This window comes from Nocardioides sp. S-1144, assembly GCF_005954645.2.
Lineage (GTDB): Bacteria > Actinomycetota > Actinomycetes > Propionibacteriales > Nocardioidaceae > Nocardioides > Nocardioides dongxiaopingii.
Map to the genome: position 1 here is coordinate 3635178 of NZ_CP040695.2, position 55439 is coordinate 3690616.

Consider the following 55439-nt stretch of genomic DNA (forward strand, 5'->3'; position numbering starts at 1 on the left):
GGCGTCGGCGTCGTAGATCGAGACCGGGAAGACGATCCGGTCGACCTCGGCGGCCATCCGCGCGAGGTCGACCTCGATCACCTCGTCGTCGCCGTCGCCCTCGCCGGTGAGGTTGTCGCCGGTGTGGCGCACCGTGCCGTCGGGCGAGGCGAGGTTGTTGAAGAACACGAAGTGCTGGTCGGAGAGCACCCGGCCCGAGGAGCCGCACATGATCGCCGAGGCGTCGAGGTCGTAGCCCGGCCCGGAGCCGTCGGCGACGTCCCAGCCGAGGCCGACGCTGATCGTCGACAGCTCGGCGACCTCCTTGGTCAGCGACACGTTGCCGCCCTTGCGCAGGCTCACCACCCGCCCCGGCCCACCGGCGGGCGCCGGGGCGGATGAGCTGGCCGGCGGCGGGGCCGGCGGTGGGGGCGGGGCGAGGATCGGGACGACGTCGGCGTCCTCGACCACGCCGAGCACCGGCGAGCCCTCGAAGTCGGGGCGGACCGCTCCACCGACGAGCGGCGCCCAGCGCGCGTGGGCGGCGTTCGTGGCCTGCTCGCCGCGGTTGAAGGCCGCCATCATCGCGTGCGACTCCCGGTTCAGCGCTTCGGTGACCCGGGTGGCGCCGGCCGGTGCGTCGCTCCACACCGAGCAGGCGGCGCCGTGCGGGCCGGCGACGGCGGTCAGCCGCAGCGACCCGTCGGTCGTGGCGACGCCGCCGCCGTGGGGCGTCGGGCGCAGGTCGGTGCGTCGGAGGTCGAGCAGTCCGAGGACGTGGTCGACCAGGGCGTCGGGGGGCGCCTGCTGGGTGAACCAGGTGATGTTGTCGCTGGCCAGGTCGGCACGGTAGGCACCGCGGGGGTCGGTCACGCCGCTCATGCTCGGACCCTACCCAGGCCGATCACAGGTGACGCTCGAAGAACCGGTCGGTGCGCCGGATGGAGTCCTCCCAGCGGCTGTAGAACGTGTGGTCCTCCCCGTCGTACAGCTCGAGGGTGGCGTCGACGCCGGCGCGGGTCATCAGCCGCTGGGTGTCGCGGGCCCACCGCGGCGGGCAGGTCGCGTCGACCGCGCCGTGCAGCGACAGCACCGGCTCGGTGATCCGGTCGAAGTAGGTGCGCGGGGAGAGCCCGTCGTAGAACTCCGGCGCGCTGCGCGGTGTCCCGAACTGGTCGTGGTAGCCCTGCGCCGCCTCGGGCCGGTTGGGCTCGGTGAACTGGCGGACATTCTCGACGAAGTCCGAGCTCACCGACGCGTAGACCACCGCGGCGTCGACGAGGCCCGGGTAGGCGACGAGCACGTTCTGGGTGACCCCGCCGCCCATCGACCGGCCGAGCATGCCGACCCGCTCGCCGTCGACGTAGGGCTGCTGCCGCAGCGCCCGGACGGCGTTCGCGGCGTCGCGCGCGTAGCCGAGCCGGGACTCGAGGTCGACCTGGGGGACGTCGTCGGACGTCGCGTGGCCGCGGTAGTCGGTGTGCAGGACGACGTAGCCGGCCTGGACCAGCCACAGCTGCTCGCGGGCCAGGCCCTGGCCGGTCTCGTAGTAGGCGGGGTCGATGTAGCCGTGGTTGAGCACGATCGCCGGGAACGGGCCGCGCCCGGTCGGGCGGAAGAGCTCACCGGAGATCGTGAGGTCGTCGCTGCGGTAGGTGATCTCCTGCTGGGTGTAGCCCGGCTGCTCGGTGACCGTGCGGGTGACCCGCAGGCCGCGGCCGGTCAGCGGCTCGCGCATCAGCGCCGGCAGCGACAGCTCGTTCGTGACCGGTGGCAGCGGGTCCTCGGCGGGCTCGGCCGGCGCGGTCGGCGTGGTCGGCGTGGTCGGCGCCGACGGCTCGGCGGCCTCGGACGGCTCGGACGGGCCCGACTCGCTGGGCGACGGCGCCGCCGGCGAGGACGACGTCGGTCCGGCATCGGGCTCCTCGTCGCCCGCCGAGCAGCCGACGAGGGTCAGGGACGCGACGAGCAGCAACGAGAAGGTGCGGCGCATGCTGCGACGCTACGGGCACCATGGGAGGCGTGGACCGTACCGACCGTGCCCTCGAGGCCTCGATCCTCGCGCTGCTCGACGCCCGCGACCACGGCAGGACGATCTGCCCGTCGGAGGCGGCGCGGGCCGTGGCCGCCGACCTAGGCCGCGACGACTGGCGCGCCCTGATGGACGCCGCCCGCCGCGCCGCCGGCCGGCTGGTCACGGCCGGCCGGGTCGTCGTCACCCAGCGCGGCGAGCCCGTCGACCCGCTGACGGCGTCCGGGCCGATCCGGGTCGGCCACGCTCGCTGAGCACTCGTCAAGACCCGTCCGGGCCATGGCCACGGGACCGGCCGCGGGATCGAATGTCCGGGACCCGGACCATCCGCTCCCACCCCCAGGACACCCCATGCCCGTCACCGCCGGCCGCTACGCCGCTGTCACCTCGACCCTCGCTCTCGTCGTCGCCCTGGGCGGCACCGGTTACGCCGCCACCAAGATCGGGACGAAGGACATCAAGAACAACGCGGTGACGACCTCGAAGGTCAAGAACGACACGCTCACCGGCCAGGACGTCCGGGAGAGCGCACTCGGAACGGTCCCAGGTGCGGCGAGGGTGAACGGACAGAGCGTGACCAAGGTCCGCTACAAGGTGCCGCCGTCCACGCCCGCCCGGGTCATCTACAACCAGGGCGGGCTCTCGCTCACCGCGACCTGTTCCGCCGTCTACGACACCCGGCTGGTCGCCCGCACGACCCGCTCCGGCGGCTTCATCTCGACCTTCGTGTTCGGCGACTCCAGCCCACTCCCGGACGACCCGATCGAGGACGACATCGAGGACGCGGCCTTCGACCCGAGCGACACCTTCGACCTCATCCCCGCCGCGGCGAACGCCAACGTCAACCTGGTGCTGTTCGACTACGTCGGCGACGACGGCACCGTGGTGTCCGGCCGGCTCGTCGCCGACGAGACCAACAACTGTCAGCTCCACGGGCACGTCGTCGCCGGCTGACCGCTCCGGCCTCTCAGCGGCGCAGGACCCGCCACACCAGCAGCACCGCGACCAGCCCGGCGAGGCCCTGCTTCCAGTAGCTCCTCGCCAGCACCGGGAGCACCGCCGCCCCGAGGTTGAGCGCGTCGTCGTCCGGCGGCCGGTTCGGGACGGCGCGCGGCGGCGGTACCGCCCGCGGCGCGGGGGCCGGTGCCGCCGGTTGGGCCGCGGGCTGGGGAGCGGCCGCCGCGGCGTCCGCGATCGGGGTGGGCTCGAGGTCGGGCGCGAACGTCGTCGGCGTCGCCTCGAGCTCGGACGCCGGCTCGGACGCCGGCTCGGGCGCGGGCGGGTCCGGCTCCGGCTCGGGCGGCGCCGTGAGGCGCTGCTCGAGGCAGGCCACGAACTGGCCGAGCAGCTTGTCGGAGACGTCCTGCATGACGCCGCGCCCGAACTGGGCCGGCTTGCCGGTGATCGCGAGGTCGGTGACCACCTCGACGTCGGTGGCCGGCCCGCTCGCGCCGGCGTGCTCGACCATCGACAGCGCCACCTTCGCCCCGGCGGTGCCGTTGCCGCGCTTGTCCTTGCCCTTGGCGTCGACCAGGAACCGGTGCGCGGCGTCGTCCTTCTCGACGAAGGTGCCGGAGCCGTTGTAGACCAGCGCGATCGGGCCGAGCTTGACCTTGACCGAGCCGGCGAAGGTGGCGCCGTCGGCCGAGGTGACCTGGGCACCCGGGAAGCACTCGGCGAGCGCTGCGATGTCCTGGAAGGCCGCCCACGTCTCCTCGACGCCGATCGGGACGGTGAACCGGTGGGTGAGGTCCATCGGCGTCCCCTCAGCCCCCGGCCGCGGCGAGCACCGCGCGCCGGGTCAGCACCGTCGACAGGTGCCGCCGGTAGTCGGCGGCGCCGTTGAGGTCGGACGGCGGGTTGGCGCCGTCGGCCGCGTGCGCGGCGGCCGCGCGGACGGCGTCGTCGGTGACGGGCTGCCCCGCGAGCGCGTCCTCGACGGTGCGGGCCCGCAGCGGCGTGTTGCCCATGTTGGTGAGCCCGATCCGCGCCTCCGCGATGGTGGCGCCGTCGACCCGCACGGCCGCGGCCACCGCCACGATCGGCCACTGGTGCGCCACCCGCACGAACTTCTCGTAGTGCGCGCCCCACCCGGTGTGCTTGGGCACCCGGACCTCGGTGAGGATCTCGTCCTCGCCGATCGCGGTCTCGAAGAGGTCGACGAAGAACTCCTCGGCCGGGACCGTGCGGCTGCCGCCGGGTCCCGCGATCACGAACTCGGCGCCGAGGGCGAGCGTGGGAGCCCCCAGGTCCCCGGCCGGGTCGGCGTGGGCGAGGGCGCCGCCGAAGGTGCCGCGGTGCCGGATCTGGGCGTCGGCGAGGTGCTCGACCGCCTTGCTGATCAGCGCCGCGTGCTCGGCGACCAGCGGGTCGGACCCGACCACCGCGTGCGGCGTCATCGCCCCGATGACGATCGCGTCGCCGTCGTCGCGGACGCCGCGCAGCGAGGCGATCTTGCCGAGGTCGATGACGACCTCGGGGGCGTTGAGACGCATCCGCAGCACCGGCAGCAGGCTCTGCCCACCGGCGATGATCTTCGCGTCGTCGCCGTGCTCGGCGAGGGCCGCCAGCGCGTCCTCGACGGACGTCGGCGCCAGGTAGTCGAACTGCGCGGGGATCATGAGCCCGCTCCTTCCGTGCTGCTCGGGCCGGGTTCGGCGTCGGGGTCGAAGTGCGGCATCGCCGCCTCCTGCGTCGCGGGTCCGCCGTCGTGGCCGTGGCCGGGTGCGTTGATCGCCATCCAGACCCGCTCGGGCGTGCACGGCATCTGGACGTCGGTCACGCCGAGGTGCCGCACGGCGTCGACGACGGCGTTCACCACGGCCGGGGTCGAGGCGATCGTGCCGGCCTCGCCCACGCCCTTGGTGCCGAGCGAGTTGGTCGTCGCCGGCGTCGTGGTGTGGTCGATCTCGAAGCTGAGCGTGTCGGCCGCCGTCGGGAGCAGGTAGTCGACGAACGACCCGGACACCAGGGTGCCGGCGTCGTCGTGGACCGCCTCCTCCCACAGCGCCTGCGCGATGCCCTGCACCAGGCCGCCGTGCATCTGCCCGGCCACGATCAGCGGGTTGACGATGTTGCCGATGTCGTCGCAGCACACGTACTTGCGGATGTTGACCGCACCGGTCTCGGTGTCGACCTCCATCGCGCACAGGTGCGTGCCGTGGGGGTAGTTGAAGTTCACCGGGTCGAAGGTCGCCTCGGCGTCGATCGACGGCTCGGCCCCGTCGGGCAGGTTGTGCGCGGCGAAGGCCGCCGTGGCGATCTCCGTCAGGCCGATGCCCTGGTCGGTGCCGACGACCTGGAATCGCCCCTCGTGGAACTTCAGGTCGTCCTCGCTGGCCTCCAGGAGGTGGGCGGCGAACGGGAGCGCCTTCTCGATCACCTTGTCGGCCGCGCGGACCAGCGCCTCGCCGCCGACGACCAGCGACCGCGAGCCGTAGGTGTCGAGACCCTTGTGCGCGATCTGGGTGTCGCCGTGCAGCACCTCGACGTTCTCGAACGGGACGCCGAGCCGGTCGGCGACGATCTGGCTGAACGCCGTCTCGTGGCCCTGCCCGTGCGAGCTCGCGCCGGTGACGACCTCGACCGTGCCGGTGGCCAGCATCCGCACGCTCGCGTGCTCCCAGCCGCCGGCGCCGTAGTCGAGCGAGCCCAGCACCCGGCTCGGCGCGAGGCCGCACATCTCGGTGAACGTCGAGATGCCGAGACCGAGCTGGACGGTGTCGCCGGACTCCCGGCGCCGCTTCTGCTCGGCCCGCAGCTCGTCGTACCCGAACATCTCCATGGCCCGCGCGGTGGCGGCCTCGTAGTTGCCGGAGTCGTACTCGAGGCCGGCCACCGTGGTGAAGGGGAACTCCTCGTGGGTGATCCAGTTCTGCTGGCGGATCTGCATCGGGTCGACCCCGACCTCGGCGGCCAGCTCGTCCATCATCCGCTCGACGCCGAAGGTCGCCTCGGGCCGGCCGGCGCCGCGGTAGGCGTCGGTCCACGTGGTGTTGGTGAGCACCGTCTGGCAGTTGAACTGGTAGGCGGGGAACTTGTAGATCGCGTTGAACATGAACGCGCCGAGCACCGGGACGCCGCCGCCGACGATGGCGACGTAGGCGCCGAGGTCGGCGAGGAGCTCGACCTTGAAGCCGGTGACGGTGCCGTCCTTCTCGGCCGACATGGTCAGCTTCTGCCACTGGTCGCGACCGTGGTGGCCGCTGACGAGGCTCTCGCTGCGGGTCTCGGTGTACTTGACCGGCTTGCCGAGCCGCCGTCCGACGGCGAAGGCGATCATCTCCTCCGGCGTCTGCTGCAGCTTGCCGCCGAACCCGCCGCCGACGTCGGGCGCGATCACCCGGATCTTCGACTCGGGGACGCCGGTCGTCGCGGCCAGCGCGAAGCGCAGGATGTGCGGGATCTGGGTGGCCGACCAGATGGTGATCTGCTCGCCGGTGGGGTCCACGACCACCGAGCGCGGCTCCATGAACGCCGGGATGAGCCGCTGCTGGCGGTACTCGCGCTCGATGACGACGCCGTCGGTGCGCGCCTTGGCGATGGCCTCGTCGACGTTGCCGCCGGTGCCGGCCTCCTCGGAGTCGAAGCGCCAGAACGCCGACTTGTTGGTGCCGAGGTCGGGGTGGGCCAGCACCTCGTCCTTGATGGCGTTCTTGAGCCCCACGACGGCGGGCAGCTCCTCGTAGTCGACGTCGACCAGCTCGGCGGCGTCGCGCGCCTCGGCGGCGGTCCGCGCCACGACGACCGCGACGATCTCGCCGGCGAAGGCGACCCGGTCGCTGGGCATCGGCAGGTGCGTGGGCGTGACCTGCTCCGGCGTGATCGGCCAGGCGTTGATGCAGGCGCCCTGCGTCTCGCCGAGGTCGGCGCCGGTGAGCACGGCCACGACGTTGGTGGACGCCGTCGCCTCGGCGGTGTCGATGCCGTTGATCCGGGCGTGCGCGAAGGGGCTGCGGACCATCGCGAGGTGCAGCATCCCGGGGAGGGTGATGTTGTCGGTCCACCGGGTGCGACCGGTGATGAGGCGCTGGTCCTCCTTGCGCCGGCGGTCGCGGCCGATCTCCTTCTGCGCCTCGGGGGCGTCCTGGACGGCGGTCACGAGCTGACCCCCTCGGACCGGCCCTGCGCCGCCGCGTGCTGCACGGCCTTGACGATGTTGTGGTAGCCGGTGCAGCGGCACAGGTTGCCCTCGAGCCCGAGCCGGATCTCCTCCTCGGACGGGTCCGGGTTCTCGGCCAGCAGCGCCGTCGTCTGCATGATCATCCCCGGGGTGCAGAAGCCGCACTGCAGGCCGTGGCACTCGCGGAAGGCCTCCTGCACCGGGTGCAGCTCGCCGCCGTCGTGCGTGGCGGCGAGGCCCTCGATGGTGGTGACCTGGGCCCCGTCGGCCTGCACCGCGAGCACGTTGCACGACTTCACGCTGGTGCCGTCGAGGTGCACGGTGCACGCGCCGCAGTTGCTGGTGTCGCACCCGATGACGGTGCCGGTCTTGCCGAGCTTCTCCCGCAGGTACTGCACCAGCAGCATCCGCGGTTCGACGTCGTCGGCCACCTTGGCGCCGTCGACGGTGAGGTTGATCCGGGTCATGTCTCTCCCTTGGCACGAGGACGCTGCGCGCAGCTGCGCGTGACCCACGTCACGCTAGGCGGGGAGGGTTGGCCGGGGGTTGGCGAGCGCGTCGGGCCGGCGCCGGGGGCCCGGCCACGTTTGCGGGTCCGTGCGCCGGAGACAGTCGGCACATGACCTACCTCCTCGTCGCGTCGTGGACCCTGGTCGCGGTGCTGGCCGCGATCGCCCTCACCGGGTCGCGCCGCTGGCACCGCAACGTCACCGCCTGGACCCGCCCCGGGGCGGCGGAGCCGGCCCCGGAGGGCCACACCCTGCTCGACGTGCGCAACTGGGCCGCGCTGGTCGTCGTGGGCGGCTTCCTGCTGGTCGTCACCCTCGACCACGTGCGGTTGAGCGAGGAGGAGCTGGAGGAGGCGACCGACCTCGCCGTCGGCCTGGCCTCCGGCCCGGGGGTCACGGCGCAGCGGATCGCCGCCGAGGCCGCCGTCCTGCTCGACCGCGACCTGGAGGCCGTCGACGTGAGCGACGAGGTCGACCCGGAGGGCGAGGACTCGAACACCTGGTACGAGGTCCGCCCGGCGCGCGACTCCGACTCCGACGACCTCCTCGAGCCGGTCGTGTGCGTGCAGCTCTACTCCGACACGGCGAGCGCGAACGCCGGGCCGTGCCTCGACTGACCCGTCGTGGACCGGCCGGCGTCAGTGGGCGGCGGCCAGCCGCGCCTTGAGCAGCGGCTTGGCCCGGTGTGCGCTCTCGCCCAGGACGGCGAGGCAGTGCTCGACCACGGCGGTGTCGTAGGGCGAGCGCTCGGCGTAGGTGAGCACGGCGTCCGGGTCGGGCTCGGCCAGCAGCGCCTCGCGGACGGCGACGGCGACGTACTCCCCCAGCTCGGCCAGCGCGGGCGAGTTGGTGCCGGGCAGGAGGTCGCCGCCGTAGCACTCGACGGCCTCGGCGACCCGTCCGCGACGCAGCAGCCCGAGCACGTGGTCGACGTCGGTGTCGATCGGCATCAGCAGCTTGTAGGGGCGCGAGGAGAGCTGGCCGCCGAGGGCGGCGCGCAGGTGGGACACCTCGGCCTTGAGGGTCGAGAACGTGACCGCCTGGTCGCCGTACACCAGGGCGTGGAGCTGCTCGAGGCTGAGCCCGCCGGGGTGCAGCGCGAGCAGCGCGAGCACCTCGGTCTGCCGGCGGTTGAGCAGCAGCCGCTGGCCGTCGAGGCGCACCTCGGCGGTGCCGAGGAGGGTGAGCACGAGGCCCGGGTCGCCGGTGTCGTCGAGCGCGCGGGCCGAGGGGTGGTGGCTGGAGTGCGGCAGCGCGGTCTCGATCAGCCGGGCCATCACCCGTGCCGTCGCCAGGCCGATGGGGTGGGTGCGGTCCCAGGTCGTCGACAGGTCGAGGACGCCGAGCTGGCGGCCGCTGACGGGGTCGTGGACCGGCGCGGCCCAGCAGACCCAGTTGTGCACGATCGAGGCGTAGTGCTCGGCGCTGAAGACCATCGACGGCGCGTCGGTGCGGTTGGCCAGGTCGAGGGCGTTGGTGCCGATCGACTCGTCGTCCCAGCGCCCGCCGGGGACGAAGTTGACCGTCTCGGCCTTGCGGCGCATCACCCGGCCGCCGTAGGTCCACAGGATGCGGGTGTCGGCGTCGGTGACGGCGAGCACGAGGTCGCCGTCCTGGGCGGTGCGGCGCAGCTCCTCCTCGACCCGCTCGACCGCGACCTGCAGCGGCGAGTCGCGCCAGATCGCGGCGGTCTCGGACTCGTCGGCCAGCGGCGCCGCCGTCAGCTCGCTGTCGATCGCGGCGCCGGAGCGCGCCCAGCTGGTGAGGATCTCGGGCCGCACGAGGGGTGCCACCTGGTCGCCGTGCTCGACGAACGTCGTCCACGCGTGGTGGCACTCTCGCTTGCGGGCGTCCAGCTCCGACTGCATGTCGTGCACGGTACAACGCCGCGTGTGACCGGGGTCACCCCTCGACCCAGGCCGGCGGGCGGGTCAGCCGTGGATGCGACCCTCCCGCGTCGCCAGCGGCTGCCCGCTGCCACCCCAGCGGCCGGCGATGAACTCCGCGGCGATGCTGATCGCGGTCTCCTCGGGGGTCCGGGCGCCGAGGTCGAGGCCGATCGGGCTGGACAGTCCGGCCAGCTCGGCCTCGGTGAGCCCGGCCTCGCGCAGCCGGGCCATCCGGTCGTCGTGGGTGCGCCGGGAGCCCATCGCGCCGACGTAGGCCACCTCGGGCAGCCGCAGCGCCACCTCGAGCAGGGGGACGTCGAACTTCGGGTCGTGGGTCAGCACGGTCACCACCGTCCGGCCGTCGACGGCGCCGGCCTCCTGCTCGGCCGCGAGGTAGCGGTGCGGCCAGTCGACGACGACCCGGTCGGCGTCCGGGAAGCGGCTGGCGGTGGCGAAGACCGGACGCGCGTCGCAGACCGTCACGTCGTAGCCGAGGAAGGCCCCGACCCGGGCCACCGCGGCGGCGAAGTCGATCGCGCCGAACACGAGCAGGCGCGGCTTGGGCGCGAAGGCCCACACGAACACCCGCATCCCCTCGCCGCGGCGCTCGCCGTCGGGCCCGTAGGTGAGCGTCGCGTTCGCCCCCTGCGCCAGCAACCCCAGGGCGTCGTCGCCCACGGCGTCCGTGGCGCGGTCGGACCAGAGGGGCGAGGACGCCGGCGACTCCGTTCCCGGGCGGACGACGAGCCGGGTGCCGAGCCGGGCGGGGTCGGGGTGCTCGATGACGGTGGCGAGGGCGACCGGTCGGCCGGCCTCCACGTCGGCGGCGATCTCGGCGAGCTCGGGGAAGGTGTCGCGCGAGACCTCCTCGACCCAGACGTCGAGGATGCCGCCGCAGGTCAGCCCGACGGCGAAGGCGTCGTCGTCGGAGACGCCGTAGCGGTGCAGCACCGGCTCGCCGGAGGCCACCACCTCCTGGGCGAGGTCGTAGACGGCGCCCTCGACGCAGCCGCCGCTGACCGAGCCCACGGCGGTGTCGTCGGGACCGACCAGCATCGAGGCGCCGGGCGGCCGCGGGGCCGAGCGGAACGTCGCCACGACGGTGCCGACGCCGACGGTCTCGCCGGCCTCCCACCACCGCAGCAGCTCCGGGAGCACGTCACGCACGGGCCACCACCTCCACCAGCTCCTCGTAGGTCGCGAGCGTGTGCCCGGCGACCAGCGCGTCGACGTGCGGCAGCACCGCCAGGATGCCCTGCTGCACCGGCTCGTAGCCGGTCTTGCCGCGGTGCGGGTTGACCCACACGACGCGGTGCGCCACCGCGCGCAGCCGGCGCACCTGCTCGCCGAGGAGCACGGCGTCGCCGCGCTCCCAGCCGTCGCTGAACACCACGACGACCGCGCCGCGAGCCGTGCCCCGCCGGCCCCAGCGGTCGAGGAAGACCTTCAGCGTCTCGCCCAGGCGGGTGCCGCCGGACCAGTCGGGGACCGCCTCGCCGGCCGCGACCAGGGCGCGCTCGACGTCGTGGGTGCGCAGCGCGCGGGTGAGGTGGGTCAGCCGGGTGCCGACGGTGAACGTCTCGACCCGGCCCCCGCGGACCGCGAGGGCCCGGGTGAGCGTGTGGGCCAGGCGGAGCAGCGCGTCGGCGTAGCCGCTCATCGACCCGGAGACGTCGACGAGCAGCACCACGCGACGCGGGCGCAGCCGGCGGTGCCGCCACTGGATCGGCGCCGGCTCCCCGTGCAGGCGCAGGCTCGCCCGGATCGTGCGCGCGGCGTCGACCTGCCCGCGCCGCCACGGCTCCTGCCGCACGGTGCGGCGCATCGGCGGCCGGGGCCGCAGCGTCGAGAACAGCCCGGCAAGGCGGTGCTTCTCGGCGGCCGTCATCGCCGCGACGTCACGGTGCCGCAGGGTCTCCAGGTCGCTGGCCAGCGCCCGGACGACGTCCTCGCGCTCCTCACCGTCACCGTCGCCGTCCTGCTCGTCGAGGGCGAGGTCGGCGGGCACCGGCTGCTCGCGCGGCGCGGCCGGACGCTCCCGCGGGAGTCCGCTGCGGTGGTCGAAGAACGCCTCGAAGACCTGGTCGTGGCGCAACAGGTCGTCGGGCGAGGAGCAGAGCGTCGCGCGGCCCGCCACGTAGGTCGCCCGTCGGTCCGCGAGCCCCACGGTCGCGACGGCGGCGAGGAAGCCGGCGGCGCGGTCGTGGGTGACCGGGACGCCGGCGGCGCGCAGCGCGCGGGTGAAGGCGAGCAGGACCTCGTCGACCTCGTGGGTGGTTCCCGGCGCGGACGGGGTGCTCATGCCCGCAGCATCTGGTCGAGGGCCTGCTTCACCCGCTCGCCGTCCTCGCGGTACTTGACCAGCGCGCCGAGGGTGCGCGACGCGGTCTCGAGGTCGAGCTCGGTGGTGCCCAGCTGGTGCAGGGCGCGGGCCCAGTCGAGGGTCTCGGCGACGCCGGGCGGCTTCTCGAGGTCGCCGCGCTCGCGCAGCCCCTGGACGACGCCGACGACCTGCTCGGCGAGGGCCGCGGACACCTGGGGTGCCCGGGACCGCACGATCGCCACCTCACGGGCCAGCGCGGGGTGGTCGATCCAGTGGTAGAGGCAGCGCCGCTTGGTGGCGTCGTGCAGCTCGCGGGTCCGGTTGGAGGTGAGGACGACGACCGGGGGCGTCGCCGCGCGGATCGTCCCGAGCTCGGGGATGCTCACCTGGTAGGTCGAGAGCACCTCGAGCAGGAACGCCTCGAACTCGTCGTCGGCGCGGTCGACCTCGTCGACGAGCAGCACCGCCGGGCTCCGCAGCGCGGTCAGCACCGGCCGAGCGAGCAGGAACCGCTCGTCGTACAGCGACTTCTCGGCCTCGGCCAGGCCGCCGTCGGCGTCCGCGTCGCCGCGGCCGACCGCCTCCAGCGCGCGCAGGTGCAGGACCTGGCGCGGGAAGTCCCAGTCGTAGAGCGCCTGCGTCACGTCGATGCCCTCGTAGCACTGCAGCCGCACCAGCGGGACGTCGAGCGCCTCCGCCAGCGCCTCCGCCAGCGCGGTCTTGCCCGTGCCGGGCTCGCCCTCCAGCAGCAGCGGCCGCTGCATCGCGAGCGCGAGGTAGGCGACGGTGGCCAGGTCGTCGTCGCACAGGTAGCCGGTCGCCGCGAGTCGTTCGGCGGTCTCCGCAGTCGACGTCGGGGTCACCGTGCCAGGCTAGTCACCGCCCTGTTGGCGGGAGGTTGGGCGCGGTCAGCCGCCCGGGACGGCGGGCGGGGAGTCGACGTCGTGGCCGCGGGCCAGGTCGCCGCACTCCACCAGCGCCACGTCGTGGGCGGCGAGGTAGGGCTTGGCGCCGGCGTCGCCGACGGCGGCCGCGGCGACGCCGGCCCAGTGCTCGCGGCCGAGCACGACGGGGTGACCCGGCACGCCGTCGTACGACGCCCGCGCCAGGGTGGCCGGGCCGGCGCCGGCCGCGACGCGGCGGACCACGTCGGCGGTCACGTCGGGCAGGTCGACGAGGTGGACGACGACCGCGTCGCCGGCAGCCCCGTCGGCCGCCCCGTCGGCCGCCCCGTCGGCTGCCCCGTCGTCCGCCCCGTCGGCAGCCCTGTCGGCAGCCCTGTCGAGGGCGGCCAGTCCGGCGCGCAGCGACGCCGCCATGCCGGTCGCCCAGTCGCCCGCGACCACGACCGGCACGCCGGCGGGCACGAGGCGGGCGGCGTCGTCGGCGGCCGCGCCGAGCACCACCGTGACGCGCTCGCACCCGCCGTCGCGCAGCACGCCGAGCGACCGGACCAGCCACGACGTGCCGTCGGCGTCGTGCACCAGGGCCTTCGGCCGGCCCATCCGGGAGCCGGCCCCGGCGGCGAGCAGCAGTCCGGCAGTCACGACTCAGCCCGGGAAGGCCTCGGCGTACACCGCGGCCAGGCCCTCGCTGTAGGGCGCGGTGAAGCCGCACAGGGTGACCCGGTCGTCGGTCGCCGAGACCAGGTAGCGCCCACCCTCCTCGAACGTCACGCCGGCCAGCAGGGCCGCCATGTCGTCGCTGGGCGCGGTGACGGTAACCAGGTCGGTCTCCTCGCCGGTGTAGTACCGCGTCGGCTCGAGGGTCACCTTGTCGCCGCTGATCGCGGTGACGGTGCCCTCGAAGGCCAGCGACTGGGCGGCCACGACCTGCGGCGACTCCGCGGGCGGCAGGCAGCGCCCGCTCGCGCCGGCGGTGTCGACGCCGAGCCGGGTGACGCTCTGGGCGGCCTCCGACGTCGGCGGGCTCGCCGCGGGCTCACCGGCGACCGGGGGCGTCTCCTCGTCGTTGCCCACCGTCGCCCAGAGGATCCCGCCGCCGATGAGCACGAGGGCCGCGGCGGCGACCAGCCAGGTCAGGCGGCTGCGGTGGCGGGTGCCGTCGGTGCGCGACTCGTCGGTGTGCACGTCGGTCATGGTGTCCTCCAGGAGTCGGGCCACCCGGGACGGGTCGGCCGGTGGCAGGGAGGCGGCCGGGTCGTGCGCGGCGAGCAGGGCGCGCAGGTCGTCGTCGTGCTGGTCGTGCTGGTCGTCCTGCTGGTCGTGCTGGTCGTCCTGCTGGTGGTGCTCGTTCACGGCTTCCTCCCTTCCGTCGACCCCTCATGTCCGGCACCGACGCCGATCTTTCGCAGCTCCTCGCGCAGCCGGCCGCGGGCGCGGTGCAGCCGGATGCTCACGGCGTTCGGCGTCACGTCGAGGACCACCGCGATCTCCGAGGGCGTGAGCTGCTCCCACGCCCACAGCCGCAGCAGCTCGGCGTCGGACGCCGGGAGCGCGGCCAGGGCCTCGCCGACCGCGTCGTCGGCCGCGTCGCCGGCCGCGCCGGGCGGCGTGGTGGCGGCGGCCGGCGGGTCGACGACGGCGATCCGGCTGGCGACCCGGCGCTGGCGGCGGTCGCCCCGCTCGGCGTTGGCCAGGCAGTGGCGGGCGACGCCGTAGGCCCAGGGCAGGGCGTCGTCGGGCACCTCGTCGATCCGCCGCCAGCACACCAGCAGCGTGTCGGCGAGGACGTCGTCGGCGGTCGCGGCGTCGGTCCGGCGCGCGAGGTAGCGTCGCAGCGGCTCGACGATCTCGGCCGCGACGTCCTCGAGCCGGTCGCGGCGTCCCTCCGAAGTCACCCCACCACCGTGTCACACGCCCGGGTTTCGGCCCGCCCGCCACGGGATAGGTTCCGCACGTCCCTCAGGCCTTCAGTAGGAGTCATCGTGGCGCACTTCCCCTCGGTGGGCGAGGAGTTCGGCGGGTACCGGATCACCCGCCAGCTCGGCCGGGGTGGCATGGGCGTCGTGTTCGCCGCCGAGCAGCGCGGCCTGGGCCGCACGGTCGCCCTCAAGGTGCTCTCCCCCGAGTTCGCCGAGCAGCCCGACTACCGGGCCCGGTTCGCCCGCGAGGCCACCGTGCTGGCCCGCCTGGACTCCCCGCACGTCATCGCGATCTTCGACCACGGCGAGCAGGACGGCTGCCTCTACATCGCCACCCAGTACGTCGGCGGCGGCGACCTGAGCGACGCGATCCGCCGCCACGGACCGGTGCCCGCGGTCGAGGCCGCGACGATCGCCGAGCAGATGGCCTGGGCGCTGCGCGACTCGCACGCGGCCGGCGTCGTCCACCGCGACCTCAAGCCCAGCAACGTGCTGCTGCGCGGCGTCGGCTCGGAGACCTACGCCTACCTGTGCGACTTCGGCATCGCCCAGGACCGCACCCCCGGCAACACGGTCACCGGCGCGGTCGCCGGCACCTTCGCCTACCTGGCCCCGGAGCGGCTGCGCGGCGAGCCCGCCACCGCCGCCGCCGACATCTACGCCCTCGGCTGCGTGCTCTGGACGATGGTGGTCGGGTCCGCGCCGTACGCCGGCAGCGACGTCCAGATCGGCATGAGCCACCTCAACGCACCGGTCCCGCGGCTGGTCGACGACTCCCCCGTGGCCCGCGCCGTCAACGACGTCCTGCAGCGCGCGCTCGCCAAGGAGCCGGGCCGCCGCTACCCCGACGCCGGCGCGATGCGCGCCGACCTGCGCGAGCTCGCGCGGGTCGCCGGGGCGCCGCACCCGCCGCTGCGTCCGTTCCCGACCGCCGCCCCGTCCTGGCCGCCGGCGCCACCCTCGGCTCCGTCCTCGGCTCCGGCCGCGGCGGCGGCCGCGGCGGCGGCCGCGGCGGCGGCGAGGCCGAGCCACCCCGGTCCGCCGAGCCACCCCAGCCGGCCGAGCCAGCCGAGCCTGGCCAGCCAGTCGTCGGCGCCGGGTGCGCCGTGGCTGCCGCCGCCCCCGTCCTTCGCCGGCCCGCCGCCGCCCCGCAAGCGCCGCACCGGCCTCATCGTGGCCGGCGTGGTGGCCGCCGTCGTCACGGTGGTCGGCGGCGTCGCCGTGGCCGTGGTGGCCAACGGCGGTGGCGGCGACCCGGTGGCGGACCCGACCGGGTCGACCTCGACCAGCACGACCAGCTCGACCGCCCCGACGTCGCCCACGACCACCGCCCCCACCACGCCGGTCGCCCCGACCACGACGGAGACGGTCGACCCGCCGGAGCCGCCGCCGGAGCCGAGGAAGACCCCGACCCCGACCTACCCCGACGTGCCCGCCGCCTCCGGCGTGCAGATCGAGCTCGGGGCGGCGTCGCTGCGGGCGCCCTCGGGGTGGGGCACCATCGACCGGGGCATCGTGCAGGACGGCGTCGGCGCGCGCGACTACGGCGACACCGAGGGCTACTACTCCTCGGTCTTCATCCGGCGCAGCGAGCCCGTCATCCCCATCACCTCGCCCGAGCTGCTCGAGATCGCGGCCGAGGCAGCCGTCGAGAACCTCGACGAGGCCGACGACACCATCGAGCTCAAGTTCAGCGGTCTCATGCCGCGGGCCTGGCTCGACGGCGAGCGCGCGGTGCGCATCCGCGCGTCGTACTTCTCGACCAAGGACAACCTGTCGTTCACCGAGGAGACGTGGTTCGCCCAGCGCGGCACGTACCTCTACCGCGTGACCTTCCAGCACAGCCGGTCGGACTCGCAGGCCGCCCGCCGCGGCCAGATCGACCCGATGGTCGTCTCCTTCCGCTGGCGCTGACGCCCCCAGCCGACGGGGCGGCGTCCGGGCGGCGTCGTCCTCGACGTCTATCGCCCCACCCGTCACTCCGTCGCACGAAACTCACGCTCCTTGGCCGAAACTTCGTGCCAGGAAAGGGAGTTTCACCGCCTCAGCGGTGAAACTCCCGGCAGGTGCGGGCCGCGCGTCGATGAGGGCGCAAGCGCGCCGGAGCTCGACATCCGTCATCGCTCTGCACGACGTCACCAACCCCCTCAGCCCCACGGGGCACACCGGCGGACGGAACTCCCGCTCCTGGGCCGAAACTTCATGCAAGGAGCGGGAGATTCACCGCTTCAGCGGTGAAACTCCCGCCAGGTCCCGCGGCGGACGCGCGCAGGAACCGGACGAACGACACCGGCCCGCCCCCAGGAGGGGACGGGCCGGTGGTGGTGCGGGTCAGGCAGCGGCGGGACTCAGAAGTCCATGCCGCCCATGCCGCCGGACGGGTCGCCGCCCATGGGCGCCGCCTTCTCCGGCTTGTCGGCCACGACGGCCTCGGTGGTGAGGAACAGCGCCGCGATGGAGGCGGCGTTCTGCAGCGCGGAGCGCGTCACCTTGGCGGGGTCGATGATGCCCTCGGCGATCATGTCGACGTAGTCACCGGTCGCGGCGTTGAGGCCGTGACCCGCGGTGAGGTTGGCGACCTTCTCCGCCACGACGCCGCCCTCGAGGCCGGCGTTGATGGCGATCTGCTTGAGCGGGGCCGAGGTCGCGACGCGGACGATGTTCGCGCCGGTGGCCTCGTCGCCGACCAGGTCGAGCTTGTCGAACGCAGTGGCCGCGGCCTGGACGAGCGCCACGCCACCGCCGGCGACGATGCCCTCCTCGACGGCCGCCTTCGCGTTGCGAACGGCGTCCTCGATGCGGTGCTTGCGCTCCTTGAGCTCGACCTCGGTGGCCGCGCCGACCTTGATGACCGCAACGCCGCCGGCCAGCTTGGCCAGGCGCTCCTGCAGCTTCTCGCGGTCGTAGTCGGAGTCGGACTTCTCGATCTCGGCGCGGATCTGGTTGACCCGGCCCTCGATCTGGCCCTGGTCGCCGGCACCCTCGACGATGGTGGTCTCGTCCTTGGTGATGACGACCTTGCGGGCCTGGCCGAGCAGCTCGACGCCGGCGGTCTCGAGCTTGAGGCCGACCTCCTCGGAGATGACCTGGCCACCGGTGAGGATGGCGATGTCCTGCAGCATGGCCTTGCGGCGGTCACCGAAGCCGGGGGCCTTGACGGCGACCGACTTGAAGGTGCCACGGATCTTGTTCACGACCAGCGTGGACAGCGCCTCGCCGTCGACGTCCTCGGCGATGATCAGCAGCGGCTTGCCGGACTGCATGACCTTCTCGAGCAGCGGCAGCAGGTCCTTGACGTTGCTGACCTTGGAGTTGGCGATGAGGACGTAGGGGTCCTCCAGCACGGTCTCCATGCGCTCGGGGTCGGTGACGAAGTAGGCCGAGATGTAGCCCTTGTCGAAGCGCATGCCCTCGGTGAGCTCGAGGTCGATCCCGAAGGTGTTCGACTCCTCGACCGTGATCACGCCCTCCTTGCCGACCTTGTCCATCGCCTCGGCGATGGCGTCACCGACGGTGGTGTCGCCACCGGCGGAGATGGTGGCCGTGGCCGCGATCTGCTCGCGGGTCTCGACCTCCTTGGCCATGGCCTGCAGCTGCTCGGCGACCGCCACGACGGCGGCCTCGATGCCACGCTTGAGACCCATCGGGTTCGCGCCGGCGGCCACGTTGCGCAGGCCCTCGCGGACCATCGCCTGGGCCAGCACGGTGGCCGTCGTCGTGCCGTCGCCGGCGACGTCGTCGGTCTTCTTCGCGACCTCCTTGACCAGCTCGGCGCCGATCTTCTCGTAGGGGTCCTCGAGCTCGATCTCCTTGGCGATGCTCACACCGTCGTTGGTGATCGTGGGGGCACCCCACTTCTTCTCGAGCACGACGTTGCGGCCCTTGGGACCGAGAGTGACCTTGACGGCGTCGGCGAGCGTGTTCATGCCACGCTCGAGGCCGCGCCGGGCCTCCTCGTTGAAAGCAATCAGCTTGGGCATAACTCCTGGAGTTCCTTGCCTGTGGAGTTGGGGGTACGGAGTGGTGGGCTGCCCGCGACGGACGATCTCCGCACGACCCGGCGAACCCTGCTCGCCGGCGCTGAAGACCTCAGCTGACACCGCTCCGGTTGTCACTCTCATGGTAAGAGTGCCAGCCTCATGTTTAGCACTCGCCCCCCGAGAGTGACAACCCGGTCGTCGCCGGAGGAGGCCCGGGGCGCGGGTCGAGGGCGTGGGTCAGAGGCGCGTGGCGAGCGCCGCGGCGAGCGCGGTCGCGTTGACCGGGAGGATCGGGAGGTACAGGCCCGGCTCGGTGACCTCGACCTCGCTGACGACGAGGCGGCCGTCGAGGTGGAGCAGGTCGACCCGGGCGTAGACCAGGTCGGCGCCGGTGCGCGTGGACGCCGCCGCGACGGCGTCGACGGCGAGCCGGGCGGCAGCGTCGTCGAGCGGCACGGCGGTGGTGGTGCCTCCGTGCCGCTCGTGCACCCGGACGTCGTGACCACCGGTGCGCTTCACGGCCTGCGACACCGGCCGGCCGCCGAGGACGAAGACCGACTGCTCGCCCTCGGTGTGCACCGAGTCGACGAGCGGCTGGACCAGCCACGGGCCGGCGCTGCCGGACCCGCCGGGACGCCAGGCGGCGGCGTCCGCGACGACCTCGACACCGACCCCGGACGCCCCGACCCGGGGCTTGACCACGGCGGTGCCGAACCGCGCGACCGCGGTCCGGACGGCGTCCGCGTCGCCGGCGAGCACGCTCGGCACGACGGGCAGGTCGGTGTGCCCCGCGAGGTCGAGCAGGTAGCTCTTGTCGGTGTTCCACCGGAACGCCGCCGCCCCGTTGATGAGGGCCGGCCCGATCCGTTCGGCCCAGTCGAGGAACTCCCGGCGTCGGTCCTGGTAGTCCCAGGTGGAGCGCACCGCGACGAGGCGGGCGCCGGCCCAGTCGACGGACGGGTCGTCCCACACGGCCCAGCGGCTGCTCAGGCCGAGCCCGGCCAGGGCGGCGTCGAGGAGCTCGTGACCGGGCTCGCCGAACGGGCGGCCGGCCGAGGTCACCAGCAGGACGTCGAGCACCCGCCCAGCCTAGGCAGCCGGTCCGGCGACCGGCCGGCGCTCCGGGTCAGGGCGGCGTCGGCGCGTGGTGGCCGAACGGCACCCGGTCGTGCAGGCCGAGCGCGGTGAGCACCGAGGGCAGCAGCGCGGCCGCCGTGCGCCGGTAGCCGAGCGCGCTGGGGTGGAACCGGTCGAGGCTGAACATCTCGTCGGGGTTGGTGATGAAGAACGGCCCCACCACCCGCGCGAGCGACACCGCGTGCGCCCCCGTGCGGACGGCGGCGGCGGCCTGCGCCGTCGCGAGCTGGCGTGACGCGCGCGAGCCGAGCGCGCGCAGCGGCTGCGGCACCGGCCGCAGCGCGCCGAGGTCTGGGCAGGTGCCGACGACCACCTCGGCGCCGCGCTCGCGCAGCCGGCGGACGGCGTCCTCCAGGTGACGCACCGACACCGCGACCGGCACCCGGTGGGTGACGTCGTTGCCGCCGACCACGACGACGGCGACGTCGGGGCGGTAGCCGTCCGGGAGCGTGGCGAGCTGCGCGGCGAGCATCGAGCTCTCCGAGCCGACCACGGCCACCGTGCGCAGCCGCACCGCACGGTGGGTCCGCTTGGCCAGTCCCTTCGCGAGCCGGCCGCCCAGGGTGTCCTTGCGGCGCTCGGCCCCGAGCCCGGCCGCGATGGAGTCGCCGACGAGGAGCAGGTCGAGCGGGTCCCCGTACGACGAGCGCCAGATCCGGTCGGCGTCGGGCGGGCTCTCCCCCAGCGGCTTGCCGATCAGCCGGCGCGCGGTCGCGGCCTGCCGGGCGAGCAGCCCGCGGGCGCCGTACGCACCGCCGAGGACACCGGCGGCGCCCGTGGCGGCGAGGAGGGTCAGTGGTCGGGACGGCATGGCCCCATCTCACGCACGGGTCGTTGAACGGACGGTGTCGATCTCGGGGGTGCCCGCGCGTCATCTCGGTGACAGACTTCCCACGACCCAGAAAGAGGACGCCATGACGACGACCTACGCCATCCTGCTGCCCGGCGACGAGAACGCCTGGGAGGCCCTCTCCCCCGACGAGCAGGCCGCCGTGTTCGCCCGGCACGACGCCTTCTCGACCGCCCTCGAGGCCCGCGGCCACCGGATCACCGGAGGCGCCGAGCTCACCCACTCCCGCGAGACCCGGCAGGTGCGTCGCGTCGGCGGTGAGGTCGTCGTCACCGACGGGCCCTACGCCGAGACCGTCGAGCAGCTCTCGGGCTTCTACCTCGTCGAGTCCGACGACGTCGACGACCTGGTCGAGGTGGCCGCGATGCTGGCCGACGACGGCGACGGTGCCGTCGAGGTCCGCGCCTGCCAGCCCGGGCCCGACGCGGGCGCGGCGGACGCATGAGCCGCTTCCTGCTGCTGATGGCCGAGGCCGGGCACTTCGACGCGTGGGACGCCGCCGACGACGCGCTGCGCGACCGGGTCGTGGCCGACTTCCAGGCCTTCGACCGGGCCGTCCGCGAGCGGGGCGCGGTGGTCGGCGGCGAGGCGTTGAGCCGGCCGGAGACCGCTCGCACCGTCCGGCCGGCCGGGGCGGACGACGTCCGCCCGGTGACGGCCGGCCCGTTCGCCGAGACCGTCGAGCAGCTCGGCGGCTTCTACCTGGTCGACGTCCCCGACCTCGCCGCCGCGGTCGAGCTCGCGACGCTGCTGCCGCGCGAGTACGCCGTCGAGGTGCGCGAGTGCGTCGACGTCCCGGACTTCTGACCGGGCGCCCGCCCCGCGACCCGACGTGACCCTCGAGCGGCTGTTGCGCGAGGAGTGGGGCCGTCTCCTCGCCCTGCTCGTCGCGCAGTTCCGCCGCCTCGACCTGGCCGAGGACGCCCTCGGCGACGCCTTCGAGGCCGCGGCCCGGCGCTGGCCCGACGACGGCGAGCCGGCCAACCCCCCGGCGTGGCTGCTCGTCACCGCCCGACGGCGGGTCCTCGACCGGCTGCGGGCCGAGGCCGTCGCCCACCGGTCCCTGCCGCTGCTGGCCGTCGAGACCGACCTGGTCGAGGAGGCCGGGCGCGTGCTCGCCGACGGGTCGGCCCCCGGCGAGGCCGGGGCGGTCGACGAGCGGCTCCGCCTCGTGCTGCTCTGCGCCCACCCGACCCTCCCGGCCGAGCACGCCGCCGCGCTCACCCTGCGGCTGGTGCTCGGCGTCCCGACCGCCGACGTCGCCCGGCTGTTCCTCGTGCCGACCGCCACGATGGCCGCCCGGCTCACCCGGGCCCGCAAGCGGCTGGCGGGCGCGTCGTTCGCCGTGCCGACCGGCGCGGCGCTGCTGCACCGGGTCGCGGACGTCGCCGACATCGCCTACCTCGCCTTCACCGCCGGGTACGCGCCCGGGTCGGGCGCCGACGTCGTGCGGTCCGAGGAGGCCGGCGAGGCGCTCCGGCTGGTCCGCGTGCTGCGCGAGGTGGCCCCCGACGCGGCCCGGCCCGACCTCGACGCCCTCCTCGCGCTCATGCTGCTGCAGCACTCGCGGCGCGACGCGCGGGTGGCCGGCGGCGCGCTGGTGCTGCTGCCCGACCAGGACCGCAGCCGGTGGAAGGGGGCGGAGATCGCCGAGGCGCTCGACCTGCTGACCCCGCTGGCCGCGGGGACGACGTCGACGCCGTACCTGCTCCAGGCGCTGATCGCCGCCGAGCACGCGATCGCGCCCACCGCCGCCGCCACCGACTGGGCGCGCATCACCGGGTGGTACGCCGAGCTCGAGGACCTCACCGGCTCGCCGGTCGTGCGACTCAACCGGGCGGTCGCCGTCGCCGAGGCCGACGGGCCGGAGGCCGCGCTGGCCCTCCTCGCCGGGCTCGACCTCCCGGGCCACCGGCTGCCCGCGGTCCGGGCCGAGCTGCTGGCTCGGGCCGGACGGCGCGCCGAGGCGCGCACGGCCTACGACGCCGCCATCGGGGCGTGCGAGAACGCCGCCGAGCGCGAGCACCTCCTGGGCCGTCGCGACCGCCTCGACCACGACGCCCGGCCCCCCGGGGCCGCCGGCGCGTAACGCGCGGTCGCGGCCGTCGTTGTGACGTCGTGCACCCCGGAGACCGCGCGACCCGCCGCCCGCTCGCCCCTCACGGCGTCCTCGCCCGTCTCGGCATCCTCGGCGTCGCCGGCGGGCTGGTCCTGCTCACCGCGGCCCCCGGTACCGCCGCCGGCCCGGTCGCCCAGGCGACCGCGACGGCCCTGACCGTGAGCCTGGCCGGCACCCCGGCGGGGTCGGAGACCTACGCGGTCACCCACGACGGCACCCGCGAGTCCGCGACCGGCACCCGGACCCCGGTGGTCTCCCTGCTGGGCGGCCAGTCGTCGGCGTCCGGGAGCGTGCTGACCCAGGACGCGACCGCCGGCGTCGTCGACGGCGCCGGCCGGTCCGCCGCGTGCGCCGGACTCGCCGGCCGGGGCGCCGGCGTGGGCTCGGTCGGTGACGGCAGCTGCCTGACCCCCGGCGACGCGCTGAGGATCGACGCCGGCACCCTCGACCTCAGCGGCGTCACCCTCGTGCGCTCCGACCTGCTCCAGGGGCTCGACGCCGAGCTGCAGGACGCCCTGGCCCCGCTCCTGGACGCCGCCCTGCCGGCCGCCCAGGACGGACTCGCCACGGCGCTGACCTCGCTCGGCGACCTCGGCCTCACCCTCGACCTGGACGCCGTGCAGAGCTGGTGCAGCGCGACGACCACCTCGGCCGAGGGCGACTCCCGCCTGGCCGGCGCCGCACTCGCGGTCGAGGTCGCCGGCGAGCGCGTCGAGGTGCTGGCGCTGCCCGCCGACCCGGCCCCGAACACCCGGCTCGCGACCGGGCTCGACGAGGTCGTGGCCACCCTGACCGCCGCGCTCACCACCCAGCTGGAGACCGGCTTCGACGGCGTCCTCGCGCCGGCCGGCGTCCTGCTCGACGAGCTCGAGTCCGCGTTGCAGGAGAACGTGCTCTCCGTCGTCGCCGAGCAGCTCGCCCCGCTCGAGGAGAACCTGCTGGACGCCGTCCTGAACAAGCAGGTCCGGGCCGGCAGGGACAGCATCGAGGTGACCGCCCTCGACGTCGAGGTGCTGCCGGCCGCCCGCCAGTTCGGCTTCGAGCCCCTCGCCCTCGAGGTCGGTCGCTCCACGTGCGGTCCGGGCGGACGCGTCGTCGCCCCGCCGGTCGAGCAGACGCCGTCCGCGGAGCCGAGGCCCGAGCCGACCGTCCCGACGTCGGTCCCGGCGGGGCTGGACGGCGTCCCGGCCGCCGCGCCGGCCGACGGCGCCGCCGGTGGTCGCGGCACCGGGCCCGCCCTCCTGGCGCTCGGGGTGCTCGCGCTCGCCGCCGGCCTGGCGTCCTACCGCCGTGTCCTCCGCTAGCAGCAGCGGCCCGGGGCCGCGGCTGGACGGGATGCTCGCGGCGGCGACCACCACCCTGCTCGTGCTCTGCGTCGGCCTCGTGGCGTGGGGCGCGGTCGGCCCGGGCCCCGGCGCGGCGTCGGCGGACCGACCCGTCGTCCCCGCCGCCGCACCGGTGCGCCTGGTGGTGCCCTCACTCGGCATCGAGGCCTCCGTGGTCCCGGTCGGGCTGAGCGCGGACGCCGTCCTCGACCCGCCCGCGGACGCCACCACCGTCGGGTGGTGGGACGACAGCGCCCGCCCGGGCGCCGCCCGCGGCCAGGTCGTCATCACCGGCCACACCGTCCACACCGGCGGCGGTGCCCTCGACGCGGTGAGCACCACCCCGGGCCTGCGCGGCCGGCGCATCGACGTGCGGACCCGCGCCGGCGTCCAGCACTACCGGGTCGTGCGGCGCGAGGTGCTCAGCCGCGACGAGCTCGCCGCGGGCGCCCAGGGCCTCTTCGGTCAGGACCGTCGCGACGACGGCGGTGCCCGGTTGGTGCTGGTCACCTGCACCGACTGGAACGGCAGCTCCTACGACAGCAACGTCGTGGTCGTCGCCGAGCCGGTCTGAGCCCGTCGCTCAGGCCTGCCCGTCCCGCGCAGTTGCCGCGAATTGGCCAGCTCCCGGACCGGGAACCGAGCCGATCGCGGCAATTGCCCCGAATTGGCCAGCTCCCGGGCCGGGAACCGAGCCGATCGCGGCAATTGCGCGGATCTGGCAGGCGGACCGGACCGGCCCGCGTGGGTAAGGGGGCGTCAGCCGCCGGCGACGGCTGGGATGACCGAGACCTGGACGCCGTCGGGGGTGGCGGTGTCGAGGTTCTCGAGGAACCGGACGTCGTCGTTGCCGACGTAGACGTTGACGAAGCGGCGCAGCCGGCCGTCCTCGTCGAGGATCCGAGCCCGGATGCCGGGGTAGGAGGCGTCGAGGTCGCCGAGCACCTCGGCCAGGGTGGACCCGGTGGCGCTCACCTCGGACTCGCCGCCGGTGTAGGTGCGCAGGATGGTCGGGACGCGGACGGAGACGCTCACGCTGGTTCTTCCCTCTCGGTTCTCGGGGCTGGGGTCGGGCTCAGGCGCCGAGGCCGGTGGCCCGGAAGGCGTCGTACGACGGCTCGATGGTGGCGGCCGCGGAGACGATCCCGGAGACAGCGTCGAGGGTCTTCAGCCCGTGGCCGGTGTTGATGACGACGGTCTCGAGCGCCGGGTCGAGCTGGCCGGTCTCCACGAGCTTGCGGGTCACCGCGACGGTGGTGCCGCCGGCGGTCTCGGTGAAGATGCCCTCGGTGCGCGCGAGCAGCACGATGCCGGCGCGGACCTCGTCGTCGGAGACGTCCTCGACCGCCCCGCCGGACTCCCGGCAGATGTCGAGCACGTAGATGCCGTCGGCCGGGTTGCCGATCGCCAGGCTCTTGGCGATGGTGTCGGGCTTGACCGGGCGGATGGCGTCGGTCTCGGCCTTGTAGGCGATCGAGACCGGCGAGCAGCCGGTGGCCTGCGCGCCGAAGACGCGGTACGGCTTGTCCTCGACGAGGCCGAGGGCGATCAGCTCCTGGAAGGCCTTGTGCACCTTGGTCAGCTGCGAGCCGGAGGCGACCGGGATGACGATCTGGTCGGGCAGCCGCCAGCCGAGCTGCTCGGCGATCTCGTAGCCCAGGGTCTTGGAGCCCTCGGCGTAGAAGGGGCGCACGTTGACGTTGACGAACGCCCAGCCCTCCTCCTCGCCGGCGATCTCCGAGGCGAGCTTGTTGACGTCGTCGTAGTTGCCGTTCACCGCGACGAGCTGGTCGGTGAAGATGGCCGAGTTCACCTGCTTGGGCTGCTCCAGGTTGCTCGGGATGAACACCACCGTGCGGATGCCGGCCCGGGCGCCGGCCGCGGCGACGGCGTTCGCGAGGTTGCCGGTGCTGGGGCAGGCGAACGTCGTCGCGCCCAGCTCGCGGGCCGCGCTCAGCGCGCAGGCCACGACCCGGTCCTTGAAGGAGTTGGTGGGGTTGGTCGAGTCGTCCTTGACCCACAGGTTGTCGATGCCGAGCTCGGCGCCGAGGTTGGTGGCCTTGAGCAGCCGGGTGAAGCCGGGCTCGGTGTTCGGGCTCTGCTCGATGTCGGTCGGCACCGGCAGCAGCGCCTTGTAGCGCCAGATGTTGCGGGGGCCGGCCGCGATCTCCTCGCGGGTCACCACGGGGAAGTCGTAGGCGATCTCGAGGGGACCGAAGCACTCGGGGCACGCGTAGTGCGGGCCGAGGTCGACCTCGTGACGACACTCGCGGCACACCAGGCTGCGGGCGTTGCCGAAGGCACCCTCGCGGACGGGGCCGGGTCCCGTGGCCGTCGTGGTGGGCTGGTCGATCGTGGGAGCGCTCATGAAGGTCCTCCTTCTCATCTTCCCCGGGGCGGATCTCGCGTCCGGGCGGAATTGGCACCGTTTCCACGATCCGTTCCGGGTCTGTCCGGAGGCGGAGGTTCGTGGCGGTTGCCGGGACTTCGCTGGGCCGTTCCCTCAGTCCCTCGTGATGAGCTGTCTCCGACTCTACGACCACCCGTCTCACGATGCGTCACCGAGTCCCGGCATGTGGGATCTGGCGCGAACGGCCGGTGGCTTCGTCGGCGCTCGCTGGCGCTCGCTTGCTCAGCCTCCGGATGGGGCGGGTGGCTTCGTCGGCGCTCGCTGGCGCTCGCTTGCTCAGCCTCCGGATGGGGACCGGCGCTCGCTTGCCCAGCCTCCGGATGGGGCGGGTGGCTGCGCTCGCTCGCCCAGCCTCCGGAGGCGGTGGGTGGGTCAGGCGCGGAGGGAGGCGGCGTCCTCGGTGAGCTGGCGCAGCAGCGTGAGCACCCCGGCGGGGCCGGGGACAACGACGTCGGCGAGGCCGACCAGGGCGTTCTCCTCGTCGGAGGACGAGGCGACCAGCAGGGTCGGCATCCCGTCGTCGCCGAGCTGCCGCACGGCCTCGAAGGCCTCGAGGTCACCGAGGTCGTCGCCGGCGAAGAGGAAGCCGCCGGCGTCGAGCTCCTCGACGATGGTCCGGACGGCGGTGCCCTTGTGCGAGCCCGGCGAGCGGACCTCGATCACGCTGCGGCCGGGCTCGACGACCAGGTCGTGGCGGGCCGCGAGCGCCTCGAGCTCGGGCAGCAGCCGGGCGAAGGCCGCCTCGGCGTCGGGCAGCCGCCGGGTGTGGACGGCGACCGCCAGGCCCTTGTCCTCCACGTAGGCCTCCCCGGCGTCGACCCGCCGCAGCACGCGCGGCAGCTCGCCCTCGAAGCTGGCCAGGCCGTGCGGCGGTCGCGGGCCGATGACCCGCCGGTTCGTCGAGCTCCACCGCTCGTTGCCGTACTGGCCGAAGAGGTAGAGGTCCTTGCCGGCGTCGCCCATCGCGGTGCCGACCTCCTCGAGCCCGCCGAGGTCGAGGGCCTGGCGCGCCGGGCGCCCGGTGATGACGGCGACCGCGAGCACCTGCGCGCCGAGGCCGACCAGCACCTCGCCGGCGTCGGGGTGGATGTGGGCCGCGGACGGGTCGTCGACGATCGGCGCCAGGACGCCGTCGAAGTCGAGCCCGACGACGGTCTCCGCGGCGACGCGCACCAGGGCGGCGTACCGCTGCTCCCCCTGGCTCGAGGTGAACTCCACGCCCCTACCCCACCACATCGCGTCCGCGGGTGCGGGACTGGTCCGCGGCGGGCGCCCGCCTCAGAGCGGGCTGGTGAGGACGATCGTGAGCCGGTCGAGCCGCATCTGGCCCACGGCCGGTGCCGTGCGCTGGATGCCGAGGTCGAGGGCGAGCTGCTTGGCCGCGCGCTCGAGGCGCTCGGGGAAGAACACGGTGTTGCCGGACACGGTGCCGTACCAGTTGTCGGTGCCGACGACCTTCCAACCCGCGTCGGTGGCCTGCGTGCCGACGCTGCCGGCCAGCCCGGTGATGCCGGAGTTGTTGTAGACCTCGACGAAGACGCGGTCGCGCTCGATCGGCTTCGGCTTCGGCTTCTCCCTGCCGGGCTTCCTGGACGGCTCGGCGCTCGGGGTCTCGCTCGGCGTCGACTGCACCGTGGTCGCGACGTCGCGCTCGTCGGGCTCGACGCCGCGGGTGACGAAGAAGGCGATCGCGGCCATGGCGACCGCGACGATGCTCAGGACGACGACCGGCGAGGGGAAGACCACGCCGCGCTGCGTGGGGCGGTCGCTCATGCCTAGAGCTCGAACCCGAGTCGGCGGGCGGAGCGCTGGCGCTGCCGCTCGGAGCGCAGCCGGCGCAGCCGGCGGACCAGGAGCGGGTCGGCGGCGATGGCCTCGGGACGGTCGATGAGGGCGTTGAGGACCTGGTAGTAGCGGGTCGAGCTCATGTCGAACTTCTCCCGGACCGCGCTCTCCTTGGCCCCCGCGAACTTCCACCACTGTCGCTCGAACGCGAGGATCTCACGGTCGCGGTCGCTCAGCGTCCCGGCGGCCTCCTGGCCGTTCGGGTCGCCGGACTCGTCGTGCCGCTGGGCTTCCATCGCTACATCTCCCGCGAGGTCGTCGCATGTCTGTCGACGCCACTGTAGACGGCGAATCACACCCGTGTCATTCGCACCGCCGAACCGGCGCCCGCGAACGTCCTAGGCTGGGGCGATGACCCACGACGGCACCGCCGACCGCCCCGTGCGCTGGGGCATCCTGGCCACCGGCAAGATCGCCCGCAAGTTCGCCGCCGACCTCGCCCTCGTGCCGGACGCCGAGCTGGTGGCGGTCGGCTCGCGCTCGGCCGGCTCCGCGGAGTCGTTCGCCGCGGAGCACGGCGCCCCCGGCTGTCGCGCGCACGCGTCCTACGAGGCGCTGGTCGCGGACCCCGACGTCGACGTCGTCTACGTCGCGAGCCCGCACGCGCTGCACCTCGAGCACGCCCGGCTGGCCTTCGAGGCCGGCAAGCACGTGCTGTGCGAGAAGCCGCTCGCGGTCACCGCGGCCGACGCCGAGGCGATCGTGGCGCTGGCCCGCCGGCACGACCGGTTCCTCATGGAGGCCATGTGGACCGCCTGCCACCCCGTGGTGCGGGCCGTGGCCGCCGGGCTGCGCGAGCGGCGCTTCGGCACCCCGCGGCAGTGGCACGCCGAGCTCGGCTTCGTCGTCGACACCGACGCCCTGGCCCCCGACGACCGGCTCCTCGACCCGGCCCTCGGCGCCGGCGCGATGCTCGACATGGGCATCTACCCGCTCACGACGGCGCACCTGCTCTTCGGGGAGGCCGAGGTCCTCACCGCGGCCGCGGCCGTCTCCGCGAGCGGCATCGACCTCGACATCGCGGTCGCGGGCCGCTACCCGGGCGGCGTCGTCGCGACCATGTCGGCGTCGATGACCTCGTGGTCCTCGCGCACCGGCACGATCGCCACCGACCGCGGCCGGATCGACCTCGCCGACTTCCACCACCCGACGCGGGCCACGTTCACGCCGCTCGCCGAGGGCGGTGACGACGGGACCGAGCTCGGCGTGGCGGTCCCGATCGAGGGCACCGAGGCCCTGATCGGCGTCGGGTACGGCAACGAGGCGGCCGAGGTCGGCCGCTGCCTGCGCGCGGGGCTGCGCGAGAGCCCGCTGGTCCCGCACGCGCAGACGCTCACGCTGATGCGGCAGATGGAAGACCTGCTCGCCCAGGTCGGCGTCACCTACCCCTGAGCGCGACCCGCCCCCGGGCCCCGGGGGCGCTAGCCCGCGCGCAGGAACCGGACCACGGCCAGCACCCGACGGTGCGCGGCGTCGTCGTCGGGGGTGAGCCCGAGCTTGGCGAAGATCCGCTGCGTGTGCTTCTCGACCGCACCCGGGGTCACGGTGAGCGCTGCGGCGACCGCGGCGTTCGAGCGCCCCTCGGCCATCAGCGCCAGCACCTCGCGCTCGCGCGGCGTGAGCGCCCCGAGCGGGTCCTGGCGGCGCCCCATCAGCTGGCGCACCACGAGCGGGTCGAGCACCGTGCCGCCCCGCGACACCGTGGCCAGCGCGGCGAGGAACTCCTCGACGTCGCCGACCCGGTCCTTGAGCAGGTAGCCGGTGCCGCCCTGGTCGGCCGGGCCGGAGGCGAGCAGGTCGTCGGCGTACGACACCTCCACGTACTGCGACAGCACCATGATCCGCGCGGCCGGCCAGCCGCGGCGGACCTCGACGGCGGCCCGCAGGCCCTCGTCGGTGTGCGACGGCGGCATCCGGACGTCGACGAGCGCGAGGTCCGGGCGGTGCTCCAGCGCCGCCGCGACGAACGCCGGGCCGTCGCCGACCGCCGCGAGCACCTCGTGGCCGGCCTCGGCGAGCAGCAGCTGCAGGCCCTCGCGCAGCAGCACCGAGTCGTCGGCGAGCACGATGCCGAGCCGGTGCGGGGACGACGGGGACCGCGGCGTCGAGGAGGTCATGGCCGAGCATCATCCCCGGCCGGGAGCGTGGCCCGCAGCACGGTCGGGCCGCCGGGCGGCGAGTCGACGTCCAGCGTGCCCTCGACACCGGCCAGCCGCTGGGCCAGACCCGCGAGGCCGGAGCCCTTCGCGACGTGGGCGCCGCCCGCGCCGTCGTCCTGGACGACGACCGCGACCCGGCCCCCGGCGTGGGTGACGGCGAGCGCGGCCCGCTGCGCGCCGCTGTGCTTGGCGATGTTGGTGAACGCCTCGGCGACGACGAAGTAGACGGTCGTCTCCACGTGCGGCGGCAGCCGGTCGGGGATCTCGACGTGGGAGGCGACGGGGACGGTCGCGCGCTGGAGCTGCTCCTCCAGCGCGACCCGCAGGCCCCGGTCGACGAGCAGCGGCGGCGCGATCCCCCGGGACAGCGCGCGCAGCTCGCCCACCGTGTCGCGAGCCTGCTGCAGCGCCTCGTCGAGGATGGCGGCGGCCCGGTCGGGGTCCTGCGCGAGCTGCCGGCGGGCCCGGCCGAGGTCCATCGTCAGCCGCACCAGGCGCTGCTGCGGGCCGTCGTGGATGTCGCGCTCGAGCCGGCGCAGCGAGTCGGCCTCGGCCAGGCGCGCCGAGGTCCGGCTGTCGGCGACCTGGCGCACCTCCGACTGCAGCCGGGCCCGGCTGGACAGGAGCGTGTCGGCGACGCCGGCGTGCACCGCGGCGCAGGCCCGCACCACCAGCGGCAGCGTGACCAGGGCGACCAGGCCGACGCCGAGCTGGAGCAGGCTCTCGTCGCGCCGGCCCTCGCCCCACCCGACCAGCTCCACCAGCCCGGACGTGTCGCCCTCCGGCAGCCACTGCTGCCAGAACCAGTACGTCAGGCCGTTCGCGACCGCGGCCCACCAGGCCGCCGCGAGGCAGGAGCCGGCCAGACCGGTGACGAAGCCGACCAGGCCCCACAGCACGTCGAGCCACGACTGCGGGTCGCGCAGCGGCGTCAGCAGCCGGCGCACGGGGCCCGAGCCGGCCGGCGCGACCAGGTACGTCGGCAGCGGCGCCGGGCGTCCCTGGAGGGTGCGCAGCTGGCTGCGCTGGACGTGGGCCAGGCCGCGCGAGAGCAGCACGGTGCCGACGAGCACGGCCAGCCCGACCCAGACGACCAGCAGGCCGAGCCCGGCGGCCAGGCCGGCGACGCTGACGCAGAGACCGACCACCCCGAGCACCAGACCCGAGGCCAGGTACGCGGTGTCGCGCACCAGGCGGCGCACGACACCGGGGCGCGCCGGGGCGACCGGGCGCCCGGCCCGCGGCTCGACGGACCGCGCCGGCGTCACGGGCGCGGGCGCGGGATCGGTCGGGGGCTGCGTCGGGGGCTGGGTCACGGTCGGGGTCATGTCCTCATGCTCGTGCCGTCACGAGCCGTGCGCGATCCTGCCACCACCCGTAGCGGTGTCGGGCTGGCCCGACAGCACGACCTAGGGTGCAGGGATGCCCGCCGACCTCGTCATCGTCGCCAACCGTCTGCCGGTCGACCGGGTCACCCAGCCCGACGGGACGCAGGGCTGGCGCCCGTCGCCGGGCGGTCTGGTCACCGCGATCGAGCCGGTCATGCGGGCCAACGACGGCACCTGGATCGGCTGGCCCGGAGGCCCCTCCGAGGACGCCGACGCGGGCGACCTCGACCCGTTCGAGGCCGACGGCCTGCAGCTGGTCCCGATCGGGCTGACCGCCGAGGAGATCGAGCTCTTCTACGAGGGGTTCTCGAACGCCACGATCTGGCCGATCTACCACGACCTGGTCGCCAAGCCGGAGTTCCACCGCGAGTGGTGGGACAGCTACGTCAAGGTCAACGAGAAGTACGCGGCCAAGGCGGCGTCGGTCGCCGCCGAGGGCGCGACCGTGTGGGTCCACGACTACCAGCTGCAGCTGGTGCCGCAGATGCTCCGCGAGCTGCGACCCGACCTCCGCATCGGCTTCTACCTGCACATCCCGTTCCCGCCGGCCGAGCTGTTCCAGCAGCTGCCCTGGCGCCGCCAGCTCCTCGAGGGCCTGCTCGGCGCCGACCTGGTCGGCTTCCAGCTGCCCGGCGGCGCGGCGAACTTCGTCCGGCTCGTGCGGCAGCGCGTCGGCCACAAGACCCACCGTGACCTCGTGTACCTGCCCGACGGGCGCACCGTGCGGGCCGCCGCCTTCCCCATCTCCATCGACGCCGCCGGCTTCGAGGCCCTGGCCAGCGACGAGGCCGTCGTGGCCCGCGCGGCCGAGATCCGCGAGGCGCTGGGCAGCCCGCGCCGGATCTTCCTCGGCATCGACCGCCTCGACTACACCAAGGGCATCTACGCCCGGCTGCGCGCCTACGCCGAGCTCATCGAGACCGGTGAGCTCGACGTCGAGGACGCCGTCTTCGTGCAGGTCGCGGTGCCCTCGCGCGAGCAGGTCGAGCAGTACCGCATCCTGCGCGACGAGATCGACCGGCTCGTCGGCCGCATCAACGGCGACCTGGGACGGATCGGCCGCCCGGCGATCAGCTACCTCCACAGCAGCTACCCGCGCGAGGAGATGGCCGCGCTCTACACGGCCGCCGACGTCATGGTGGTGACCCCCTACCGCGACGGCATGAACCTGGTCGCCAAGGAGTACGTCGCCTGTCGCACCGGCGACGACGGTGCCCTGGTGCTCTCGGAGTTCGCCGGGGCCGCCGACGAGCTGCGCCAGGCCTGGCTGGTGAACCCCTACGACATCAACGGCATGAAGGCCGCGCTGCTCGAGGCCTACCGGGCCGACGGCAAGGAGCTGACCCGCCGGATGAAGGCGATGCGCCGCACGATCAAGAAGCACGACGTCGCCGCGTGGGCCGATGCGTTCATGACCGAGCTGGCCGACGTCGAGCACAGCACCCACGCCAAGAGCGTGCGGGCCGTCGGGCGCTCGTGACGAGCCGCACCACCTGGGACGACGTCGTGCTGATGTGCGACGACGCCGTCACCTCGGTGCCGGTCGAGGACGCCGGCGACGCCCTGGTCGACGTCGCGGGGGTGCTCGCCTTCACCGGCGCGACCGTCGCGGCCCGCCACGTTCGCCGTCCGGTGCTCGACCGCCTGCTCGACGCCGCCGCCGCCCTGCCGTCCGACCTGCGCCTGGCCCTCAACGAGGGCTACCGACCGCCGGCGCTGCAGCGCCACTACTTCGAGCGCTACGCCGCCCGCCTCGGCACCGAGCGGCCCACCGACGACGCCGCGACGATCCACCGGCTCGCGAGCCGCTTCATCTCCCCGCCCGCGGTCGCGCCCCACACGGCCGGGGCCGCGGTCGACGTGGTGCTCACGACGCCCGGCGGCGAGGTCCTCGACGTCGGCTGCCCGCTCGACGCCAGCCCCGAGGAGAGCGGCGGGCGCTGCTACACCGCCCACCCCGACGTCACCGGCGACGCCCTGCTCCTGCGCCGCGAGCTGGTGGGCGCGATGAGCGGGGCGGGACTGGTGAACTACCCGACCGAGTGGTGGCACTGGTCCTACGGCGACCGCTACTGGGCCCAGGCCACCGGTGCCCCGCACGCGCTGTTCGGCGCGACCGGGTTCGATCCCGCCGACGGCGGGTAGGACCCGCTCGTGCCCGAGCAGCCCCCACCCCCGCCGTCCGGCAGCTCCGACCCGACCCAGGTGCCGGGGTCGGGCTCACCGTGGGGCAGCGCGCCGCCGCCCGACCTCGGCAAGCCGGCCGGTCCGCCTCCCCCGGGTCGCCCCCCGCAGGGCCCGCCGCCCGCGGGCGCCCCGCCCACGCAGGTCGGCGCACCCGGCTACCCCGGCTACCCGCCGGCGGGCGCCCAGCCGCCGTGGGCCTCCTACCCCTCCGGCCCGTCGTACGCCGGCCCGTCCGGCCCGTCCGGGCCCTACGGACCCTCGGGTCCGTGGCAGCCGGGCCCGCCCCAGGGTCCCCGCCGGCGCACCGGCCTCCTCGCGGTCGTCGGCGTCGTGCTGGCCGTCCTGCTGACCGCGGGCACCGCCCTCGGCGTCAGCCTGCTGCGCGACGACGACCAGGGCTCCGACGCCGGCGACGACCCGACCGGCACGCCGACCAGCAGCACGTCGTCCGAGCCCACGGAGCCCACCGAGCCGACCGAGCCGACGGAACCCACCGAGCCGACCGAGCCCACGGAGCCGACCGAGCCGACCACGCCCCCGGTGCCGACGTCGCCGCCGGCACCCACCTCGCCGCCCGCGCCGAGCGACCCCGTCGACCCGCCCGCGGGTGACCCGTTCAGCTACCAGGAGTACGCGACGGACTGGGAGTTCCAGTTCCCCGGGAGCCCGAGGCTCGAGGCGGCCTTCAAGAAGGGCTGGGACTACGACAGCTGCGCCGGCGTCGAGAACGACGCCGCCCTCACCTCCCTCGGCTGCCGGCGTGCCTCCCAGTGGACCTACCGCGCCCTCGGCGGCGACCTCGCCCTCTCGCACGTCGTGCTGACGATGAAGGACGCCAAGGCCGCCGCCCGGGCCATCGACGACGAGCTCATCGAGGAGGAGTCCTGGAGGCTCGAGGACGCCGCCTTCCTCACCGGCAAGCCCGGCGCGTGGCGGGCCAACAACATCAACGAGTTCATCGTCATCAGCGTCGAGACCCACCAGCAGGGCGTGCCGGCGAAGAAGGCGGCCGACTACCTGCGCTACGGCAACGCCGACATCATCGGCGCCCTCGGCTTCCGGTTCTGACCGGGCGGTCGGTGGGCCGGGGTACGTTGCCAACGTGGACCTCATCCCCAAGCCCGACCAGGTCGTCTCGGCGGCGGGCAACCTCGCGCACACGGTCCTGTACGGCGGGCTGGCCGACCTCCGGCCGATGCCGCGCACGCTGATCGACGACGGCACCCTGCGCGAGGTCTACCACTACCGGCCGGCGGCCCGGGTGCTCGAGCAGGGCGACCCCGTCCTGCTGGTGACCCCCCTGGCCGCCCCCGCGCTCTGCTACGACCTGCGCCGCGGCTGCTCGCTGGTCGAACACCTGGTCACCGAGGGCCGGCCGACCTACCTCGTCGAGTACGGCCCGGTGTCGTTCCGCGACCGCAACCTCGGCATGGAGCACTGGATCGAGGAGGTCGTCCCGGCCGCCGTCCGGGCCACGTCCGCGCACGCCGGTGGACGCCCGGTCCACGTCGTCGGCTGGAGCCTCGGCGGGCTGTTCACGCTGCTCGCCGCCGCCGCCGACCAGGAGCTGCCGATCGCCTCCGTCACCGTCCTCGGGGCGCCGGTCGACGTCAGCCAGGTCCCGCTCGTCGCACCGCTGCGGCCGCTCCTCGACGTCGCCCACGGCCACGGCCTGGTCACCCGGGCCTACCGCGTCCTCGGTGGGGCGCCCACCCCCCTCGTGCGGTGGGCCTACCAGCTGTCGTCGTTCCAGAAGCTCGTCACCAAGCCGCTCGCGAAGGCCACCCGCTACGACGACGCCGACTTCCTCGCCCAGATCCAGGCCGTCGACCGGTTCACGGCGGGGATGACCGCCTACCCCGGTCGCACGTTCGGCCAGCTCTACCACCGCTTCGTCAAGGGCAACGCCCTCGTGACGGGCGTCCTCGACGTCGGCGGCCGGGAGGTCGCCCTCGCCGACGTCACCGTGCCCGTGCTCGTCCTCGCCGGCGCGACCGACGGGATCGCGCCGGTCGGCGCGGTCAAGGCGGTCGTGCCGCTGCTGACCGGCTCGCCCGAGGTCCAGTTCGAGATCGTGCCCGGCGGCCACCTCGGCATGCTCACCGGCCGCGCCGCGCGTGGCTCCACGTGGGCCGTCCTCGACGACTGGCTCGGCCAGTGGTCCGGCGCCGGCGACGAGCCGGTGCCGCCGGCCCCCTCCGACGACGACCCCTCCGACGACGTCCCCATCGGGACGTCGCGGCGCCGCACCCACGGCTCGGGGGCATCGCGCTCGCTCGCCCCCTGAGGCCCGGCCGGGCCCGGTCGGGCCCGCTCCGGCACCGAGGGATACCCCGGTTTCGCGACGGCAGCGGGTCGCGGAGGGTGGAGCACACCGCCCTCGACCGGAAGGACCGACCCATGCCCCGCCTGCGCGCGGCCCTCGCCGCCCTCGCCCTCACCACGACCGGCATCGTCGGCGTCGGCGCCGCCACGTCGGCACCCGCGCACGCCGACGAGTGCTACTCCTGGAGCGGCAGCCTGGCCGAAGGGGCGAGCGGACCCGAGGTCGCCGAGCTCCAGACGCGGGTCGCCGGCTGGATCGGCGACGGCACCAACATGGCCATCGACGGCCAGTTCGGCCCGCAGACCACCCGCGCGGTCCAGGGGTTCCAGTCCGCGCACGGCCTGGCCGCGGACGGCGTCGCCGGCCAGGCCACCTTCGAGGCGATCTACGAGCTGCAGAACGCCGACTGCTCGACCGCCCACTTCTCCTGGGCCGAGGTCAGCCAGAACTGCGGCGCCGGCGGGTTCGCGGGCGGCTCGGTCGACGAGGCCACGGTCAAGGAGAACCTGGAGCGCTCGATGTGGCGCGCCGAGGCGCTGCGGCACCGGCTCGGGAACCACCCGCTCACCGTCACCGACGGCTTCCGGTCGGCGTCGTGCGACGTCGCGGTCGGCGGCAGCGGCTCGGGCCAGCACACCTACGGCAACGCCCTGGACCTGGTCGGCCACGACTTCTGCAGCATGGCGCAGACCGCCACCACCACCGGCTACGGCGGCATCCTCGGTCCCGGCTTCCCCGACCACGACGACCACGTGCACGTCGACCTGCGCTCCCCGTCGTACTGGTCCGCCCCGAGCTGCGGCGTCTGAGCCGCGACCCACTGGCGACGCCGTCCGTCCACGAGTGGGGGCGGGCGGCGTCGTCGTCGTCGTCCTGGGGCGAGGGAAACCTCCGTACCGGCGCGGTGCCGCCCGGTGGAGGGTGGGAGCACCGCACCCCCCACGGAAGGACGACCTCCATGCCCCGTCTCCGCTCCCTGCTCGCCGCCCTGGCCCTCACCCTGCCCGGGGCCGTCGTCGTCACGGCGGCCACCACCGCGCCCGCCCACGCCGACGAGTGCTACTCCTGGACCAGGAACCTGTCCTCGGGCGCGAGCGGCGCCGACGTCGCCGAACTCCAGGTGCGGGTCGCCGGGTGGGCCGGCTACGGCGTCAACATGGGCATCGACGGCAGCTACGGCCCCCAGACGGTCGCGGCGGTCCGCAACTTCCAGTCCGCCCACGGCCTGGGCCCCGACGGGGTCGCGGGGCCGGCGACGTACGCCAAGATCTACGCCCTCCAGGACGCCGACTGCACCCCGGCGCACTTCTCCTACGCCGAGGTCGACGGCGGCTGCGGCGCCGGGGGCTACAGCGGTGGCTCCGTGCCGGCGGCCCAGGTCAAGGAGAACCTCAAGCGGGCGATGTGGCGCGCCGAGGCCCTGCGCCAGCGGATGGGCAACGTGCCGCTCACGGTGACGTCGGGGTTCCGGTCGCAGGCCTGCGACCGCCAGGTCGGCGGCAGCGGCACCGGCCAGCACACCTACGGCAACGCGATCGACCTCGTCGGTGCCTCGTTCTGCTCGCTCGCGCAGAACGCCCGCTCGAACGGCTTCGGCGGCATCTACGGCCCCGGCTACCCCGGCCACGACGACCACGTGCACGTCGACATCCGGGCCGGTCGCAGCTGGAGCGCCCCGACCTGCGGCATCTGACCTCGGTCGCGGCGCTGCCCCTCTAGTCTGCAGCGGGTGACCTCCGCGACCCCGGTCGGCTCCGCGCCGGCACCGCTGGCCCGCTCGGTCCGGGTGGGCTACGGCATGGGCTCGGTGGCCACGGGCGCGTTCGGCACCGTGCCGGGCCTGATGCTGCTGCCCTACCTCACCGACACCCTCGGGGTGGCCGCCGTGCTCGCCGGGCTGGTCGTCGTCCTGCCGAAGGCGTGGGACGTCGTGCTGAACCCGGTCGCCGGGCGGATCAGCGACCGCACCGTCGATCCGCGCGGCGCGCGGCGGCCGTGGCTGCTCCGGGCGGGGATCGCGCTGGCGGCCGGCTTCGCGCTGCTCTTCGCCGGGCCCGACCTGGACTCCCGCGTCCTGGAGACGACCTGGGTGCTGGTGGTGTTCCTGGCCTGCGCCTCGGCCTACGCCTTCTTCCAGGTGCCGTTCGTCGCGATGCCGGCCGAGATCACCCAGGACTACGGCGAGCGCACCCGGCTGATGACGTGGCGGGTCGCGATCCTCGCCCTCACCATCCTGCTGGCCGGCGCCACCGCCCCGGTGATCCGCGACGCGGTGGGCGGGCGCGACGGCTACCGGGTGATGGGGCTGGTCATGGCCGGGCTGATCCTGGTCGGCGTCGTCGGCGCCTACCGCGGCACCCGCCGGGCACCGATCGGCGCGGTCGACCCCGGGCCGGGCACGCTGCGCGACCAGCTGCGGGTCGTCGCCGGCGCCCGCGACTTCCGGCTGCTCCTGACGACGTTCGTGCTGCAGGCCCTGGCCACCGGCTGCATGCTGGCCGGCGTCGACTACCTCGCCGGCGACGTCCTGGGCCGCGACCGCTCCGCGACCGTCCTCTTCGTCTGCTTCGTGGGTCCCGCGCTGCTGCTGACGCCGGTCTGGTCGGCGGTCGGCGCGCGCGTCGGCAAGCGGCGGGCCTACACCGCCGCCTCGCTCGTGCTGGCCCTCGGCGCCGCGGTCGCGGCGACCGCGCAGGTCGCCCCCACCGCGGCCGTCTTCGCCGCGGTCGCGCTGGTCGGGGTGGGCTACGCCGGCTGCCAGGTCTTCCCGCTCGCGATGCTCCCCGACGTGGCGGCCGCCGACGCCCGCACCACCGGCGAGAACCGGGCCGGCGTCTACACCGGCGTCTGGACCGCCGGGGAGACCCTCGGCCTGGCTCTGGGGCCGGGGCTCTTCGCGCTCGTGCTCGCCCTCGGCGACTACCGTTCCGGCACGACCGGCGACGTCGCCCAGCCCGACAGCGCCGTCACCGCGATCACGCTGGGCTTCTCGGTTCTGCCCGCCGTGCTCGTCGTGGCGAGCCTGTGGTGGCTGGCGCGCTACCGCCTCGACGACGAGCTCGACCAGCAGACCGCCCACCCGCAGGAGAGCGCATGACCACCGACCAGACCGACCACCCCGTCGCCGAGGACGGCGTCCTGGCCCGGCTCCGGACGCTGCAGGCCGCCGACCTGCCCGTGCACGGCGGGCGCACCCTCGCCTACGTCTACGACTCCGGGCTGGCCGACGTCGACCGCGTGGGCCGCGAGGCGGTGGCGGCGTTCGCCGGGTCGAACGGGCTCGACCCCACGGCGTTCCCGAGCCTGCTGGCGATGGAGAACGACCTGGTCGGCTTCGCCGCCGGCCTGCTCGACGCACCCGACACCGTCGTCGGGACGATCACCTCCGGCGGCACCGAGTCGGTGCTGCTCGCCGTGCAGGGCGCGCGCGACGCCCACCCGGACGTCGTGCGCCCGGCGATGGTGCTGCCCGACACCGCGCACGCGGCCTTCCACAAGGCGGCGCACTACTTCGGCGTCGAGGCCGTGCTCGTGCCGGTGGGCGCCGACTTCCGGGCCGACGTCGCCGCCACGGCGCGGGCGCTGGACGGGCTCGGCGACCGCGCGGTGCTCGTGGTGGCCAGCGCGCCGTCCTACGCCCACGGCGTCGTCGACCCGGTCACCGAGCTCGCCGCCCTGGCGGCCGGGCGCGGCCTGCGGTGCCACGTCGATGCCTGCATCGGCGGCTGGGTGCTCCCCTACGCCGCCCGGCTCGGCCGTGACGTCGCGCCGTGGACCTTCGCCGTCGACGGGGTCACGTCGATCTCGGTCGACCTCCACAAGTACGCCTACGCCCCCAAGGGCGCCTCGCTCCTGCTGCACCGCACCCCGGCGCTGCGGCGCGCGCAGTACTTCGCCAGCGCGGCCTGGCCGGGTTACACGATGCTGAACTCGACGCTGCAGTCGACCAGGTCGGGCGGCCCGCTGGCCGGTGCCTGGGCGGTCGTCGAGTCGATCGGGGACGCCGGCTACGAGCGCCTCTCCCGGGAGGTCCTCGCGGCCGTCGACACCATCGTGGCCGGCGTCGCCGCGGTTCCCGGGCTGCGCGTGGTCGTGGAGCCCGACTCGACGCTGGTGGCGCTCGCCACCGACGAGACGCTCGACCCGTTCACGCTGTGCGACGAGATGGCCGTCCGCGGCTGGTACGTGCAGCCCCAGATGTCCCACGCCGGCCACCCCGCGACGGTGCACCTGTCGGTCAGCGCGGCCACCCGGCCGCACGTGCCCGAGCTCCTCACCGCCCTCGCCGAGGCGACCGCGGCGGCCCGGGCCGCCGGGCCGGTCGTCGTGGACGCCGGCGTCGCGGCCTTCGTCACGGCCCTCGACCCGGCCGGGATCAGCGACGACGACTTCGACGGCCTGCTCGCGGCCGCGGGGCTGATCGGCGAGAGCGCCGACGGCGGGCTCGCGCTCCCGACCCGGATGGCCGAGGTCAACGCCCTGCTCGACCTCGCCGCCCCCGCGCTGCGCGAGGCCGTGCTCGTCGCGTTCCTCGACCGGCTCCAGCGCCCGACGCGGCTCCCCGGCCGCCGCTGAGCCGCCGCCGGGCCGCCGCCGAGCCGCCGCCGGTAGCGTCGGCGGCATGGGAGCACTGGCGGGACTCGTCGAGCGTGGACTGATGGCCGCCGACTGGGCGGAGGCCCTCGCGCCGGTGGAGGACCGGGTGGTGCGGCTCGGCGACTTCCTGCGCGAGGAGCTGGCCGCCGGGCGTCCGTACCTGCCGGCCGGTGACGCCGTCTTCCGCGCGTTCCGGGCCCCGCTGGCCGACGTCCGCGTGCTCGTCGTCGGCCAGGACCCCTATCCCACGCCCGGTCACCCGATCGGGCTCAGCTTCGCGGTCGAGCGCGACGTGTGGCCGCTGCCGCGCAGCCTGGTCAACATCTACACCGAGCTCCGGGCCGACCTCGACGTCGTCCCGCCCCGCCACGGCGACCTCACGGCGTGGTCCGACCAGGGCGTGATGCTGCTGAACCGGTCCCTGACCGTGCGGCCGGGCACGCCGGCGTCCCACCGCGGAAAGGGGTGGGAGGAGGTCACCGAGTGCGCCATCCGCGCGCTCGTCGCCCGGGCCGAGTCGGGGCCGCCGTTCGTGGCGATCCTGTGGGGCCGCGACGCCCAGTCCCTGAAGCCGCTGCTCGGGGCGACGCCGGTCGTCGAGTCGGCGCACCCCTCCCCGCTGTCGGCCTCGCGCGGCTTCTTCGGCTCGCGACCGTTCAGCCGGGCCAACGCCCTGCTCGCCGAGCGGGGGGCCGACCCGATCGACTGGTCGCTGGGCGCCCCGGCGGAGGAGCCGACGCCGTAGGGCAGCGCCCCGGGGCCCTCAGCCGGCGGTGATCTCGTCGAGCTCGACCAGGTCGGCCTCGGTGGGCTCCCAGGCCAGGGTCGCGGCGTTGCGGCGCACCTGGTCGCCCGAGCTGACGCCGGCGATGACCGACGCCACGGCGGGCTGGGCGGCCAGCCCCGCGATGGCGACGTCGATCGGTTCGAGGTCGCGGGCGGCGGCGTAGGCCTCCACGGCCTCGATGCGGTCCCAGTCGGCCTCCTCGAGCCACGGCGCGGCGCCGGCCGCGGCCCGCGAGCCGGACGGCGCGGCCTGACCTCGCCGGTACTTGCCGGTGAGCAGGCCGTACTCGAGCGGGAAGAACGGCAGGATGCCGAGGCCGTGCTGCTCGCAGGCCGGGGTCACCTCGTCCTCGACGGTCCGGTCGAGCAGCGAGTAGCGGTTCTGCACGCTGACGAACCGCTCGAGGCCGGCGCTGCGGGCGGTCCAGTCGGCGTCCGCGACCTGCCACCCGGCGAAGTTCGAGCACCCGAGGTAGCCGATCGCGCCCTCGCGGACCAGGTCGGTGAGCACCGACAAGGTCTCCTCGACCGGCGTGGTCGCGTCGGGGGTGTGCAGCTGGTAGAGGTCGATGTGGTCGGTGCGGAGCCGGCGCAGGCTCGCCTCGACCGCGCGGCGCACGTAGCGTCGGGAGGCCCGGACGCCGTGGTCCTCGCCGAGCGCGCCTCGCATGTCCATGCCGAACTTGGTGGCCAGCACGAAGTCGTCGCGGCGCCCGTCGAGCGCCTGGCCCAGCAGCTCCTCGCTGCGGCCCGGCGCGTCGCCGTAGATGTCGGCGGTGTCGAGCAGGGTGACCCCGACGTCGGTCGCGGCGTCGAGGATGCCGCGGACGCCGTCGAGGTCGACCCGACGGCCGAAGGCGTTGCAGCCGAGGCCGACCGCGCTGACCATCAGTCCCGAGTCGCCGAGGGGGCGGTAGTCCATGTCCGTCATGCTCCGACGCTACCCAGCCCCGGTGACGGTGGCACGGTCACACCCAGTAGGTGTCGTGCCGGACCATGAACTCGGCCCGCTGCTCCTCGCTCATCTCCTCACCCCGCGCCAGCGTCTCGAAGTAGTCCTCCCGCGGCCCGCCCGGCGCGAACATCAGCAGCATCGTGGCGTGCCCGCCGCCCCGGAAGCCGTGCACCCCGCCCTCGGGCACGTGGAGGAAGTCGCCGGACCTCGCGGTCGTCCAGTCGCTGCCGTCGAAGAGGCGCACCTCGCCGGAGAGCACGTAGAACTGCTCGGAGATCGAGCGGTGGAAGTGCGGGTCGGGCCCGCTCTCGACCTCGCCGAAGCTCCACCGGTACAGGCCGAAGCGTCCCTCGGTGCGATCCCCGGTGGCGAGGTACTCGCAGGTGCCACCGCCGCGGAAGGTGAGGTCGGCGGGCTCGCCGGCGCGCCGCATCCAGGCCGACACCTCCCCGTCGGTGCCGTGGTAGGTGTCGGGCGGGTAGTGGCGACCGCGGGGCAGCGACATGGGTCCAGGGTGCCACCTCTGGCACGATGGTTCGGTGAAGATCCTGTCGATCCAGTCCTCGGTCGCCTACGGGCACGTCGGCAACTCCGCCGCGGTCTTCCCGCTCCAGCGCCTCGGCCACGAGGTGTGGCCGGTGCTGACGGTGCACTTCTCCAACCACACCGGGTACGGCGCCTGGCGCGGTCCGCTCCTCGACCCCGCCGACGTCCGCGAGGTCATCGCCGGCATCGAGGACCGCGGTGTCCTCGGTACCGCGGACGCCGTCCTGTCCGGCTACCAGGGCGACCCCGCCGTCGGGGCGGTGATCCTCGACGCCGTCGCGCGGGTCAAGGAGCTCAACCCCGACGCCGTCTACTGCTGCGACCCCGTGATGGGCGACCGCGGCCGGGGCATGTTCGTCAAGCCGGGCATCCCGGAGTACATGCGCGACCAGGTGGTCCCCCGCGCCGACGTCGTCACCCCGAACCACTTCGAGCTCGACTTCCTCGCCGGCCGCGAGACCGGCACCCTCGAGGAGGTCCTGGCCGCCGTCGACGTCGTGCGCGCCGCCGGCCCGCGCGACGTCCTGGTGACGTCGGTGCTGCACGGCGACTCCGCGCCCGACACCCTCGACGTCGTCGCCGTCTCCGACGACGGCGCGTGGGCCGTCACGACGCCGCTGCTGCCCATCGCCCCCAACGGGTGCGGCGACGTCACCGCCGCGCTCTACCTGGCCCACCTGCGCAGCACCGGGTCCCCGGCGCGGGCGCTCGAGCTCACGACGTCCGCGGTCTACGCCGTCCTGGAGGCCACGCTGGCCGCGGGCACCCGCGAGATCCAGCTGGTGGCCGCCCAGGACGCCATCGCCTCGACCGAGCCGCGCTTCGCGGCCCGCCGCCTGCGCTGAGCCGAGCCCGGGTCGGGCCTGGCTGCGCTCGGGTGCGCCCGGCCGGGGCGGGTGGAGCCGGTGACAGGAGTCGAACCCGCGACATCTTCTTTACAAGAGAAGCGCTCTACCAACTGAGCTACACCGGCGTGCGCAGGCATCCTACTGGCCTCCCGAGCCCCGTCGCGCGCGACCGGCAACCTCAACCTCGCTCGAAGTACAGTCTTCCCATGTCACTCACGATCGGCCAGCTCGCGGAGCGGTCGGGGGTCGCACCGAGCGCGCTGCGCTTCTACGAGGAGCGCGGCCTGATCGACTCCGAGCGGACGACGGGCAACCAGCGCCGCTACGCCAAGTCGACCCTGCGCCGGGTGGCCTTCGTCCGGACCGCGCAGCGCGTCGGCCTCACCCTCGAGGAGATCGGCGCCGCGCTGGCCGAGCTGCCGGAGGGCCGGACCCCGACGAAGTCGGACTGGCACCGCATCAGCCGGGCCTGGCGACCGCGGCTCGACGAGCAGATCCGCCGGATCGAGCTGCTGCGCGACCGGCTCGACGCCTGCATCGGCTGCGGCTGCCTGAGCCTGCGCAGCTGCGCCCTCACCAACCCCGGCGACACGCTGCACGAGCAGGGGGTGGGCGCGGTGCTGCTCGAGCCGAGGGCCCCGGCGGCCCGGGATCCGGCGCCCGCGGACGGGGACTAGGGGGCGCGGGGGCCGCTACGGTGGCGCCATGGCGTTGCACATCGTGGCCAACCGCCCCGACCCGGCCCTGCTGACGCTGCCCTGGGCGACTCCGCTCGAGGAGTGGACCGACGAGCACGTGGTGCCGCTGCCGCGCGGGCTGAGCCGCCACGTCGTCCGGATCGTCCGGCTCGGCCAGCGCACCTACGCGGTCAAGGAGACCGTCGCGGAGATCGCGTTCCGCGAGTACCGGCTGCTGCGCGACCTCCAGCGGATGGGCCTGCCGGCCGTCGTCCCGCAGGGGGTGGTCACCGGCCGCACGGACGCCGCGGGCGAGGACCTGCCGGCGGCCCTGATGACCGAGCACCTGCGCTTCTCGCTCCCCTACCGGAGCCTGTTCTCCCACGGGCTCACCGTCGACAACATCCCCTCCCTGGTCGACGCGATCGTCGTCCTGCTCGTGCGGCTGCACCTGGCCGGCTTCTACTGGGGCGACGTCTCCCTCAGCAACGTGCTCTTCCGGCGCGCGGCGGGCGGGTTCGCGGCCTACCTCGTCGACGCCGAGACCGGCGAGCTGCGCGAGACGCTGTCGTCGGGCATGCGCGAGCACGACGTCACCATCGCCACCGAGAACGTCTTCGCCGAGCTGCTCGACCTGCAGGCCAGCACGTCCCTGGGCACCGACGTCGGCGCCCACGGGATCGTCGAGCTGCTGGCCGACCGCTACCACGCGCTCTGGGACGAGCTGACGATCGTCGAGGAGTTCGGCACCGACGAGATGTGGCGCATCGAGCAGCGCATCGAGCGGCTCAACGACCTCGGCTTCGACGTCGAGGAGCTCGACATCGTCACCGACCTCGGCGGCGACTCGGTCCGGATCCAGCCCCAGGTCGTCGAGCTCGGCCACCACTGCCGCGAGCTGCAGGCGATGACCGGCCTCAACGTCGAGGACGCCCAGGCACGCCGGCTGCTCAACGACCTCGCCTCCTACACCGCCGCCCACGACCTGGGCCGCGAGGACCGCAACCTGGTCGCCAACCGGTGGCTGGTCGAGGTCTACGAGCCGATCACCCGGATGGTCCCGCCCGAGGCCCGCGGCAAGCTCGAGCCGGCCGAGATCTTCCACGAGGTGCTCCAGCACCGCTGGTACCTCTCCGAGCGCGCGGGCGCGGAGGTCGACCTCTTCGACTCCGCGCGCGACTACGTCGAGACGATCCTGCGGCACAAGCCCGACGAGCTCGCCCTGCCGCTCGGGGGTGACGCCGAGTGACGACGTCGCCCCCGGCGCCAGGTCCCGACCTCGGCGAGCCGGGGGTCTCGACACGCCCTCGCAGGCTCGGACCGTCGGCTCAGCTGCGGGCCTGGTTGATCGCGTAGAGGCAGACCGACGCAGCGACGCCGGCGTTGAGCGACTCGAGCGTGGTCGCCATCGGGATCGAGACCAGGTGGTCGCAGGTCTCGGAGACCAGGCGCGACAGCCCGCCGCCCTCGGCCCCGACGACCACGACGAGCGGGCCGCGGGCCAGGTCGGCGTCGGCCACCAGGTCGGGCAGGGAGAGGTCGCCGTCGGCGGCGAGGCCGACGACCATGCAGCCCTCGTCCTGGAACGCCTTGAGCTGGCGGACCAGGTTGACGGTCTGCGCGACCGGGATCCGGGCGGCCGCGCCGGCGCTGGTCTTCCAGGCCGAGGCGGTCATGCCGGCGGCCCGGCGCTCGGGGATGACGACGCCGTGGGCGCCGAACCCGGAGGCGCTGCGGACGACGGCACCGAGGTTGCGCGGGTCGGTGATCGAGTCGAGCACGACGATCAGCGGCTTCTCGCGGTTCTGGTCGGCCAGGTCGAGCAGGTCGTCGGGGTGGGCGTAGCTGTAGGGCGGGATCCGGGCGGCGAGGCCCTGGTGGATCGCGCCCGACGTCAGCCGGTCGAGCTCACCCTTGCTGACCTCGAGCAGGCTGACGCCCTTGTCCTGGGAGAGCTTGAACGCCTCGCGCAGCCGGCCGTCGCGCTCGGCGCCCTCGGCGACGTACACGGCGTTGACCGGGATGCCCTCGCGCAGCGCCTCGAGCACGGAGTTGCGCCCCGCGACCCACTCGGAGTCGCTGCCCTTGCGTCGCTGCCGGTTGCCGGACGACGAGCGCCCGCCCTGCCCGGCGCCGTCGCGCTTGGCGTGCGCCGCCTTGTGCGCCTTGTGGTAGGGCCGGTCGGTCGCCTTCGGCGTGGGGCCCTTGCCCTCGATGCCGCGCTTGACGCGCCCGCCCGAGCCCGCGGCGGGCTTCTTGCTCGACTTGCGGATCGAGCCCTTGCGCTGTGAGTTACCCGGCACTGTTCAAACTCCACTTCGGGCCGGTCGGGGTGTCCTCCACCTCGATGCCGGCCGCCTTGATCTGGTCGCGGATGACGTCCGCGCGCGCGTAGTCCTTGGCCGCCCGGGCCTCGGCCCGCTGCTCGAGCAGGCCGGCGACGAGCGCGTCGACGGCCGCGGTGAGCGCGGCGTCGTCGCCGGCGCCGCCACCCCACGCCGGGTCGGCCGGGTCGAGCCCGAGGACGCCGAGCATGGCGCGCACCTGGGCCGCGGCGAGGGTGGGGTCCTCGACCCGGTTGCCCTCGCGGACGGTGTCGAAGAGGACGGCGACCGCGGCCGGCGTCCCGAGGTCGTCGTCCATGGCCGCGGCGAAGGCTGCGGGCACCTCGCCCGCCTCGCCCGGGCCGGCCTTGTCGAGGAACGTCTCGATCCGGCGGAAGCCGACCGCGGCGTCCTCCAGCGCCTCGAAGGAGAACTCGACGTGGGAGCGGTAGTGGGCGCTGACCATGTAGAAGCGCAGCTCGATGCCGCGGACCCGCTCGAGCACCCTCGGCACCAGCAGGCTGTTGCCGAGGGACTTGCTCATCTTCTCGCCGGCGGTGGTGATCCAGGCGTTGTGCATCCAGTACGACGCGAACGCGTGGCCGGCCGCGCGCGACTGGGCCTGCTCGTTCTCGTGGTGCGGGAAGCGCAGGTCGACGCCGCCGCCGTGGATGTCGAAGGCGGTGCCGAGGTACTTGCCGGCCATCGCCGAGCACTCGATGTGCCAGCCCGGGCGCCCGGGGCCGTGGGGCGAGGGCCAGGCCGCGGTCGCCGGCTCGGTGTCCCGCTTCCAGCCCTTCCACAGCGCGAAGTCGCGCGGGTCGCGCTTGCCGCGCGGGTCGGCGTCGCCGGCCGGCTCCATGTCGTCGACCTTCTGGCCGGTGAGCTCGCCGTAGGCGGGCCAGGACCGGACGTCGAAGTAGACGTCGCCGGAGCCGTCGTCGGCGGCATAGGCGTGGCCCGCCTCGATCAGCGTCGCGATCATCTCGAGCATCTCGGGCACGTGGCCGGTGGCGCCGGGCTCGTAGGTCGGCGGCAGCACGTTGATCGAGGCGAGCGCCCTGGTGAGCTCGGCGTGCATCGCGTAGGCGAGGTTGAACCACGGGCGGCCCTGCTCGGCCGACTTCGCGAGGATCTTGTCGTCGATGTCGGTGACGTTGCGGATGAAGGTGACGTCGTGGCCGGTGTGGGTCAGCCACCGCCGCAGCACGTCGAAGTTGACCGCCGAGCGGACGTGGCCGACGTGCGGCTCGGACTGCACCGTGAGCCCGCAGACGTAGATGCCCGCCTTGCCCTCCTCCAGGGGGACGAAGTCGCGCACCTCGCGCGTCGCGGTGTCGTAGAGCCGGAAAGTCACTGCCCGAGTCTAGAGAACGCCGGGGCCCGGCGGCGCATCCGCGACTTCTGTGGCAGGAGTGACCGGTGTGACGTACCGTGCTGCGGTGACCCTCCCCCACGTCCGGCCCCTCGTGCGACCCCTGGTGCGGCCCCTCGTGCGGCCCCTCGTCCGGATCGGCCTCGGCGCCGTCCTCGCCTCCTGTTACGTTGCCGCGATGAGCCCCGGTACGGCGCAGGCGGCACCCGCCACGGCCCGCCAGATCGACTACGCCCAGTGGGACTCCACCGCCGAGCTGCGCGCCGGCAAGGTCTCCGGCGCCGCCGTGGCCCGGGGCCGGGTGACCCTCGCCAGCCCGACGGCCCGACGCTCGGTCGGGGGCAAGCGCTACGACGCCGCGACCTGGGAGTCGCCCTGGGTCTCCCCGGGCTTCTCCTTCACCGAGCTGATCCCGTCCTGGTCGGCGGCCACGCCCGGCGACAGCTTCGTCGAGGTGCGGGTGCGCGGGCGCGACGCCGCCGGCCGCCTGTCCAGCTGGGACCTCCTGGGCCGCTGGGCCTCCTCCGACGCCCACCTCGAGCGCACCACGCTGAGCGGGCAGGCCGACGACCTGGCCAACGTCAGCGTCGACACCTGGCGCGCCCCGGCCGGCCTCGGCTCCTGGCAGGTCCGGGTCGTGCTCGCCCGCCGCGCCGGCACGACGGCCACGCCGTCCCTCGACACCGTCGGCGCGGTCACCTCACGGCTGCCGGCCGACGCCCCGGGCACCTCGCGTCCCGGTCCCGCGCGCGGCACGGTGCTCGACGTCCCGCTCTACTCGCAGATGACCCACACCGGTCACTACCCGCAGTGGGGCGGCGGGGGCGAGGCGTGGTGCAGCCCGACGTCCACGTCGATGGTGCTGGGCTACTACGGCAAGCTGCCGCGGCCGCGGGCCTACTCCTGGGTCCCCAGCGGCCACACCGACCCGTGGGTCGACTTCGCCGCCCGGGCCACGTTCGACCACTCCTACGACGGCACCGGCAACTGGCCGTTCAACACCGCCTACGCCGCCCCGCGCGCGGGCAAGGCGTTCGTCACCCGCCTGCGCTCGCTGCGCGAGGCCGAGCGGTTCATCGCCGCCGGGATCCCGCTGGTGGCCTCGGTCTCGTTCGGTGCCGGCGAGCTCGACGGCGCCCCGATCTCCTCGACCGCCGGGCACCTGCTGGTGATCGTCGGCTTCACCGCCACCGGCGACGTCGTCGTCAACGACCCGGCGTCCACCACCCGCGCCGGCGTCCGTCGCACCTACGACCGCGCCCAGCTCGAGGACGCGTGGCTGACCCGGTCGGGAGGCCTGGTCTACGTGATCCGCGACTCCGCCCACCCGCTCCCGGCGGGCTCGCCCGGCAACTGGTGACGCGCGGCGGCACCGGTCAGGTCGAGGTGAAGGCGACGGTGTGCCAGCCGGTGGCACCGTCGGGCTTGACCTCGGTGGCCACGCTGGTCTGCTGCCGGCCGGCCCGGTCGGTGGCGCGCACCAGGACGGCGTGCTCGCCGGGCTCCACCTCGACGGCGAGCTTCCACTGCACCCAGGTGTCGACGTTCGGCACGCCGCCGAGGGTGGCGCTCGCCCAGGGGCCGCCGTCGACCTGCACCTCGACGTCCTCGATCCCGGTGCCCGGCGCCCAGGCGGTGCCGGCGACGACGACCTGACCCGACGGCACCGTCGCGCCGTCCTGCGGGACCTCGATGCGCGACGCCGTCTTGGTGGGCCCGAGCTCGGCGAAGCCCTGGTCGGTCGGGGACGGGGTGATGTCCTCGAACCGGGTGACCTCGAGGTCGACGACCCACTTCGTCGCCGACACGTAGCCGTAGAGACCGGGGACGACGGTGCGCACCGGGTAGCCGTGCTCGACGGTCAGCGGCTCGCCGTTCATCGCGACCGCGAGCATCGCGCCCCGCCCGTCGGTCATCGCCGCGAGCGGCGTGCCGCAGGTCCAGCCGTCCTCGGCGGTCTGCAGGACGGCGTCGGCGCCCTCGAGCGGCCCGGCCGCGGCCAGCAGCGGCTCCAGCAGGACGCCGCTGAACCACGCGTTGCCGACCAGGTCGCCGCCGACCTCGTTCTGCACGCAGGCCAGCGTCATCCAGTCCTCGTGGAGGCCGCGGTCGACCAGCTGGGCGAAGGTCAGCTCGATCTCGGTGGTGACCATGCCGTGGATCCGCACGGTCCAGTCCTGCGCCCGCAGCACCGGCCGGACCACGGCGGTGTCGACGAGGTAGAACGAGCCGATCGGCGTCATCCACGCCGCGGCTCCGTCGACGTCGAGCCGGGCGTCGGCGGGCACGTCGGGGGCGGTCACCTCGCGGACCTTGGTGCGACGCTCCGACTCGACCTCGCGCAGGTCGCGGCCGGCGACGCGCGCCATCACGAACGCGAACCCCGCCGCGACGGTCACGACGCCGGCGACCAGGAGGACCTCGCGGCGACGGGCGCGCCAGGCGGGGCCGTAGACGTCCTGGTCGGGCAGCGCCTGGAGGCGCCGGAGCCGCTCACCGACCAGGAGCATCGCGAGGGTCATCACGACGAAGCCGACGACCACGGGGAGCAGCCACCAGCGGCTCGCCCCGTTGGCCTCGAGCAGCGCGAGGCCGCCCAGCGCCGCGAGGACGACGTACCCGACGACGGGCAGCCACCGGGAGCGCCGGGCCAGGCGCCCCAGGACGACGAAGACGACCGCGCCGAGCAGCAGGATGCCCGGCGTCGTGAACGACGGACCGGGGACGTCGCGCGCCCACGAGACGACGTCCGAGGGCAGCCAGCCGTGCACGAGCTCGGCGACCGCCCCGACCGGGTCGAGCCGCAGGTTCATCAGCTCCGCGGCCAGGAACCCGGCGGCGAGCCCGGCGAAACCGGCCAGCAGGCCGGCGAAGGCCCAGGCGGCCGCGGACTTCCTCATGCGCGCATTGTTCCTCAGGCATGATCGGCGCGTGACATCGTCCGCCGCGCCCGACCCGCCGTCCCTGCCGCGCACCGGGATCGGCGTCGACGTCCACCGCTACGCCGACGGCGTCCCGATGCACCTGGCCGGGCTGGCCTTCCCCGAGGAGGCCCAGGGCCTCGAGGGCCACTCGGACGCCGACGTCGCCGCCCACGCCGCGTGCGACGCGCTGTTCTCGGCGTCCGGCCTGGGTGACCTCGGGTCGAACTACGGCACCTCCGACCCCGCCTGGGCCGGCGCGTCCGGCGTCGCGCTGCTCGAGGAGACCGCCCGCCGGGTGCGCGCCGCCGGCTTCGCGATCGGCAACGTCGCCGTCCAGGTCGTGGCGCTCCGGCCCCGCCTCGGTGCCCGCCGGGCCGAGGCCGAGCGCGTGCTGTCCGCCGCCGTCGGCGCCCCGGTCTCGGTCGCCGCGACGACCACCGACGGCCTCGGCCTCACCGGCCGCGGCGAGGGCGCCGCCGCGATCGCCACCGCCCTCGTCGTCGCCCACCCCCGCTGACCCGTCGCTGATCAGCGACGGGTCGGCGCGGCTTCCCCGCTGACCCGTCAGTGATCAGCGACGGGTCAGCGCGGTTTCCAGGCTGACCCGTCAGTGATCAGCGACGGGTCAGCGCGGTTTCCAGGCTGACCCGTCGCTGATCAGGGACGGGTCGGCTCAGGCGGCCGCGGCGCGGCGCTGGCCGACGAGGACGACGCCCTCGACCACCTTGACCTCGTACGACGGCACCGAGACGTGGGTGTCGTCGAGGCAGCGTCCGCTGCGCAGGTCGAAGGCGTGGCGGTGCGTCGGCGAGGCGACGAAGGGGACGCCGGAGCGCACGCCGACGATGCCGCGGGCGATCATCGAGGCGCGGGCGAACGGGTCGTGGTTGCCGAGGGCGTAGACGACGTCGTCCTGCGTGCGGAAGATCGCGATGGACTGACCGTGGACCAGGGCGGCGACGCCGCGCTCGACCTCGAGCTCGGCGATCCGGCAGACGGGCTGCCACTCCTCCCGAGAGGATGACCGGGGCGACATGTCGAGACCGTAGGTTCCGTGGCGACACGCAGACGTTTCGCAGTGTTACGGCTGTGAAACGTCTGGGTCGGGCTCTGAGAGACTCGACGCGTGCCTGCCGCCGTCGTCGTCCTCGCCGCCGGGAGCGGGACCCGCGTCGGCGCGGAGGTCAACAAGGTGCTGCTGCCCCTCGCCGGTGTCCCGGTGCTCGCGCACTCCGTGCGGACGGCGCTCGGCCTGGCCGACGTCGTGCGGCTGGTCGTCGTGGTGCGGGCCGGCGAGCAGGACGCCGTCGCCGAGGCGCTCGCGGCGCACCTCGGCGACGTCGAGGTGCTGATGGTCGAGGGCGGGGAGACGCGCCACGACTCCGAGTGGGCCGCCCTGCGGGTGCTGCGCGAGGACGTCGAGCGCGGCGTGGTCGACGTGGTCGCGATCCACGACGGCGCGCGGCCGCTGGCGTCGTCCGGGCTGTTCGAGGCCGTCCTCGAGGCGGCGCGCACCCACGGCGGTGCGATCCCGGTCGTGCCGGCCCCGACCCTGCTGGGGCCCGACGGCGCGGTCCGCGGGGTGGCGGGCGTGCAGACGCCCCAGGCCTTCCGCGCACCGGCGCTGCTGGCCGCCTACGAGCGGGCCGAGGCGGACGGGTTCCGCGGCACCGACACCGCGGCGTGCCTCCAGCACCACGCGGCCGACGTCGCGGTGGCCGCGGTCGCCAGCGGGCCGGTCAACCTCAAGGTGACCTGGCCGCACGACCTAGGCCTGGCCGAGCGGCTCCTGGCCCAGCGCCTCGAGCACCCGGACGTCGTCGTCTGAGGTCACCCGCATCGCGCCCGACGGCGCCTCGACCAGGACGACGTCGCCGCGCTCGCGCAGCAGCACCACGAGCTCGGTGAAGTCGGTCGTGGGCAGCGAGTCGAGGCTCGCGACGGCGGACGGCGGCAGCACCACCGGCGAGCACACGACCAGCAGGCCCTCGCGGTCGAGCGTCGCGCCGACGAGGTCGTCGGTGACCTGCTTGACGGTGTCGGTGACCGGCCGGACGCCGACCACGGCGACGTCGTCCGCCACCGAGCGCGCCACGCAGGCGGCGATGAAGTCGGGCGGGGTCAGGGGGCAGAGGCTGTCGTGGAGCACGAGCGTCTCCCCGGAGTCGCGCACCGAGGCCCAGGGGACGGACTGGTCGACGAGCGTGACGCCGGCCTCCCCGAGCGCCCACGCGGCCGCCGCGACGAGCGCCTCGCCGTGCACGAGGTGGTAGGGCAGCGAGCCGCGGTCGTCGTCGACGACGATCCCGAGCGAGGGCGGCGGCTCGTCGTCGTACAGGTCGTCGTGGTCCACGGCCTCACCGTAGGGGTCACGACCGACGGCCGGCCACGGGAAGGCGGGCGTGGACGTGGCGGACCCCACCGATGCGATCGGCCCCCGCACCGTGGGTGCGGGGGCCGATCGGGAGTTCGGTGCAAGGGACCTACGAGGCGAGGACCTCGTCGAGGATGGTCTCGGCCTTGTCCTCGTTGGTGTGCTCGGCCAGCGCCAGCTCGGAGACGAGGATCTGGCGAGCCTTCGCCAGCATCCGCTTCTCACCGGCGGACAGGCCGCGGTCGCGCTCACGACGCCACAGGTCGCGGACGACCTCGGAGACCTTCATGACGTCGCCGCTGTGCAGCTTCTCCAGGTTGGCCTTGTAGCGACGCGACCAGTTGGTCGGCTCCTCGACGTGCTCGGCACGCAGGACGTCGAACACGCGGTCGAGGCCCTCCTTGTCGACGACGTCGCGGACACCCACCAGGTCGAGGTTGCACGCCGGGACGCGCACCACGAGGTCCTGCTGGGCGACGATCCGCAGTACGAGGTACTGCCGGTCCTCTCCCTTGATCTGCCGCATCTCGATGTCCTCGATGACAGCGGCCCCGTGATTGGGATAGACGACGGTTTCGCCGACGGTGAAAGTCATATGTGATGAACCCCTTTCTAGAACTCCATCCTACCACGACTCAGGAATCTCTCAGACAGCGTTTGTGCAGGTCAGAGGCCCTATCACCCGACTCTCACCCTTGACAGGCCCCGGTTTGTGTGATGGCGGCGGGTTCTCGGACGCGGGTGCCGACACCCGCCGGCCCCATGGCCGATACTGCTTCCCATGGCGAAGCAGCAGCGCTGGCGACGGGGCGGGACGGCCGACGCGCCACCACCCGACGAGCCCGTGGAGGCCCGGCCGGCGACGGCCGGCACGGCGGCGTCCGAGGACGACGACGGCATGGTCGAGGCACGGCCGAGGACCGGGGCGACGCCGGCCGGGAAGGCCCCGGCGAAGCCCGCCGTGAGCGAGCCCGCCACGAAGCCCGCCACGAAGCCCGCCACGAAGTCAGCCGCGAGGTCAGCCACGAAGTCAGCCGCGACCTCCGCCGACCAGTCCGCCCGGGCGACGACGACGGCGACCGCACCGACGGGCAAGCCGGCCAAGGCGCCCGCCGCCGACTCCAGCACCGGCACCGGCACGACCGAGGCCACCGCGCCCGCCCGCACCACGACCACGGACCAGGAGCCGGCGGCCGCCGAGCCCACCGCGGTCGCGCCGGCGGACGCAGCCCCGAGCGCCGCCGGGCGCCTGCGGCTGTCGGTCCTCGACTCCGCCCCGGTCACGCTGCTGCTGGCCGCGCACCCGCGCCAGGCCCTGCTCACCGCCCTGGGCCTGGGCGTGGCCGCCCTCGCGGCGGGCCGGCCGACCCGCGAGGCCGCCGTCGTCGCCGCGACCGTCCTGGTGGGCCAGACGATCCTCGGCTGGCACAACGACATCGTCGACCGCGACCGCGACGCCCGGCACCAGCTGCCGCACAAGCCGGTGGCGGAGGGACGCCTCGAGACGGGCAGCGTCTGGTACGCCATCGTGGTCGCGGTCCTGCTCGTCGTGCCGCTGTCGATCTCGACCGGCGTCACCGCCGGCACCTGCTACCTCCTCGCGCTCGCCGTCGGCCTGCTCGGCAACGTG

General features: G+C 74.5%; 57 protein-coding genes, 1 tRNA gene and 1 riboswitch (2 of these 59 cut by a window edge). Of the genes, 26 read left to right on the top strand and 32 right to left on the bottom strand.

Features of this window, described 5'->3' with window-relative positions; genetic code table 11:
• Together FE634_RS21810 and FE634_RS17115 are read right to left on the bottom strand one after the other, a co-directional pair.
• Positions 1–861: the 5' portion of a TerD family protein gene (locus tag FE634_RS21810; protein WP_316043819.1), read on the bottom strand. The gene continues 228 nt to the left of window position 1, outside the view; only the first 861 of its 1089 coding nucleotides appear in the window; the start codon lies at positions 859–861; its stop codon lies off the left edge, out of view.
• Between the two features lie 22 nt (positions 862–883).
• On the bottom strand, positions 884–1972 hold the full coding sequence (locus FE634_RS17115) for an alpha/beta hydrolase family protein (protein ID WP_222847606.1): 1089 nt from the start codon (positions 1970–1972) through the stop codon (positions 884–886).
• Between the two features lie 29 nt (positions 1973–2001).
• Between FE634_RS17115 and FE634_RS17120 the strand changes: the two genes are divergently transcribed.
• Together FE634_RS17120 and FE634_RS17125 are read left to right on the top strand one after the other, a co-directional pair.
• Positions 2002–2265 (top strand): DUF3253 domain-containing protein, encoded by a 264-nt coding sequence (locus FE634_RS17120; RefSeq protein ID WP_222847607.1) that lies wholly within the window; start codon positions 2002–2004, stop codon positions 2263–2265.
• 97 nt (positions 2266–2362) lie between these two features.
• Positions 2363–2965, top strand: a complete 603-nt coding sequence (locus tag FE634_RS17125; protein ID WP_138876578.1) for a hypothetical protein — start codon at positions 2363–2365, stop codon at positions 2963–2965.
• Positions 2966–2978: 13 nt separating this feature from the next.
• Here FE634_RS17125 and FE634_RS17130 read toward each other — a convergent pair whose 3' ends face one another.
• The 4 genes from FE634_RS17130 to FE634_RS17145 are packed head-to-tail and all read right to left on the bottom strand — an operon-like array spanning position 2979 to position 7600.
• Positions 2979–3767, bottom strand: a complete 789-nt coding sequence (locus tag FE634_RS17130) for an SRPBCC family protein (RefSeq protein ID WP_138876579.1) — start codon at positions 3765–3767, stop codon at positions 2979–2981.
• A gap of 10 nt (positions 3768–3777) precedes the next feature.
• Positions 3778–4632: an FAD binding domain-containing protein gene (locus FE634_RS17135; protein WP_148240801.1), complete on the bottom strand. Its 855-nt coding sequence runs from the start codon at positions 4630–4632 to the stop codon at positions 3778–3780.
• Entirely contained in the window at positions 4629–7112 is a 2484-nt protein-coding gene (locus FE634_RS17140) for a xanthine dehydrogenase family protein molybdopterin-binding subunit (protein WP_148240802.1), read from the bottom strand. The genes FE634_RS17135 and FE634_RS17140 overlap by 4 nt, the downstream gene beginning before the upstream one ends.
• Positions 7109–7600: a (2Fe-2S)-binding protein gene (locus tag FE634_RS17145; protein WP_137293608.1), complete on the bottom strand. Its 492-nt coding sequence runs from the start codon at positions 7598–7600 to the stop codon at positions 7109–7111. Before FE634_RS17145 ends, FE634_RS17140 begins: the two co-directional genes overlap by 4 nt.
• Before the next feature lie 152 nt (positions 7601–7752).
• Here FE634_RS17145 and FE634_RS17150 point away from each other — a divergent pair, with 152 nt between their 5' ends.
• Positions 7753–8259 (top strand): hypothetical protein, encoded by a 507-nt coding sequence (locus FE634_RS17150; RefSeq protein WP_138876580.1) that lies wholly within the window; start codon positions 7753–7755, stop codon positions 8257–8259.
• 21 nt (positions 8260–8280) lie between these two features.
• Here FE634_RS17150 and FE634_RS17155 read toward each other — a convergent pair whose 3' ends face one another.
• The 7 genes from FE634_RS17155 to FE634_RS17185 form a co-directional block, all read right to left on the bottom strand.
• On the bottom strand, positions 8281–9510 hold the full coding sequence (locus FE634_RS17155; RefSeq protein ID WP_148240803.1) for a transcriptional regulator: 1230 nt from the start codon (positions 9508–9510) through the stop codon (positions 8281–8283).
• 63 nt (positions 9511–9573) lie between these two features.
• Positions 9574–10698, bottom strand: a complete 1125-nt coding sequence (locus tag FE634_RS17160; RefSeq protein WP_148240804.1) for an XdhC family protein — start codon at positions 10696–10698, stop codon at positions 9574–9576.
• Positions 10691–11833 carry a vWA domain-containing protein gene (locus tag FE634_RS17165; protein WP_148240805.1) on the bottom strand — a complete coding sequence of 381 codons (1143 nt, stop codon included), beginning with the start codon at positions 11831–11833 and terminating at the stop codon, positions 10691–10693. The genes FE634_RS17160 and FE634_RS17165 overlap by 8 nt, the downstream gene beginning before the upstream one ends.
• Positions 11830–12717 carry an AAA family ATPase gene (locus FE634_RS17170; protein ID WP_137293613.1) on the bottom strand — a complete coding sequence of 296 codons (888 nt, stop codon included), beginning with the start codon at positions 12715–12717 and terminating at the stop codon, positions 11830–11832. The genes FE634_RS17165 and FE634_RS17170 overlap by 4 nt, the downstream gene beginning before the upstream one ends.
• Positions 12718–12762: 45 nt before the next feature.
• Entirely contained in the window at positions 12763–13401 is a 639-nt protein-coding gene (locus FE634_RS17175; RefSeq protein WP_148240806.1) for a nucleotidyltransferase family protein, read from the bottom strand.
• 3 nt (positions 13402–13404) lie between these two features.
• A complete protein-coding gene (locus FE634_RS17180) occupies positions 13405–14112 on the bottom strand; it encodes a hypothetical protein (RefSeq protein WP_148240807.1) in 708 nt (235 codons plus the stop codon).
• A complete protein-coding gene (locus FE634_RS17185) occupies positions 14109–14654 on the bottom strand; it encodes an RNA polymerase sigma factor (RefSeq protein WP_148240808.1) in 546 nt (181 codons plus the stop codon). Before FE634_RS17185 ends, FE634_RS17180 begins: the two co-directional genes overlap by 4 nt.
• Before the next feature lie 87 nt (positions 14655–14741).
• Here FE634_RS17185 and FE634_RS17190 point away from each other — a divergent pair, with 87 nt between their 5' ends.
• Positions 14742–16592 (top strand): serine/threonine-protein kinase, encoded by a 1851-nt coding sequence (locus FE634_RS17190; RefSeq protein WP_138876583.1) that lies wholly within the window; start codon positions 14742–14744, stop codon positions 16590–16592.
• Between the two features lie 434 nt (positions 16593–17026).
• On the opposite strand, the gene groL is transcribed toward FE634_RS17190, so the two are convergent.
• The 3 genes from groL to FE634_RS17205 form a co-directional block, all read right to left on the bottom strand.
• Positions 17027–18658, bottom strand: coding sequence for a chaperonin GroEL (gene groL, locus FE634_RS17195; RefSeq protein ID WP_137293618.1), 1632 nt, complete (start codon positions 18656–18658; stop codon positions 17027–17029).
• Positions 18659–18895: 237 nt separating this feature from the next.
• Positions 18896–19738, bottom strand: a complete 843-nt coding sequence (locus FE634_RS17200; RefSeq protein ID WP_148240809.1) for an ATP-grasp domain-containing protein — start codon at positions 19736–19738, stop codon at positions 18896–18898.
• 46 nt (positions 19739–19784) lie between these two features.
• Positions 19785–20606, bottom strand: coding sequence for an SGNH/GDSL hydrolase family protein (locus FE634_RS17205; protein WP_138876586.1), 822 nt, complete (start codon positions 20604–20606; stop codon positions 19785–19787).
• A 103-nt stretch (positions 20607–20709) separates the two neighbouring features.
• Here FE634_RS17205 and FE634_RS17210 point away from each other — a divergent pair, with 103 nt between their 5' ends.
• Genes FE634_RS17210 through FE634_RS17230 form a run of 5 tightly spaced genes read left to right on the top strand, consistent with a single transcriptional unit; the run spans position 20710 to position 24663 of the window.
• The gene (locus FE634_RS17210) at positions 20710–21090 is read left to right on the top strand and encodes a YciI family protein (RefSeq protein ID WP_137293621.1); all 381 of its coding nucleotides are present in this window, start codon (positions 20710–20712) and stop codon (positions 21088–21090) included.
• Positions 21087–21452 (top strand): YciI family protein, encoded by a 366-nt coding sequence (locus FE634_RS17215; RefSeq protein ID WP_138877212.1) that lies wholly within the window; start codon positions 21087–21089, stop codon positions 21450–21452. The genes FE634_RS17210 and FE634_RS17215 overlap by 4 nt, the downstream gene beginning before the upstream one ends.
• A 25-nt stretch (positions 21453–21477) precedes the next feature.
• The gene (locus FE634_RS17220) at positions 21478–22734 is read left to right on the top strand and encodes an RNA polymerase sigma factor (RefSeq protein ID WP_148240810.1); all 1257 of its coding nucleotides are present in this window, start codon (positions 21478–21480) and stop codon (positions 22732–22734) included.
• Positions 22735–22763: 29 nt separating this feature from the next.
• Positions 22764–24068, top strand: coding sequence for a hypothetical protein (locus tag FE634_RS17225; RefSeq protein ID WP_148240811.1), 1305 nt, complete (start codon positions 22764–22766; stop codon positions 24066–24068).
• On the top strand, positions 24055–24663 hold the full coding sequence (locus FE634_RS17230) for a class F sortase (RefSeq protein WP_262347464.1): 609 nt from the start codon (positions 24055–24057) through the stop codon (positions 24661–24663). The genes FE634_RS17225 and FE634_RS17230 overlap by 14 nt, the downstream gene beginning before the upstream one ends.
• Before the next feature lie 185 nt (positions 24664–24848).
• Here FE634_RS17230 and FE634_RS17235 read toward each other — a convergent pair whose 3' ends face one another.
• From FE634_RS17235 to FE634_RS17255, 5 genes are all read right to left on the bottom strand, one after another.
• The gene (locus FE634_RS17235; protein WP_148240812.1) at positions 24849–25124 is read right to left on the bottom strand and encodes a MoaD/ThiS family protein; all 276 of its coding nucleotides are present in this window, start codon (positions 25122–25124) and stop codon (positions 24849–24851) included.
• 40 nt (positions 25125–25164) lie between these two features.
• On the bottom strand, positions 25165–26457 hold the full coding sequence (gene thrC / locus FE634_RS17240; RefSeq protein ID WP_148240813.1) for a threonine synthase: 1293 nt from the start codon (positions 26455–26457) through the stop codon (positions 25165–25167).
• 11 nt (positions 26458–26468) lie between these two features.
• Positions 26469–26612: riboswitch (SAM riboswitch) on the bottom strand.
• Positions 26613–26871: 259 nt separating this feature from the next.
• Complete coding sequence (gene otsB / locus FE634_RS17245; RefSeq protein ID WP_138876588.1) at positions 26872–27717, bottom strand: trehalose-phosphatase; 846 nt, start codon at positions 27715–27717, stop codon at positions 26872–26874.
• Positions 27718–27777: 60 nt separating this feature from the next.
• Positions 27778–28272: a LytR C-terminal domain-containing protein gene (locus FE634_RS17250; protein WP_137293627.1), complete on the bottom strand. Its 495-nt coding sequence runs from the start codon at positions 28270–28272 to the stop codon at positions 27778–27780.
• Positions 28273–28274: 2 nt separating this feature from the next.
• Complete coding sequence (locus FE634_RS17255) at positions 28275–28580, bottom strand: DUF3263 domain-containing protein (protein WP_137293628.1); 306 nt, start codon at positions 28578–28580, stop codon at positions 28275–28277.
• Between the two features lie 115 nt (positions 28581–28695).
• Between FE634_RS17255 and FE634_RS17260 the strand changes: the two genes are divergently transcribed.
• Positions 28696–29736 carry a Gfo/Idh/MocA family protein gene (locus FE634_RS17260; RefSeq protein WP_138876589.1) on the top strand — a complete coding sequence of 347 codons (1041 nt, stop codon included), beginning with the start codon at positions 28696–28698 and terminating at the stop codon, positions 29734–29736.
• Between the two features lie 29 nt (positions 29737–29765).
• On the opposite strand, the gene FE634_RS17265 is transcribed toward FE634_RS17260, so the two are convergent.
• Together FE634_RS17265 and FE634_RS17270 are read right to left on the bottom strand one after the other, a co-directional pair.
• Complete coding sequence (locus tag FE634_RS17265; RefSeq protein ID WP_138876590.1) at positions 29766–30461, bottom strand: LuxR C-terminal-related transcriptional regulator; 696 nt, start codon at positions 30459–30461, stop codon at positions 29766–29768.
• A complete protein-coding gene (locus FE634_RS17270; protein ID WP_138876591.1) occupies positions 30458–31831 on the bottom strand; it encodes a sensor histidine kinase in 1374 nt (457 codons plus the stop codon). Before FE634_RS17270 ends, FE634_RS17265 begins: the two co-directional genes overlap by 4 nt.
• A gap of 94 nt (positions 31832–31925) precedes the next feature.
• Here FE634_RS17270 and FE634_RS17275 point away from each other — a divergent pair, with 94 nt between their 5' ends.
• The 9 genes from FE634_RS17275 to FE634_RS17315 all read left to right on the top strand — a co-directional run bounded on the left by FE634_RS17275 (position 31926) and on the right by FE634_RS17315 (position 41745).
• Complete coding sequence (locus FE634_RS17275) at positions 31926–33371, top strand: alpha,alpha-trehalose-phosphate synthase (UDP-forming) (RefSeq protein ID WP_138876592.1); 1446 nt, start codon at positions 31926–31928, stop codon at positions 33369–33371.
• On the top strand, positions 33368–34036 hold the full coding sequence (locus FE634_RS17280; RefSeq protein ID WP_222847608.1) for a M15 family metallopeptidase: 669 nt from the start codon (positions 33368–33370) through the stop codon (positions 34034–34036). The genes FE634_RS17275 and FE634_RS17280 overlap by 4 nt, the downstream gene beginning before the upstream one ends.
• Positions 34037–34045: 9 nt before the next feature.
• Positions 34046–35146 (top strand): hypothetical protein, encoded by a 1101-nt coding sequence (locus FE634_RS21180; protein ID WP_187366739.1) that lies wholly within the window; start codon positions 34046–34048, stop codon positions 35144–35146.
• A gap of 34 nt (positions 35147–35180) precedes the next feature.
• Entirely contained in the window at positions 35181–36365 is a 1185-nt protein-coding gene (locus tag FE634_RS17290; RefSeq protein ID WP_138876593.1) for an alpha/beta fold hydrolase, read from the top strand.
• Positions 36366–36478: 113 nt separating this feature from the next.
• On the top strand, positions 36479–37213 hold the full coding sequence (locus FE634_RS17295) for a M15 family metallopeptidase (protein ID WP_138876594.1): 735 nt from the start codon (positions 36479–36481) through the stop codon (positions 37211–37213).
• A 149-nt stretch (positions 37214–37362) separates the two neighbouring features.
• Positions 37363–38097: a D-Ala-D-Ala carboxypeptidase family metallohydrolase gene (locus FE634_RS17300; protein WP_138876595.1), complete on the top strand. Its 735-nt coding sequence runs from the start codon at positions 37363–37365 to the stop codon at positions 38095–38097.
• 36 nt (positions 38098–38133) lie between these two features.
• Positions 38134–39501: an MFS transporter gene (locus FE634_RS17305; RefSeq protein WP_262347465.1), complete on the top strand. Its 1368-nt coding sequence runs from the start codon at positions 38134–38136 to the stop codon at positions 39499–39501.
• Positions 39498–40979, top strand: a complete 1482-nt coding sequence (locus FE634_RS17310; protein WP_138876596.1) for a pyridoxal phosphate-dependent decarboxylase family protein — start codon at positions 39498–39500, stop codon at positions 40977–40979. The genes FE634_RS17305 and FE634_RS17310 overlap by 4 nt, the downstream gene beginning before the upstream one ends.
• A 46-nt stretch (positions 40980–41025) precedes the next feature.
• The gene (locus tag FE634_RS17315) at positions 41026–41745 is read left to right on the top strand and encodes a uracil-DNA glycosylase (protein ID WP_138876597.1); all 720 of its coding nucleotides are present in this window, start codon (positions 41026–41028) and stop codon (positions 41743–41745) included.
• 18 nt (positions 41746–41763) lie between these two features.
• Here FE634_RS17315 and FE634_RS17320 read toward each other — a convergent pair whose 3' ends face one another.
• Both FE634_RS17320 and FE634_RS17325 read right to left on the bottom strand, forming a co-directional pair.
• Entirely contained in the window at positions 41764–42717 is a 954-nt protein-coding gene (locus FE634_RS17320) for an aldo/keto reductase (RefSeq protein ID WP_222847609.1), read from the bottom strand.
• 37 nt (positions 42718–42754) lie between these two features.
• Complete coding sequence (locus FE634_RS17325) at positions 42755–43246, bottom strand: cupin domain-containing protein (RefSeq protein WP_138876598.1); 492 nt, start codon at positions 43244–43246, stop codon at positions 42755–42757.
• Positions 43247–43280: 34 nt separating this feature from the next.
• Between FE634_RS17325 and pdxY the strand changes: the two genes are divergently transcribed.
• The gene (gene pdxY, locus FE634_RS17330; RefSeq protein WP_138876599.1) at positions 43281–44132 is read left to right on the top strand and encodes a pyridoxal kinase PdxY; all 852 of its coding nucleotides are present in this window, start codon (positions 43281–43283) and stop codon (positions 44130–44132) included.
• A 52-nt stretch (positions 44133–44184) separates the two neighbouring features.
• Here the strand turns inward: pdxY and FE634_RS17335 are convergent.
• A tRNA-Thr gene (locus tag FE634_RS17335) sits at positions 44185–44260 on the bottom strand.
• A gap of 81 nt (positions 44261–44341) precedes the next feature.
• On the opposite strand from FE634_RS17335, the gene soxR reads away from it, so the two are divergent.
• Positions 44342–44812 carry a redox-sensitive transcriptional activator SoxR gene (soxR, locus tag FE634_RS17340; protein WP_138876600.1) on the top strand — a complete coding sequence of 157 codons (471 nt, stop codon included), beginning with the start codon at positions 44342–44344 and terminating at the stop codon, positions 44810–44812.
• A 28-nt stretch (positions 44813–44840) separates the two neighbouring features.
• Complete coding sequence (locus FE634_RS17345; RefSeq protein WP_138876601.1) at positions 44841–46061, top strand: DUF4032 domain-containing protein; 1221 nt, start codon at positions 44841–44843, stop codon at positions 46059–46061.
• Between the two features lie 79 nt (positions 46062–46140).
• On the opposite strand, the gene rlmB is transcribed toward FE634_RS17345, so the two are convergent.
• Together rlmB and cysS are read right to left on the bottom strand one after the other, a co-directional pair.
• Positions 46141–47115 carry a 23S rRNA (guanosine(2251)-2'-O)-methyltransferase RlmB gene (rlmB, locus tag FE634_RS17350; RefSeq protein WP_138876602.1) on the bottom strand — a complete coding sequence of 325 codons (975 nt, stop codon included), beginning with the start codon at positions 47113–47115 and terminating at the stop codon, positions 46141–46143.
• Positions 47105–48493, bottom strand: a complete 1389-nt coding sequence (gene cysS, locus FE634_RS17355; RefSeq protein ID WP_138876603.1) for a cysteine--tRNA ligase — start codon at positions 48491–48493, stop codon at positions 47105–47107. Before cysS ends, rlmB begins: the two co-directional genes overlap by 11 nt.
• 85 nt (positions 48494–48578) lie before the next feature.
• Here cysS and FE634_RS17360 point away from each other — a divergent pair, with 85 nt between their 5' ends.
• Positions 48579–49871, top strand: a complete 1293-nt coding sequence (locus tag FE634_RS17360; RefSeq protein WP_138876604.1) for a C39 family peptidase — start codon at positions 48579–48581, stop codon at positions 49869–49871.
• 16 nt (positions 49872–49887) lie between these two features.
• Here the strand turns inward: FE634_RS17360 and FE634_RS17365 are convergent, their stop codons facing one another.
• Complete coding sequence (locus FE634_RS17365; RefSeq protein ID WP_138876605.1) at positions 49888–51411, bottom strand: molybdopterin-dependent oxidoreductase; 1524 nt, start codon at positions 51409–51411, stop codon at positions 49888–49890.
• Positions 51412–51529: 118 nt separating this feature from the next.
• Between FE634_RS17365 and ispF the strand changes: the two genes are divergently transcribed.
• The gene (ispF, locus tag FE634_RS17370; RefSeq protein ID WP_246060676.1) at positions 51530–51952 is read left to right on the top strand and encodes a 2-C-methyl-D-erythritol 2,4-cyclodiphosphate synthase; all 423 of its coding nucleotides are present in this window, start codon (positions 51530–51532) and stop codon (positions 51950–51952) included.
• Between the two features lie 156 nt (positions 51953–52108).
• On the opposite strand, the gene nirD is transcribed toward ispF, so the two are convergent.
• Entirely contained in the window at positions 52109–52471 is a 363-nt protein-coding gene (nirD, locus tag FE634_RS17375) for a nitrite reductase small subunit NirD (RefSeq protein ID WP_137293647.1), read from the bottom strand.
• 90 nt (positions 52472–52561) lie between these two features.
• On the opposite strand from nirD, the gene FE634_RS17380 reads away from it, so the two are divergent.
• Complete coding sequence (locus tag FE634_RS17380) at positions 52562–53263, top strand: IspD/TarI family cytidylyltransferase (RefSeq protein WP_138876607.1); 702 nt, start codon at positions 52562–52564, stop codon at positions 53261–53263.
• Here FE634_RS17380 and FE634_RS17385 read toward each other — a convergent pair.
• Together FE634_RS17385 and FE634_RS17390 are read right to left on the bottom strand one after the other, a co-directional pair.
• Entirely contained in the window at positions 53204–53788 is a 585-nt protein-coding gene (locus FE634_RS17385) for a 2-C-methyl-D-erythritol 4-phosphate cytidylyltransferase (protein ID WP_138876608.1), read from the bottom strand. The genes FE634_RS17380 and FE634_RS17385 overlap by 60 nt on opposite strands.
• A 130-nt stretch (positions 53789–53918) precedes the next feature.
• A complete protein-coding gene (locus tag FE634_RS17390) occupies positions 53919–54404 on the bottom strand; it encodes a CarD family transcriptional regulator (RefSeq protein WP_134766842.1) in 486 nt (161 codons plus the stop codon).
• A 186-nt stretch (positions 54405–54590) separates the two neighbouring features.
• On the opposite strand from FE634_RS17390, the gene FE634_RS17395 reads away from it, so the two are divergent.
• Positions 54591–55439: the 5' portion of a UbiA family prenyltransferase gene (locus tag FE634_RS17395; protein WP_262347467.1), read on the top strand. 336 nt of this gene lie beyond the right edge of the window; 849 of the gene's 1185 nt are visible here — the first part of the coding sequence; it begins with the start codon at positions 54591–54593; the stop codon falls past the right edge of the window.

Coding starts and splice junctions, on each gene's coding strand:
- FE634_RS17115 (WP_222847606.1), bottom strand. CDS start 1,972: ATGCGCCGCACCTTCTCGTTGCTGCTCGTCGCGTCCCTGACCCTCGTC.
- FE634_RS17125 (WP_138876578.1), top strand. CDS start 2,363: ATGCCCGTCACCGCCGGCCGCTACGCCGCTGTCACCTCGACCCTCGCT.
- FE634_RS17130 (WP_138876579.1), bottom strand. CDS start 3,767: ATGGACCTCACCCACCGGTTCACCGTCCCGATCGGCGTCGAGGAGACG.
- FE634_RS17135 (WP_148240801.1), bottom strand. CDS start 4,632: ATGATCCCCGCGCAGTTCGACTACCTGGCGCCGACGTCCGTCGAGGAC.
- FE634_RS17145 (WP_137293608.1), bottom strand. CDS start 7,600: ATGACCCGGATCAACCTCACCGTCGACGGCGCCAAGGTGGCCGACGAC.
- FE634_RS17150 (WP_138876580.1), top strand. CDS start 7,753: ATGACCTACCTCCTCGTCGCGTCGTGGACCCTGGTCGCGGTGCTGGCC.
- FE634_RS17155 (WP_148240803.1), bottom strand. CDS start 9,510: ATGCAGTCGGAGCTGGACGCCCGCAAGCGAGAGTGCCACCACGCGTGG.
- FE634_RS17165 (WP_148240805.1), bottom strand. CDS start 11,833: ATGAGCACCCCGTCCGCGCCGGGAACCACCCACGAGGTCGACGAGGTC.
- groL (WP_137293618.1), bottom strand. CDS start 18,658: ATGCCCAAGCTGATTGCTTTCAACGAGGAGGCCCGGCGCGGCCTCGAG.
- FE634_RS17205 (WP_138876586.1), bottom strand. CDS start 20,606: ATGCCGTCCCGACCACTGACCCTCCTCGCCGCCACGGGCGCCGCCGGT.
- FE634_RS17210 (WP_137293621.1), top strand. CDS start 20,710: ATGACGACGACCTACGCCATCCTGCTGCCCGGCGACGAGAACGCCTGG.
- FE634_RS17215 (WP_138877212.1), top strand. CDS start 21,087: ATGAGCCGCTTCCTGCTGCTGATGGCCGAGGCCGGGCACTTCGACGCG.
- thrC (WP_148240813.1), bottom strand. CDS start 26,457: ATGAGCGCTCCCACGATCGACCAGCCCACCACGACGGCCACGGGACCC.
- FE634_RS17250 (WP_137293627.1), bottom strand. CDS start 28,272: ATGAGCGACCGCCCCACGCAGCGCGGCGTGGTCTTCCCCTCGCCGGTC.
- FE634_RS17255 (WP_137293628.1), bottom strand. CDS start 28,580: ATGGAAGCCCAGCGGCACGACGAGTCCGGCGACCCGAACGGCCAGGAG.
- FE634_RS17260 (WP_138876589.1), top strand. CDS start 28,696: ATGACCCACGACGGCACCGCCGACCGCCCCGTGCGCTGGGGCATCCTG.
- FE634_RS17265 (WP_138876590.1), bottom strand. CDS start 30,461: ATGACCTCCTCGACGCCGCGGTCCCCGTCGTCCCCGCACCGGCTCGGC.
- FE634_RS17270 (WP_138876591.1), bottom strand. CDS start 31,831: ATGACCCCGACCGTGACCCAGCCCCCGACGCAGCCCCCGACCGATCCC.
- FE634_RS17275 (WP_138876592.1), top strand. CDS start 31,926: ATGCCCGCCGACCTCGTCATCGTCGCCAACCGTCTGCCGGTCGACCGG.
- FE634_RS17295 (WP_138876594.1), top strand. CDS start 36,479: ATGCCCCGCCTGCGCGCGGCCCTCGCCGCCCTCGCCCTCACCACGACC.
- FE634_RS17300 (WP_138876595.1), top strand. CDS start 37,363: ATGCCCCGTCTCCGCTCCCTGCTCGCCGCCCTGGCCCTCACCCTGCCC.
- FE634_RS17310 (WP_138876596.1), top strand. CDS start 39,498: ATGACCACCGACCAGACCGACCACCCCGTCGCCGAGGACGGCGTCCTG.
- FE634_RS17315 (WP_138876597.1), top strand. CDS start 41,026: ATGGGAGCACTGGCGGGACTCGTCGAGCGTGGACTGATGGCCGCCGAC.
- FE634_RS17320 (WP_222847609.1), bottom strand. CDS start 42,717: ATGACGGACATGGACTACCGCCCCCTCGGCGACTCGGGACTGATGGTC.
- FE634_RS17325 (WP_138876598.1), bottom strand. CDS start 43,246: ATGTCGCTGCCCCGCGGTCGCCACTACCCGCCCGACACCTACCACGGC.
- soxR (WP_138876600.1), top strand. CDS start 44,342: ATGTCACTCACGATCGGCCAGCTCGCGGAGCGGTCGGGGGTCGCACCG.
- FE634_RS17345 (WP_138876601.1), top strand. CDS start 44,841: ATGGCGTTGCACATCGTGGCCAACCGCCCCGACCCGGCCCTGCTGACG.
- FE634_RS17365 (WP_138876605.1), bottom strand. CDS start 51,411: ATGAGGAAGTCCGCGGCCGCCTGGGCCTTCGCCGGCCTGCTGGCCGGT.
- ispF (WP_246060676.1), top strand. CDS start 51,530: ATGCACCTGGCCGGGCTGGCCTTCCCCGAGGAGGCCCAGGGCCTCGAG.
- nirD (WP_137293647.1), bottom strand. CDS start 52,471: ATGTCGCCCCGGTCATCCTCTCGGGAGGAGTGGCAGCCCGTCTGCCGG.
- FE634_RS17390 (WP_134766842.1), bottom strand. CDS start 54,404: ATGACTTTCACCGTCGGCGAAACCGTCGTCTATCCCAATCACGGGGCC.